49 protein-coding genes and 2 tRNA genes are annotated in these 56995 nt (G+C 70.7%); 19 read left to right on the forward strand and 32 right to left on the reverse strand.

Going from position 1 to position 56995, the window contains the following annotated elements:
- Positions 1-358: 358 nt before the first annotated feature.
- Positions 359-763 (forward strand): hypothetical protein, encoded by a 405-nt coding sequence (locus ABD844_RS26855; RefSeq protein ID WP_344883652.1) that lies wholly within the window; start codon positions 359-361, stop codon positions 761-763.
- Positions 764-1037: 274 nt separating this feature from the next.
- Complete coding sequence (locus ABD844_RS26860; RefSeq protein ID WP_344883655.1) at positions 1038-1172, forward strand: hypothetical protein; 135 nt, start codon at positions 1038-1040, stop codon at positions 1170-1172.
- Here the strand turns inward: ABD844_RS26860 and ABD844_RS26865 are convergent.
- The 9 genes from ABD844_RS26865 to ABD844_RS26905 all read right to left on the reverse strand — a co-directional run bounded on the left by ABD844_RS26865 (position 1139) and on the right by ABD844_RS26905 (position 10910).
- Entirely contained in the window at positions 1139-1822 is a 684-nt protein-coding gene (locus ABD844_RS26865; RefSeq protein ID WP_344883658.1) for a response regulator, read from the reverse strand. The genes ABD844_RS26860 and ABD844_RS26865 overlap by 34 nt on opposite strands.
- Positions 1819-4314 carry a DUF4118 domain-containing protein gene (locus ABD844_RS26870; RefSeq protein WP_344883661.1) on the reverse strand — a complete coding sequence of 832 codons (2496 nt, stop codon included), beginning with the start codon at positions 4312-4314 and terminating at the stop codon, positions 1819-1821. Before ABD844_RS26870 ends, ABD844_RS26865 begins: the two co-directional genes overlap by 4 nt.
- A gap of 9 nt (positions 4315-4323) precedes the next feature.
- Positions 4324-4791 (reverse strand): group II truncated hemoglobin, encoded by a 468-nt coding sequence (locus ABD844_RS26875; protein ID WP_344883664.1) that lies wholly within the window; start codon positions 4789-4791, stop codon positions 4324-4326.
- Positions 4792-4901: 110 nt separating this feature from the next.
- Positions 4902-4978: transfer RNA gene (locus tag ABD844_RS26880), tRNA-Met, on the reverse strand.
- A gap of 111 nt (positions 4979-5089) precedes the next feature.
- Positions 5090-5166: transfer RNA gene (locus tag ABD844_RS26885), tRNA-Met, on the reverse strand.
- A gap of 54 nt (positions 5167-5220) precedes the next feature.
- The gene (locus ABD844_RS26890) at positions 5221-8208 is read right to left on the reverse strand and encodes a UPF0182 family protein (RefSeq protein ID WP_344883667.1); all 2988 of its coding nucleotides are present in this window, start codon (positions 8206-8208) and stop codon (positions 5221-5223) included.
- A gap of 129 nt (positions 8209-8337) precedes the next feature.
- Entirely contained in the window at positions 8338-9384 is a 1047-nt protein-coding gene (locus ABD844_RS26895; protein WP_344883670.1) for a YlbL family protein, read from the reverse strand.
- A 10-nt stretch (positions 9385-9394) separates the two neighbouring features.
- Positions 9395-9820: a molybdenum cofactor biosynthesis protein MoaE gene (locus tag ABD844_RS26900; RefSeq protein ID WP_344883674.1), complete on the reverse strand. Its 426-nt coding sequence runs from the start codon at positions 9818-9820 to the stop codon at positions 9395-9397.
- 16 nt (positions 9821-9836) lie between these two features.
- Positions 9837-10910, reverse strand: coding sequence for an NAD-dependent epimerase/dehydratase family protein (locus tag ABD844_RS26905; protein ID WP_344884057.1), 1074 nt, complete (start codon positions 10908-10910; stop codon positions 9837-9839).
- Between the two features lie 130 nt (positions 10911-11040).
- On the opposite strand from ABD844_RS26905, the gene ABD844_RS26910 reads away from it, so the two are divergent.
- From ABD844_RS26910 to ABD844_RS26920, 3 genes are read left to right on the forward strand one after another with little or no spacing between them, the layout of a single operon-like run.
- Positions 11041-12261 (forward strand): zinc-dependent metalloprotease, encoded by a 1221-nt coding sequence (locus ABD844_RS26910; RefSeq protein ID WP_344884060.1) that lies wholly within the window; start codon positions 11041-11043, stop codon positions 12259-12261.
- Entirely contained in the window at positions 12258-12818 is a 561-nt protein-coding gene (locus ABD844_RS26915) for an NUDIX domain-containing protein (RefSeq protein WP_344883677.1), read from the forward strand. The genes ABD844_RS26910 and ABD844_RS26915 overlap by 4 nt, the downstream gene beginning before the upstream one ends.
- 35 nt (positions 12819-12853) lie before the next feature.
- Entirely contained in the window at positions 12854-13840 is a 987-nt protein-coding gene (locus ABD844_RS26920; protein WP_344883681.1) for an endonuclease/exonuclease/phosphatase family protein, read from the forward strand.
- On the opposite strand, the gene ABD844_RS26925 is transcribed toward ABD844_RS26920, so the two are convergent.
- The 3 genes from ABD844_RS26925 to ABD844_RS26935 all read right to left on the reverse strand — a co-directional run bounded on the left by ABD844_RS26925 (position 13827) and on the right by ABD844_RS26935 (position 15773).
- Positions 13827-14411: a hypothetical protein gene (locus ABD844_RS26925; protein ID WP_344883686.1), complete on the reverse strand. Its 585-nt coding sequence runs from the start codon at positions 14409-14411 to the stop codon at positions 13827-13829. The two genes, ABD844_RS26920 and ABD844_RS26925, sit on opposite strands and share 14 nt — an antisense overlap.
- On the reverse strand, positions 14408-14923 hold the full coding sequence (locus ABD844_RS26930) for a M48 metallopeptidase family protein (protein WP_344883689.1): 516 nt from the start codon (positions 14921-14923) through the stop codon (positions 14408-14410). The genes ABD844_RS26925 and ABD844_RS26930 overlap by 4 nt, the downstream gene beginning before the upstream one ends.
- 67 nt (positions 14924-14990) lie before the next feature.
- The gene (locus tag ABD844_RS26935) at positions 14991-15773 is read right to left on the reverse strand and encodes an enoyl-CoA hydratase/isomerase family protein (protein ID WP_344883692.1); all 783 of its coding nucleotides are present in this window, start codon (positions 15771-15773) and stop codon (positions 14991-14993) included.
- 549 nt (positions 15774-16322) lie between these two features.
- On the opposite strand from ABD844_RS26935, the gene ABD844_RS26940 reads away from it, so the two are divergent.
- From ABD844_RS26940 to ABD844_RS26950, 3 genes are all read left to right on the forward strand, one after another.
- The gene (locus tag ABD844_RS26940) at positions 16323-18101 is read left to right on the forward strand and encodes a ThiF family adenylyltransferase (protein WP_344883695.1); all 1779 of its coding nucleotides are present in this window, start codon (positions 16323-16325) and stop codon (positions 18099-18101) included.
- A gap of 62 nt (positions 18102-18163) precedes the next feature.
- On the forward strand, positions 18164-19510 hold the full coding sequence (locus ABD844_RS26945; protein WP_344883698.1) for an ABC1 kinase family protein: 1347 nt from the start codon (positions 18164-18166) through the stop codon (positions 19508-19510).
- Positions 19511-20557: 1047 nt separating this feature from the next.
- Positions 20558-20767: a hypothetical protein gene (locus ABD844_RS26950; RefSeq protein WP_344883701.1), complete on the forward strand. Its 210-nt coding sequence runs from the start codon at positions 20558-20560 to the stop codon at positions 20765-20767.
- 632 nt (positions 20768-21399) lie between these two features.
- On the opposite strand, the gene ABD844_RS26955 is transcribed toward ABD844_RS26950, so the two are convergent.
- Positions 21400-22029 (reverse strand): TetR/AcrR family transcriptional regulator, encoded by a 630-nt coding sequence (locus tag ABD844_RS26955; protein ID WP_344883704.1) that lies wholly within the window; start codon positions 22027-22029, stop codon positions 21400-21402.
- A 76-nt stretch (positions 22030-22105) separates the two neighbouring features.
- On the opposite strand from ABD844_RS26955, the gene ABD844_RS26960 reads away from it, so the two are divergent.
- Positions 22106-22726 carry a hypothetical protein gene (locus ABD844_RS26960; RefSeq protein WP_344883707.1) on the forward strand — a complete coding sequence of 207 codons (621 nt, stop codon included), beginning with the start codon at positions 22106-22108 and terminating at the stop codon, positions 22724-22726.
- Between the two features lie 471 nt (positions 22727-23197).
- Here the strand turns inward: ABD844_RS26960 and ABD844_RS26965 are convergent, their stop codons facing one another.
- From ABD844_RS26965 to ABD844_RS26985, 5 genes are all read right to left on the reverse strand, one after another.
- The gene (locus ABD844_RS26965; RefSeq protein WP_344883710.1) at positions 23198-23362 is read right to left on the reverse strand and encodes a hypothetical protein; all 165 of its coding nucleotides are present in this window, start codon (positions 23360-23362) and stop codon (positions 23198-23200) included.
- A 64-nt stretch (positions 23363-23426) separates the two neighbouring features.
- Entirely contained in the window at positions 23427-23696 is a 270-nt protein-coding gene (locus tag ABD844_RS26970) for a WhiB family transcriptional regulator (protein WP_344883713.1), read from the reverse strand.
- 129 nt (positions 23697-23825) lie between these two features.
- Entirely contained in the window at positions 23826-24092 is a 267-nt protein-coding gene (locus ABD844_RS26975) for a hypothetical protein (RefSeq protein WP_344883716.1), read from the reverse strand.
- Between the two features lie 115 nt (positions 24093-24207).
- On the reverse strand, positions 24208-25077 hold the full coding sequence (tesB, locus tag ABD844_RS26980) for an acyl-CoA thioesterase II (protein WP_344883719.1): 870 nt from the start codon (positions 25075-25077) through the stop codon (positions 24208-24210).
- 190 nt (positions 25078-25267) lie between these two features.
- Positions 25268-27316 carry an ATP-dependent DNA helicase UvrD2 gene (locus ABD844_RS26985; protein ID WP_344883723.1) on the reverse strand — a complete coding sequence of 683 codons (2049 nt, stop codon included), beginning with the start codon at positions 27314-27316 and terminating at the stop codon, positions 25268-25270.
- Between the two features lie 163 nt (positions 27317-27479).
- Between ABD844_RS26985 and ABD844_RS26990 the strand changes: the two genes are divergently transcribed.
- A complete protein-coding gene (locus tag ABD844_RS26990) occupies positions 27480-28364 on the forward strand; it encodes an alpha/beta hydrolase (protein WP_344883727.1) in 885 nt (294 codons plus the stop codon).
- Between the two features lie 84 nt (positions 28365-28448).
- Positions 28449-28697, forward strand: a complete 249-nt coding sequence (locus tag ABD844_RS26995; RefSeq protein ID WP_344883729.1) for a mycoredoxin — start codon at positions 28449-28451, stop codon at positions 28695-28697.
- A gap of 2 nt (positions 28698-28699) precedes the next feature.
- On the opposite strand, the gene nudC is transcribed toward ABD844_RS26995, so the two are convergent.
- The gene (gene nudC, locus ABD844_RS27000) at positions 28700-29674 is read right to left on the reverse strand and encodes an NAD(+) diphosphatase (protein ID WP_344883731.1); all 975 of its coding nucleotides are present in this window, start codon (positions 29672-29674) and stop codon (positions 28700-28702) included.
- 144 nt (positions 29675-29818) lie between these two features.
- Between nudC and ABD844_RS27005 the strand changes: the two genes are divergently transcribed.
- Genes ABD844_RS27005 through ABD844_RS27020 form a run of 4 tightly spaced genes read left to right on the forward strand, consistent with a single transcriptional unit; the run spans position 29819 to position 35084 of the window.
- The gene (locus tag ABD844_RS27005; protein ID WP_344883733.1) at positions 29819-30961 is read left to right on the forward strand and encodes a siderophore biosynthesis protein; all 1143 of its coding nucleotides are present in this window, start codon (positions 29819-29821) and stop codon (positions 30959-30961) included.
- The gene (locus ABD844_RS27010) at positions 30958-32454 is read left to right on the forward strand and encodes an IucA/IucC family protein (protein ID WP_344883735.1); all 1497 of its coding nucleotides are present in this window, start codon (positions 30958-30960) and stop codon (positions 32452-32454) included. The genes ABD844_RS27005 and ABD844_RS27010 overlap by 4 nt, the downstream gene beginning before the upstream one ends.
- Complete coding sequence (locus ABD844_RS27015) at positions 32455-33987, forward strand: IucA/IucC family protein (protein WP_344883738.1); 1533 nt, start codon at positions 32455-32457, stop codon at positions 33985-33987. It abuts the gene before it with no gap.
- Entirely contained in the window at positions 33984-35084 is a 1101-nt protein-coding gene (locus tag ABD844_RS27020; protein WP_344883741.1) for a type III PLP-dependent enzyme domain-containing protein, read from the forward strand. Before ABD844_RS27015 ends, ABD844_RS27020 begins: the two co-directional genes overlap by 4 nt.
- On the opposite strand, the gene ABD844_RS27025 is transcribed toward ABD844_RS27020, so the two are convergent.
- Together ABD844_RS27025 and ABD844_RS27030 are read right to left on the reverse strand one after the other, a co-directional pair.
- Positions 35044-38325: an ATP-dependent helicase gene (locus ABD844_RS27025; RefSeq protein ID WP_344883744.1), complete on the reverse strand. Its 3282-nt coding sequence runs from the start codon at positions 38323-38325 to the stop codon at positions 35044-35046. The two genes, ABD844_RS27020 and ABD844_RS27025, sit on opposite strands and share 41 nt — an antisense overlap.
- Positions 38319-41486 (reverse strand): ATP-dependent helicase, encoded by a 3168-nt coding sequence (locus ABD844_RS27030; protein WP_344883747.1) that lies wholly within the window; start codon positions 41484-41486, stop codon positions 38319-38321. Before ABD844_RS27030 ends, ABD844_RS27025 begins: the two co-directional genes overlap by 7 nt.
- Positions 41487-41808: 322 nt before the next feature.
- On the opposite strand from ABD844_RS27030, the gene ABD844_RS27035 reads away from it, so the two are divergent.
- Complete coding sequence (locus ABD844_RS27035; protein WP_344883750.1) at positions 41809-42420, forward strand: NUDIX hydrolase; 612 nt, start codon at positions 41809-41811, stop codon at positions 42418-42420.
- A gap of 25 nt (positions 42421-42445) precedes the next feature.
- Here the strand turns inward: ABD844_RS27035 and ABD844_RS27040 are convergent, their stop codons facing one another.
- The 9 genes from ABD844_RS27040 to ABD844_RS27080 all read right to left on the reverse strand — a co-directional run bounded on the left by ABD844_RS27040 (position 42446) and on the right by ABD844_RS27080 (position 52350).
- Complete coding sequence (locus ABD844_RS27040; protein WP_344883753.1) at positions 42446-45193, reverse strand: CDP-glycerol glycerophosphotransferase family protein; 2748 nt, start codon at positions 45191-45193, stop codon at positions 42446-42448.
- Positions 45194-45400: 207 nt separating this feature from the next.
- Complete coding sequence (locus ABD844_RS27045) at positions 45401-45715, reverse strand: MGMT family protein (RefSeq protein WP_344883756.1); 315 nt, start codon at positions 45713-45715, stop codon at positions 45401-45403.
- Complete coding sequence (locus ABD844_RS27050; protein WP_344883759.1) at positions 45703-46062, reverse strand: hypothetical protein; 360 nt, start codon at positions 46060-46062, stop codon at positions 45703-45705. Before ABD844_RS27050 ends, ABD844_RS27045 begins: the two co-directional genes overlap by 13 nt.
- A 57-nt stretch (positions 46063-46119) precedes the next feature.
- Positions 46120-47274: a S8 family serine peptidase gene (locus ABD844_RS27055; protein WP_344883762.1), complete on the reverse strand. Its 1155-nt coding sequence runs from the start codon at positions 47272-47274 to the stop codon at positions 46120-46122.
- The gene (locus ABD844_RS27060) at positions 47268-48170 is read right to left on the reverse strand and encodes a hypothetical protein (RefSeq protein WP_344883765.1); all 903 of its coding nucleotides are present in this window, start codon (positions 48168-48170) and stop codon (positions 47268-47270) included. The genes ABD844_RS27055 and ABD844_RS27060 overlap by 7 nt, the downstream gene beginning before the upstream one ends.
- Before the next feature lie 56 nt (positions 48171-48226).
- A complete protein-coding gene (locus tag ABD844_RS27065) occupies positions 48227-49435 on the reverse strand; it encodes a S8 family serine peptidase (RefSeq protein ID WP_344883768.1) in 1209 nt (402 codons plus the stop codon).
- 20 nt (positions 49436-49455) lie between these two features.
- Positions 49456-50175 (reverse strand): hypothetical protein, encoded by a 720-nt coding sequence (locus tag ABD844_RS27070; RefSeq protein WP_344883771.1) that lies wholly within the window; start codon positions 50173-50175, stop codon positions 49456-49458.
- 46 nt (positions 50176-50221) lie between these two features.
- On the reverse strand, positions 50222-51403 hold the full coding sequence (moeZ, locus tag ABD844_RS27075; protein WP_344883774.1) for an adenylyltransferase/sulfurtransferase MoeZ: 1182 nt from the start codon (positions 51401-51403) through the stop codon (positions 50222-50224).
- A gap of 44 nt (positions 51404-51447) precedes the next feature.
- Positions 51448-52350 carry an alpha/beta fold hydrolase gene (locus ABD844_RS27080; protein ID WP_344883777.1) on the reverse strand — a complete coding sequence of 301 codons (903 nt, stop codon included), beginning with the start codon at positions 52348-52350 and terminating at the stop codon, positions 51448-51450.
- Between the two features lie 1137 nt (positions 52351-53487).
- Here ABD844_RS27080 and ABD844_RS27085 point away from each other — a divergent pair.
- A complete protein-coding gene (locus ABD844_RS27085; RefSeq protein ID WP_344883780.1) occupies positions 53488-53931 on the forward strand; it encodes a hypothetical protein in 444 nt (147 codons plus the stop codon).
- A gap of 366 nt (positions 53932-54297) precedes the next feature.
- Positions 54298-54645 (forward strand): hypothetical protein, encoded by a 348-nt coding sequence (locus ABD844_RS27090; protein ID WP_344883783.1) that lies wholly within the window; start codon positions 54298-54300, stop codon positions 54643-54645.
- 856 nt (positions 54646-55501) lie between these two features.
- Here ABD844_RS27090 and ABD844_RS27095 read toward each other — a convergent pair.
- Positions 55502-55834, reverse strand: coding sequence for a hypothetical protein (locus tag ABD844_RS27095; protein ID WP_344883786.1), 333 nt, complete (start codon positions 55832-55834; stop codon positions 55502-55504).
- 276 nt (positions 55835-56110) lie between these two features.
- On the reverse strand, positions 56111-56464 hold the full coding sequence (locus ABD844_RS27100) for a hypothetical protein (protein ID WP_344883789.1): 354 nt from the start codon (positions 56462-56464) through the stop codon (positions 56111-56113).
- 316 nt (positions 56465-56780) lie between these two features.
- Between ABD844_RS27100 and ABD844_RS27105 the strand changes: the two genes are divergently transcribed.
- Positions 56781-56995: hypothetical protein (locus tag ABD844_RS27105; RefSeq protein ID WP_344883792.1), on the forward strand; the 215-nt coding region annotated here is incomplete at its 3' end.

The following is a 56995-nucleotide window of genomic DNA, read 5'->3' on the forward strand; positions in this document are numbered from 1 at the left end:
CACAACCTGCAGAAATTAAGCCCGCCCCCTTTCGGAGACAACCCCTCTAACTTACCAGCCCATCCGAATCGATGCGAATCCACCGAAAGGACGACCCTGAAGGTAGTGGGATTTGCCGGGCATCTCGGAGGCTCTGAGAACCCCTTGACCGCCCTGCGCGAAGCAACTCTAGCAGCCCGACGCGCCTACTCAGGCCCACTCAGGTAATCACTGGGTTCTTCCCTCACCACGTGACGCTCAAACCTCTCCCATGAACCCCCATGGCGACACCTCCAGGCAAGCCGACGGCAAGTCAACCGCAATCGCCCCCCGGTACGAAGTAGGTCACGAGCATTCTGCGCTCTCGGAGGTGTCCGCTATGACCCGGTCGGAGTTCGACGACATCCGCGCGTTTCTCGCCGACGAGGCGACCCATGCTGGTGACCTGCTGCGGATCGCCAGGACTCTGATCGACGACCTCGAGTACGCCCGAATGCGCGAGGCCATCCTGCGTACCCACTATCTGCGCCTGCTGACGGCGGCGCGGGCGACGGTGGCGGCCGAGTCGCTGGGCGCGCCCGACCCGCTGACCTTCGTCAAGCACGAGCTGACCGAGCGGGGCCAGTTGCCGACGGACGGGGAGGCGGCGCAGCGCATCCTCTCCGACGCCCGTACGGCGGCCACGTTGCTCGCCTGCCTGGAGGACCAGGCCACGGCGCAGACCCGTCCGCGCCGCATGCGCCTTCGGCGCTGCGTCGGCACCGGCCGCGCCCTGCCCCGGTAACCCGGCCGCGTCCTCGCCAGGCAACGCCGACGAAGCCCCGCCAAGGGCCAGGCGCGCGGCAGCGCCATCACCCCCGGAAAACCGGACTAACGACTGACATGACGACGACTTCGGGCATACCCGCCCTTGGTAAGCCGCCTGTAAGACTCCGCATATGTGGCAGCGGGGGATGAATTGGGCGGCAGTCGTCATGGTTGGGCTATTTGGCCTGATGTGGGTCGGCGTCGTGATTTATGCGGACCAGGGCTCGTCGCTCTGGATGCGCGTCGCGCAAGTGCTCTTCGGACTCTTGCTGCTGGTCTGGGCCGGGCACAAGACGGTCCTCATGCTGGGACGGCAGGGCACGGCCGGCCCGTACGACGCGACACCCGGCCCCTACGACGACGGCGGCTCCGGCTGGAAGCGGTAGCCCATCCCCGGCTCGGTCAGCAGGTGCACGGGCTGCGCCGGATCCCGTTCGAGCTTACGCCGTAGCTGCGCCATGTACTGGCGCAGATAGTGCGTCTCCTTGAGGTACGCGCTCCCCCACACCTCGGTCAGAAGCTGCCGCTGGCTGATGAGCTTGCCTGGGTTGCGCAGCAGGATCTCCAGGAAGTGCCATTCGGTCGGCGTCAGGCGCACCCCGCCCGAGATCGTCTTGTCGGACAGGTCGATGACGTGGTCGCCCACCCGTACGGTCGCGCTCTCCTCGTCGTGCTGGCCCGTGCGGCGGGTCACCGCGCGCACCCGCGCGAGCAGTTCGTCGATGCTGAACGGTTTGGTCACGTAGTCGTCGGCCCCGGCGTCGAGCGCGTCCACCTTGTCGGTGCTGTCGGCGCGGCCCGAGAGCACGATGATCGGGATCGAGGTCCAGCCGCGCAGTCCCTGGATGACCTCCACCCCGTCGAGGTCGGGCAGTCCGAGGTCGAGGATGACCAGGTCGGGGTGCCACTCGGCGGCCTGGCGCAGCGCCGTGCCGCCGTCGGGGGCGATCGCGACCTCGTACTGTCTGGCCGCCAGGTTGACGCGCAGGGCCCGCAGGATCTGCGGCTCGTCGTCCACCACGAGTACGCGCGTCATGTGGCCCGCCGCAGCGAGATGGTCATGGTCAGTCCTCCTCCGGGAGTGTCCTCAGGCACCAGCGTGCCGCCCATCGCCTCGGTGAGGCCGCGTGAGAGCGCCAGGCCGAGCCCCACGCCCGTGTGGTTGTCACGGTCGCCGAGCCGCTGGAAGGGCAGGAATACCCTTTCATGTGCTTCTGTCGGGATTCCGGGGCCCCGGTCGATGACCCGGATCTCGACGCTGTCGCCGTGCGAACTGGCGCTGACCAGTACGGGTTCGCCGTCGGGGCTGTGGCGCAGGGCGTTGGCCATCAGGTTGACGAGCACCCGTTCCAGCAGCGCAGGATCGGCGGTGAGTTCCGGGAGTTCGGACGGGATGTCGCTCGCGAGACGCTCGCCCAGCGGCCCGAGGTCGTCGACCGCGTGCGGCAGGACGTCCTCGATCGCCACCGGTTCGAGCTTCACGCCGAGCGCGCCGGCCTGCAGGCGGCTCATGTCGAGGAGGTTGGACACGAGCCGGTTCAGCTTGATGAGCGACTCGTCGGCGGTGGCGAGCAGTTCGGCGCGGTCGGCGTCCGACCAGGTGACGTCGGTGCTGCTCAGGCTCTCGACCGCCGCCTTGGCCGAGGCGAGCGGCGTACGCAGGTCATGGCCCACGGCGGCGAGCAGCGCGGTACGCATCCGGTCGGCCTCGGCCAGCGGCTCGGCCCGTTCTGCGGCCTCCCGCAACCGCTGCTGCCGCAGCGCCACCGCCGCCTCCGCCGCGAACGCCTGGAGCACCCGCCGGTCGCTCGCCGCCAGCAGCCGCCCGCGCGCGGCGAGCACGAGCCGGTCGTCGATCACGACGTCGGTGTCGGCCGTCCCCGGGCTGGTGGCCGGAATCCCCCCGGACGTGGACACCACCCGCCAGCGTCCGGGTTCGTCGTCGTCCTTCTCGAGCAGGGTCACGGCCGTCAGCCCGAACGTCTCCCGCATCCTGGCCAGCAACGACGGCAGCGCCGCCGCGCCCCGCAGCACGTGACCGGCCAGCGTGGACAGCACCTCGGCGTCGGCCCGCGAGCGCGCCGCCTCCCTGCTGCGCCTGGCCGCCAGGTCCACGACCGCGCTGACCATGGCCGCCACCAGCACGAAGATGGCCAGCGCGAGCACGTTCTCCGGCTCGGCGATGGTCAGGGTGCGCAGCGGCGGCGTGAAGAACCAGTTGAGCAGCCCGAACCCGAGCACCGCTGCCGTCAGCGCCGGCCACATTCCGCCGGTGAGCGCCACGGCCACCACGAACAGCAGGAAGAGCAGGATCTCGCTGGGCAGCGTCAGGTTCAGCGGCTGGAGCGCGGCCGTGAGCAGCGGCAGGCCGAGCAGCGCGAGCGCCCATCCGGCCAGCCGCCGCCGCTGGGTCAGCGCGGCCTGCGACCTGACCCGGTGGCCCTGGCCGGTCGCCTCGTGCGGGACCGTGTGCACGTCGATCGCCCCGGACAGCGCCGTCGTGGTCGCGCCCACCCCGCGCGTGAGCAGCCGCTTGCGCCTGGACGTCCCGAGCACGAGCTGGGTCGCGTTCACGCCGCGGGCGAACTCGAGCAGCGCGCGCGGCACGTCGTCGCCGACCACCTGGTGGTACGTGCCGCCCAGGTCCTCGACGAGGGCGCGCTGGCGTACCAGGTTGGCGGGGTCGCCGCCCGAGGTCAGCCCGTCGGCGCTGGTGATGTGCACGGCGAGCAGGTCGGCTCCCCTGCCGCGGGCCGCGATGCGCGCGGCCCTGCGGACGAGCGTCTCGCCCTCGGGGCCTCCGGTGAGCGCGACGACCACGCGTTCGCGGGCCTCCCAGGTACCGGCGATCCCGTGGTCCGTACGGTATCGGCCGAGTTGCTCGTCCACCTTGTCCGCGAGCCAGAGCAGGGCCAGCTCCCGCAGGGCGGTCAGGTTGCCGACCCGGAAGTAGTTCGCCATCGCGGCGTCCACGCTCTCGGGCCGGTAGACGTTGCCGTGGGCCAGCCTGCGGCGCAGCGCCTCAGGCGCCATGTCGACCAGCTCGATCTGGTGGGCCCGCCGTACCAGCTCGTCGGGCACGGTCTCGCGCTGCGGCACGCCCGTGATCTCGTGGACGACGTCGTTCAGCGATTCGAGGTGCTGGATGTTGAGGGTGGTGACGACGTCGATCCCGGCGTCGAGAATCTCCTCGACGTCCTGCCAGCGCTTGGGGTTGCGGGAGCCGGGGACGTTGGTGTGGGCGAGCTCGTCGATCAGGGCCAGGACGGGGGCGCGTTCGATGACGGCCGCGGCGTCGAGCTCGGTGAAGCTGGTGTCGCGGTACGTCAGGGTGCGGCGGGGCAGGACTTCGAGCCCGTCGAGGAGGTCGGCGGTGCGGGCACGGCCATGAGTCTCGACGAAGCCCACGACCACGTCCTTGCCGCGTTCACTGGCCCGCCGCGCCTCGCCGAGCATGGCGTACGTCTTGCCCACTCCGGGCGCCGCGCCCAGGTAGACGCGCAGCCGTCCTCTGGCCCTGCCTCCCATTCCTCCAGGTTAAGGCTGATACGGCGGCGCGACCCCCCAGCCCCAGTGCGGCGCCGGAGCCTGCGTCGGTGGCGTCGCACCGGGCTGGGAATTGTCCTTGGCCAGCCTGGTGCCCCACTCGATGTAGCCGGCGAATGCGGCCCTGAACTCGGGGTCGTCGGGCAGCCCCACCTCGTCGGCCGCGTCCATGAGCAGGTTGACCCATCTGCGGCGCTGCGGCTCGGTGATGGCCTTGCCCAGGTGGTGGCGGAGCATGACCGGGTAGCCGCCGCGCTCTTTGGTGTAGCGGTCGGGGCCGCCGAACACCTCGCTCAGCCACATCGCCACGTGTTTGGCGTGGCCGGGGTCCATGTTCGCGAACAGCGGCCCGATCAGGTCGTCCTTGATGACGTGGCGGTAGAACACCTCGGTGAGTCGCTCGAACGCCTCGGTGCCGCCCGCCCATTCGTACAGTGTCGGTGGTTCCTCGTCAGTCACGTAATCATGTAATCAGGTCGCTCGGGTCGCGGACAAGCCCAGTGCTCGTCGGTGTGGGAAAACGAAAAAGTCCCTGACCTCCGGAAAAACCGGAAGTCAGGGACTCTAATTGGTAGCGGGGACAGGATTTGAACCTGCGACCTCTGGGTTATGAGCCCAGCGAGCTACCGAACTGCTCCACCCCGCGTCGGTGTGTTAGTACTTACTATACAGGCTGCCGAGGAGTGCTTGGACCAATAATCCCCGGCGTTTACACGCAAAAGCCCGGTCTCCGTTTCCGGATCCCGGGCTGTCGGCGTGGTAGCGGGGGCAGGATTTGAACCTGCGACCTCTGGGTTATGAGCCCAGCGAGCTACCGAACTGCTCCACCCCGCGTCGTCGTGCTTTTAAAGGCTACCGGCGACGCGGGGTGGGCGCAAACTGAATGGGCTAGGACGTGCCCGCCGCTTGCGAACCCGCTGGTGACGCCGTTGGCGGCGCCGACGGGGATGCCGTCGGTGAGCCGCTGGGCGAGGCCGGTGGCGACGCGGTCGGCGAGGCCGACGGTGACGCCGACGGACCCGCCGTCGCCGTCGGGGCGGGCGCCGGCACGTTCGCCCCCTCCAGCGCCTTCAGCGCCTCCTCCAGCCGCTTCTGGGCGTCGCCGTAGGCGTCCCAGTCGGGCGGGCTGGCCTGAAGGGCCTTCTGCGCGTCGGAGTAGGCCTGCTTGGCGTTGCCGATCGCCGTGTTCAGCGCGGAGCTGGTCTGCTCGGTCTCGGACTGGCTCTGCTCCTGTTGGTTCTCCTGCGTCTGTTCCTGTTGCTCGGCGCCGAAGACCTCCTGGAGTGCCTCCTCCAAGGTGCGCGCCACCCCGATCTTGCTCCCGAACGACACGAGGATCCGTTGCAGGATCGGGTACGGCTCCTGTCCGCCGCCCGCGGCCACCTGGATGTACACCGGTTCGATGTAGACCAGGCCGCCCGCGTACGGGAGGGTCAGGAGGTTTCCGTAGCGCACCGACGAGGCGCCCACACCGAGCAGGTTGAGCTCACCGGCGAAGCGGCTCTGGAAGGCGTTCTGTGCCTGGCCTGGACCCGGGATGGGTGTGCTCGACGGCATGCGCAGGATGCGCATGCGGCCGTAGTTGTCGCCGCCCGAGGAGTCGACCGCCATGAACGCCGCCAGGTTGGGCCCCTGTCGTGGCACGAACGTCGTGGTCAGCGAGAACGTCGACTGCTCGCCCGGCATCGTGGTGGTCAGGTAGTAGGGCGGCTGCTTGATGTTCCTGTTGCCCTGGGTCGGGTCGTTGGGGACGTTCCAGAAGTCCTGGCCGCTGTAGAAGGCGGCGGGGTTGGTGATGTGGTAGCGCGACAGGGTGTAGCGCTGCACCTTGAACAGGTCTTCCGGGTAACGCACGTGCTGGCGCAGCTCGGGGCTCATCTCGGAGGCCGGGCGGATGGTGCCGGGGAAGGCATTGCTCCAGGTCTTGAGCACCGGGTCGTTGCTGTCCCAGGCGTAGAGGGTGACCGTGCCGTCGTAGGCGTCGACCGTGGCCTTGACCGAGTTGCGGATGTAGTTGATCTTGTCGATCGGCTGCTGGGCGATCACGCGGCGGTCACTGGAGGTGTCGCGCGTCATGTCGCCGAGGCTCTCGCTCTGCGAGTACGGGTAGCTGTTGGACGTCGTGTACCCGTCGACGATCCACTGGATGCGCCCGTTGATGATCGCCGGGTAGGGGTTGCCGTCGAGCGTCAGGTACGGCGCGACCTTCTGAACCCTGTCCCGCGGGTTGCGGACGTAGAGGATCTTGGAGTTGTCGTTGACGTCGCCGGACAGGACGATGTTCGCCTCGCCGTACTTGGCGGCGTAGAGGAGCCTGTTGAAGAACGAGCCGACGGGCACGCCGCCCCGGCCGGTGTAGGTGGTGTTCTTCTGGCCCGTGCCGCCGGTCTCCGGGTAGTCGAGCTCCTGCGGGTTGCTGGGATTGCCGCCCGCGATCACGTATTCGGCGGAGGACGGGTCTTCTTCGCCGTAGTAGATGCGCGATTCCTTGAGCTTGGCGCTGTCGACCAGCGGGCCCGTGACCGGCATGTCCTTCGCGTCGTACGCCGGCAGGCCGCTGGAGTCGACCTGGTTGCCGGGCGCGGCGACGAAGCCGTAGCCGTGGGTGTAGACCAGGGCGCGGTTGATCCAGTTGTTCTGGCCCTCGGGCGGCGCGGTCATCTCGCGCACGCCGACGATGTGGTCGATCAGCTTGCCCGTGCTGTCGGGGTAGCGGTCGACGTCGAGCGGGTCGGCGAAGCTGTAGAAGCCCCTGATGCGCTGCGTCTGCTCGTACGTCGAGGAGACCAGCGCCGGGTCGAGCAGGCGCACGCCGGAGACGGAGGTGTCGCCGTTGGCCTGGACCTTGGCCGGGTCGGCCTGCGCGTTGTAGGTCTCGACCTCGGTCTTGTCGACGTTGTACGCCTCTCGGGTGGCCTCGATGTTGCGCTGGATGTAGGCCGACTCCTTGCCCTGCTGGTTGGGCTTGACCTGGAACTGCTCGACCAGCGCCGGGTAGACGCCGCCAATCAGGATGGCCGAGAGCACGAGCAGGCCGAACGAGACCCCTGGCAGCATGCCACCGGGGCGCACCATGCCGGCGAAGAAGAGCGCGGCGCAGATCAGCGCGATGATCGCGAGGATGGTCTTGGCCGGCAGCACGGCGTTGACGTCGGTGTAGGAGGCGCCGTGGACGAAGCCCCGGTCGGAGAAGACGAGCCCGTACCGGTCGATCCAGTAGGCCACGGCCTTGAGCAGCACGAAGATCCCCAGCAGCACCGACAGGTGGACGCGGGCCGCCTTGGAGGCGTGCACGCCGGGGGACTGCAGCCGGAACCCTCCGTAGAGGTAGTGCGTGATGGCCGCCAGCACGATCGAGATGATCACGGCGGTGAACAGGAAGTTCAGCACCATCCGGATGAACGGGTAGTCGAACATGAAGAACGAGATGTCCATCGAGAACAACTTGTCCTGCGTGCCGAACGACGCACCGTTGACGAACTGCAGCCACGTCTCCCACTGCCCCGAGAACGAGGAGCCGGAGAAGAGCGCGAGCAACCCCATGCCGACGATGAAGATCAGCTTTCGGTGGGGATCGAGCGCCATGCGGTAGCGGTCGGCGCCGCTGCCCCCGCCGAACATGGCGGGCCCGAACATCGGCCGGGTGCGGAAGGCCAGCAGCATGTTGCCGCCCGCGATGGCGACCATGAGCAGCGCTCCGACCACGAACAGCACGATCTGGGTCAGCACCACACCGGTGAAGACCGACGTGAAGCCCGTCGAGTCGTACCACAAGTAATCGGTAAATATGCCCGAAAACAGGAAGAATAGGGCAACGATCGCCACGAGTGCGATCGCCACAGGCAGAAGCAGTCGCGGACGGCGGGGCAACCGCATCGCCCTGCCGGCTCCTGGGGTCCGGAAGCTCAAGGCCAACCCCTCGTCGTGATGAAGAAACGGTCCGTGTCTGGCAACCTACACCGCGGTGCCAGCCGTACGGCTAACGCGTGACGAGCGCCAGAAGTTTCATCCGGCCTCGCATGCGGGCACCTCTCCCTTCCCGGAGCGCAGCGCGTCGAGCGCCTGCACCGCATCGTGCAACGTGTCGGCCTTGACCAGCCGTAGCCCGTCGGGCACGGCCTTCATGGCCTCGGCGCAGTTGTCGGCGGGCGTCAGGAACACCGTGGCGCCGGAGTCTTTCGCGCCGACCAGCTTCTGGGCGATGCCGCCGATCGGCCCCACCTCGCCGGTCGGGGTGATCGTGCCCGTGCCGGCGATCTTCTTGCCGCCGGTCAGCTCTCCCGGCGTGAGCTTGTCGAGTATGCCGAGCGAGAACATCAGCCCGGCGCTGGGCCCGCCGACGTCGCCCACGTTGATGTCGACGTCGAACGGGAACTTGTACGTGGACTGCATGTTGACGCCCACGAGGGTCTGCTTCTCCGGCCCCGCCACGGTCTGCACGGTCACGTCGAGCTTCTCCTTGCCCCGCGTGACGGTGAAGACGACGTCGTCGCCCGGCTTGTGCGCCTTGACCGTGTCGGCGACCACGGTGACGTCTTCGGCCGGCTTGCCGTCGACGGCGTTGATCTCGTCGCCCTGCCGCAGCTTGCCGTCGGCGGGCTTGCCCTTCTGCGTGGACGCCACGCTCACGCCCATGGTGTAGGGGATCTTGAGCTCGTTGAGGGCGGCGGCGGTGGCGGAGTCTTGGGAGTTGGTCATCTCGACCGTGTTCTCCTCCTCGACCTCCTTGGGCGTGCGGTCGGGAGCGAAGATGCTCTCCTGCGGCACCACCGCCACGGTCGGGTCGAGCCAGCCGCGCAGCGCCGTCAGCAGGTCGATCTTCGCGGCCGGGCCGCCCTGGTAGGCCACCGTGACCAGGCTCAGCGCGCCCGTGGTGGGATAGGTCTCCCTGCCCTTGATCGAGATCACGGGCTTCTTGTCGACCTCGCCGATGGTGTTCTCGGTCGGGCCGGGGCTCAGCACGACGTACGGGACCGGCCGGAACGCGCCCACGACCCCGAGTGCGAGCACGAGGAATCCCGCGAGCAGCAGTGTCAGGGCGCGTCGTGACATGTCCTCGAGCCTATGCGCCCGCGCCGACCCATTCGGTCTCGCCGTCGGCGAACACCTGGTGTTTCCAGATCGGCACCTGCGCCTTGAGGTCGTCGATCAGGCGGCGCGCCGCCACGAACGCCTCGTCGCGGTGCGGCGCGGCGACCGCGACGATCACCGCGGCGTCGCCCAGCTCCAGGTCACCCACCCGGTGCACGGCGGCCACGGCCGTCACGGGGAAGTCGGCGGCCACCTTTTCCGCCACCTGCCGCAGCTCGGCCTCCGCCGACGGGTGCGCCGAGTAGGACAGTCGGGTCACCGGCTTGCCGTGATCCTGCTCACGCACGGTTCCCACGAAGAACACGGTGCCCCCTGCGGCGTGGTCGCCCACGGCGGCCAGCACCTCGTCGACGGAGAGCGGGGTGTCGCGTATGCCGAGCAAGCGGATGACGTCCACGGAAAAAGCCTAACCTTTACTGGCGCCGCTTCTTACGCACCTGGCGCACGATCGCGGCGGTGCCGATGACGGCCACGGTCGCGCCCGCGGCGGTGAGCGTGGCCTCCTTGACGGGCAGGCGGCGGCCCACCACGGTCGTCCTGTTCTCGCGCAGTTCGAGTAGCTGCTCGAACGCGGCCTCGTTCGTCCACGACGGCTTCCAGCCGGCCTCGCGCAGCGCCGCGCAGTCGACGACCCAGGGATAGACGACGTAGTGCAAATCCGTGGCCGGGGCCGGGGTGACGCCGAGCCGGTGCAGGCGCTGGGCCGTGCCGAACGTCAGCCCCGCGGGCAGCTCCAGGCTCCGGATGCCGGACAGCTCTTCGACCTGCTCCTGCTCCAGCCAGCCGTCACTGCCGACCGCCACCACGCCGGTGACGACGCCGCGCGCCGCCAGCTCCAGCGCCGAGACCAGGTCGTCGATGTGGCAGAACTGCCAGTGCGGGCTGCAGCCCTTGACGGTCAGCAGCCTGGGCGACTCGAAGTGGCGGGTGATCACCGTGTCGACGCCGGGGCCGACGACCGCGGCCGGGCGCAGCACGGTCAGCTCCAGGCCGGGGTGGCTGCGCAGAGACCTGCGCACCAGCGACTCGATCTCCAGGAAATCGCCCACGACGCCGGTGTCGGGCTCGGCGGCCACGGGAGCGTCCTCGGGCAGCGGGACCTCGTTGTCGGGCGCGGCGCCGTACACCATCGCGCTGGTGACGAGCACCACACGGCGTACGCGGGCCGCGGCGCAGGCCGTCAGCACCGTCTGGGCGGCGCGCAGGTTGTACGCCCGCCGCTCCGCCGGGTCGGAGTCGACCGCGTAGTCACCGGCCAGATGGACCAGGACGTCGATGTCGGAGATCCGGTTCGCCAAGAGCGGATCCCGTACGTCGATCTCTCTCCACGTGGCTTCCTGGATGTCGCCGCGCTGCTCGTCGATGGCCACCACTCTGCGGAAATCCGCGGCGGATACGAGCCTCGCGAGCAGCTCGCGGCCGAGGCCGGAGGCCGCGCCCGTGACGGCCACGACGGGTTGGCGCGGGTGTTTCGAGGTAGGCACCAGGTCCTCACTTTGCACTGATCCGCCGTGGGACGACTAACGTGGCGGATGTGGACTCCTCCATCCTGCACGAGGTAGAGCGGTGACTGACCTGCCAGGTCGCGAAAACGACCCTAACGAGAACCCGTTCGCCATGTTCGGCAACCCTGAGCAGATGGCTCAGGCGATGCGCCAGTTCGCCGACATGCTGTCGGCGCCCCAGGGTTCCGGCCCTGTCAACTGGGACATGGCCAAGAACATCGCCCGGCACGCCGTGGTCGCCCAGGGCGACCCGAGTGTCATGGAAGGCGAGCGACGCCAGATCGTCGACGCGCTCAGCCTGGCCGACCTGTGGCTGAACGAGGCGACCACGCTGCCCAGCGGCGTGTCGAACCCGCAGGCGTGGAGCCGGTCCGAGTGGATCGAGAACACGATCCCGATATGGCGCAAGCTCTGCGAGCCGATCGCCGAACGCATGGTCGAGACCATGGGCGGCGCGCTCGGCGGCTCCGGGCTGCCCCCAGAGGCCCAGCAGATGGCCGGGCCGCTGATGGGCATGCTGAAGCAGATGGGCGGCATGATGGTCGGCCAGCAGATCGGGCAGGCGCTCGGCTCGCTGGCGCGCGAGGTCATCGGCACCACCGACATCGGGCTGCCGTTGTCCGACACGGCCGCGCTGCTGCCCGGCGGCATCGCGTCCTTCAGCGAGGGCCTGGAGATCCCGTCCGACGAGATCAGGCTCTACCTGGCGCTGCGCGAGGCCGCGCACCACCGGTTGTTCCAGCACGTCCCGTGGCTGCGCTCGCACCTGCTCGGCGCGGTCGAGGAATACGCCAGGGGCATCACGCTCGACACCTCGGCGCTCGAAGAGCAGATCCGCGAGCTCGACATCAACAACCCGCAGGCCATCCAGGAGGCGCTGAGCGGCGGAAACCTGCTCAAGCCCGCGGAGACCGAGCGGCAGAAGGCCGCCCTGGCACGGCTGGAGACCATGCTCGCGCTGGTCGAGGGCTGGGTGGCCACCGTGGTCGACCGGGCCGCGCAGGGCAAGCTGCCCTCGGCCGTGGCGCTGGCGGAGACCGTACGCAGGCGCCGCGCCACCGGAGGGCCCGCCGAGCTGACGTTCGGGACGCTGGTGGGGCTGGAGCTGCGGCCCAGGCGACTGCGCGAGGCCGCCGCGCTGTGGAGCGCGCTGGAGAGCGAGCGCGGCTTCGAGGGGCGCGACGCGCTGTGGGGGCACCCCGACCTCATGCCGACGGCCGACGACCTCGACGACCCCGACGCGTTCGTCCGCGGCGAGACGGCGTGGGACCTCTCCGCGCTCGAGGACAAGCCCGACGAGCGGGGCGAGGACGGCGAGGGCGGCAAGGGTTGAGCCTGCACGGTGACGCGGTGGCGGTGCTGTCCGCCTGGACCGCGCCGACGCGAGCGGAAGAGGCGCTGCGCGTGGAGTTCCTCGACCACCTGCGCGAGCACGCCGACGCGATGTGGCGTGCCTGCGCGCCCGGGCACCTGACGGCGACGACCGCGGTGTTGTCGCACGACGGTTCCATGGTGCTGCTCACGCTGCATCCGAAGGCCAAGATGTGGCTGCCGATGGGCGGTCACTGCGAGATCTCCGACACGTCACTCGCGGCGGCGGCGCGTCGGGAGGCGTGGGAGGAGTCCGGGATCTCCGATCTCGAACTGCTGCCGGGCCCGCTCGCGCTCGACCGGCACGCGGTCTGGTGCCATCCGCCGCGCAGTTGGCACCTCGACGTCGAATACGCGGCCGTGGCGCCTCCCGGGGCCGAGGCCGTGATGAGCGACGAATCGCTCGATCTGCGCTGGTTCCCCGTCGACGACATCCCCGAGCTGTCCGACGAGGCGACACGGCGACTGGCCGCACGTGGACGCGCGGTGCTCAGCTCAGGTTCGCGCGCGCTTGGCTAGAGTCCTCTTGGGTCGTTCCAGGAGGAGGGCTTCGCGTGGAGACTTCTGCCGTCGGCGGCACGATCGTGACACCCGTACGCAAGCGGGCGAAATTCCCGGGCACAGCGCTGACCTGGCTGGCCGTGACCCCGTTCGCCGCCTGGGCGGTGGCCAGGGTGGCAGGGCTGGAGCGCGGGTCGCTGCCCACGCAGCTCATGACCGCGACCCCGTACGCGGCGGCGGGCTCGCTGATCTCCCTCCTGATCGCCGCGGTCGCGCGCAAGCGCGCCGCGACGGCCGTCGCGCTCGTCGCCACCACGGCGCTCGGCCTCAGCGTGCTGCCCAGGGCGCTGGGCGCGGGCGACGCCGCGGGCGGCAGGCCGTTCAAGGTCATGACGATCAACATGCTGTTCGGCCGGGCCGACGTCGCGACGATCATGACGCTGGTCCGTGAGTTCGACCCTGACGTGCTGAGCACCCAGGAGCTGACGCCCGGCGCGGTCGCCGACCTGGACGCGGCCGGGCTCAAGGAGCTGATGCCGCACCGCGTGCTCCAGGACCAGTGGAACGCCGGAGGCAGCGGCCTGTACTCCAAGCATCCGGTGCGCCCGCTGCCGGACCTGATGCCGGACACCGGCCACCAGATGCCCGCGGCGACGATCTCGCTGCCCGGCGGCGCGCCCGTCGACTTCATCGACGCGCACCCGTTCCCGCCGCTGGGCGCGTACGTCGACGACTGGAACGCGGCGCTGGCGGCCTTCCCCTCCGCCTCCCCCGACCGCGTCCGCGTCATCGCGGGCGACTTCAACGCCTCGCTCGACCACGCCGCCATGCGCGACCTGCTGGCGCGGGGCTACAAGGACGCGGCCGACCAGGTGGGGGCGGGGCTGATCCCCACGTGGCCGGCGAACAAGCGGGTGCCGCCGCTCATCACGATCGATCACGTCCTGGTGGATCGGCGGATCGGGGTACGCGAGGTCAGCGTGCACGACGTGCCCGGCACCGACCATCGGGCCGTGCTGGCCCAGCTCAGCGTGCCCTGACCAGCGCTCTGGTGTTGTCCCAGCCTTCGAGGCCGGGGTCGAGGCGGTCGAGGTCTTCGGGGGCGCGCAGGCGGTGCCAGCCAGGGGTGGTGGCGACCCTGCGGGTGCCGGGGGCCTGGGCGCGGAGGTCTTTGACCACGTCGTACGCGTCGAGGTCGGGGTCGGCCCACTCCGGTGCGGGCAGGGCGCAGGCCATGGCCACCGCGCCGCCGTTCTCCGCAGGGCAGACGGTGATCTCGGCCCTGCCCAGCTCCCTGAACAGCTTGCCGACCAGCAGGGGCGGCAGGTCGGGGGCGTCGGCGTTGACCACGGCGGCCTGGTCGGCATGGAGGCGTTCGAGCGTGGCCTTCAGTGGTTCGCCCTCGGCGATCGTGATCACCTCGGTGCCCGGCCAGACGATGTCGTCCAGGCCGGGGACGCTCGTGATCAGGACCGGGGTGACCAGTTGGAGGCCCGCGACCATCTCGTACGTGTCCTCGGCCATCGCCACGAGGAACTCTCCCGGATCGACGCCGGGCGGGGCGGCCTGCGCCATGCGCTGACGTACCAGGACGGCGGCGAGGCGCGTCAACACTCCTCCGGCGCGGTGTGGGCGGCGGCGGAGAATCCCTCCAGGAACCCGCGGGCCCGCTCGGCCTTCGGATACTGTTCGACCAGGGCCCAGAACTTGGGTCCGTGGCTGGGCACCAGCAGGTGCACGAGCTCGTGGATGATCACATAGTTGATGACCCACTCGGGCAGGCCCTTGAGCCTGGTGGAGATCCGGATCGTGCCGGTCTCGGGGGTGCACGAGCCCCAGCGGTGCTGCTGGTTGTCGACCCAGCGGACGCTGACGGGGTCGGGCTCGCCGTCCAGATACCTGGCCGACAGCTCCTTGGCCCGCTCCAGCAGAGCCTCGTCGGTCGGCCTTCGCCGGCGTTCTTTGGCGGCCAGCCGATCGAGCATCCGGCTCACCCATTCATCCGCGTCTTCGCCGCTCAGCCAGGCGGGCAGGAGCACGATCGTCTTGTCGCCGTCGCGGTAGGCGGACACCGTACGCCGGCGACGAGAACTGCGACGAACCTCGACTGTCTCGGGGGGCACATATGCACGTTAGCCGAGACAGGCGAATTTCCACAGAGGGCAGACGTTGTTTCTGCTGGTCAGATGATTAAGAGCCGGTGAATTTGGGCATACGCCTTTCCCGATGCGCGGCCAGGCCCTCGATCATGTCCGCGGAGGCCATGGTCACGGGCTGGGCCAGCGACTCCCACCTCAGCGCGGCCTCCAGGTCTTGATGGTCTTGGTTGAGGGCGACTTTGGTGAGCCTTGTGGCAATGGGAGCGTTCTGGGCGATCTTCGTTGCGACGGCTCCTACTTCCGACATAAGGTCATTTTTGGGGAAAGATTGATTTACTAGACCTTTATCCGCCGCTTCCGCTCCTGAGACGCTGCGGCCGGTCAGGAGCATCTCCCGTGCCAGCCGCTCCCCCGCCCTGCGCGGGAGCAGGTACGTGGCCGCCATGCCCGGGTGCAGCCCCAGCGACGTGAACGGGGCCAGCAGCTTGGCGTCGTCGGCGGCGTACACGAGGTCGCAGGCCAGCGCCACGCACAGGCCCGCACCCACCGCCGGGCCGTTGACGGCGGCGACCGTGGGGATCTCCAACTCGGCGATCATGAGCCAGGTGCGGTAGAAGGCGAGCATGCGGTCGCGGAGCCGGGGCACGGTCTCGGAGTTGCGCTCGCCCAGCCACGACAGGTCCCCGCCGGAGGAGAACGCCGTGCCGGCGCCGGTGACGACGAGGCAGCGGGCCTGGCGGTCGGCGGCGAGCCCGGACATGACGTCGCGCCACTCGGCGGTCATGGTGTCGGTCATGGCGTTGCGGAGGTCGGGGCGGTTGAGGGTGATGAGGATGACTCCGTCGTCTTTGTGATCAACCAGGAGCTCGTTCATGCGGGGAAGCGTAACGCGGGGGCGCCTCCCCGGCCCTGGCACGAGCAACCCCTCTCACACATGCGGCCCTCTCACACGTGGGCGGTTCCTCTCTCGCACGGACGGCCCCTCCCCTCTCTGGCATGGGCGGCCCTCTCGCGCGGACGGCCCCTCTCTGACACTGACGGCCCTCTCATGCATGGGAGGCCTGTCTCGGTTGGACGGCCTCTCTCCCGCGCGAGGCGGCTGCTCTCTCGCGCGGGCGGGCTGCCGATCCTTCGACCGAAGCCCGGCTCGGGCGTCGGGCTTTGGCCGGAGCCCGGCTCGGGCGTCGAGCTTTGGCCGGGGCCCGGGCGTCGGGCATCGGGCTTTGGCCGAGGCCCGGGCGTCGGGCATCGGTCGGCGCCCGAGCGTCGAGCTGCGGCCGGAAGCTCGGGCATCGCGCGGGCGCCACGACACCACCCTCCACACCGGGGCCGCTGTCCACAGCGGCGGACCCGCCTCCGAAGTTATCCACAGCCAGCTCCGAATCCGCTCGGGATCTTGCTCCGGCGTGGAACCCTTCCGGCCATGAGGCCACGCGTGAAGCCCGCCCTCCGGCGCATCCTCCGTGACGAGTGCACGCTCCAACTCGGCGTACACCCACTCAGATCGGTCATGCTGAGCGACCTGACCAAGCCCGTCCTGCAGTGGGTCGAGGGCCTCGACGGCACCCGCGACCTGCGGGCCGTGCTGCACGACGCGGCCCGCGCGGGCCTCGACGAGCCCCAGGCCCGCTCCCTGCTCGAACAACTGGCCGCCCGAGGGGCTCTCCACGACGCGTCCGTCGGTCCCGGCCCTCTCCGCGACCTCCCGCTGGCCGAGCGAGACCGACTCAAGCCAGACCTCGACGCCCTCGACCTCGGCTCCACCGCCCCTGACGGCATGATGGCCCTCTTCTCACGCCGGAGGGAGGCCCGCGTGCGGGTGTACGGGGCGGGCCGGGTCGGGGCTCAGATCGTCGCCCTGCTCGCCGCCGCCGGAGTGGGCCATCTCCGGGTCATCGATCCGGACACGGCGCAACCTTCGGACATCACCCCAGGAGGGCTGACGTGGGCGGAGATGGGCATGCCCCGGGAGGCCGGAGCCGTGGCGGTCGCCAGAAGGGCCACCTCCGGCGGCCCGGTAGCCGCGCTGGAGGCCGACGGACAGCACGAAGCTCGCGTTGTTGGGAAGGCGACGAGGGGGAAGCGGGAGACCGCGACTCCGAGCACGGCGAGCGACGTCACTGACGCGCGAACGGGTGCCACGGGCGGCCTCCTCGCCGGGCCCGCCGCCGACCGAGCCCTCGGCGTACCGGCCGCCGGGCGTGCGACTGCCGGGCCTGCGACTGCCGCGCGTGCGGCTGCCACGCCCCGCTCCGAAAGTACCTCTCAACCACCCACCTCCCCGCCACAACCCGCCTCCCAATCACCCACCTGCCTGCCACAGCCCACCTCCCAATCACCCACCTGCCCGCCACAACCCACCTCCCCGCCACGATCTCCCTCTCCGCCACAACCTCGGCCGCGACACCCCACCCCATCGAAGTCCTCGACACCACAGAAGGCCGCCGCACCGGACAAGACCGCCACACCGGAGAAGACCTCCCGCCAGCAGACGGCCCCTGCATCGTGGAAGACCTCACCTCAAAAGGTCCCCACGCCGCAGGAGACCGCCACACCAGGGAAAACCACCGCACTGCGGAACTCCCCGTCATGGGATTCCACAGGAAAGCCCGCGACCCCATCGCCCACCCCGACCCGAGCCGCGCCGGGCCCCGGGGCGAGGACCGCTTCCGGTGGCGGGGCATACGAGCCCATCGTGAACGCACTCGCGGGCGGCCCTTACCTGGGGGACAAGTCGGATCGGCCGGATCTCGTCATCTTGTCCCCGGTCAACCCGTTGGACAGAGTGCTGGTCAACGAGTTGCTCGCCCTGCGCATCCCCCACCTCCTCGTGTCCGCCTTCGAGGGCCACGGCACGGTCGGCCCGTTGGTCCTGCCCGGCGACACCGCTTGCCTGCACTGCCTCGACCTGACGCGGCGTGACCACGACCCCACCTGGCCGATCGTCACCGCCCGCCTGGGCGGCTACCCGCCCGGCGAGATCGCCTGCGACGTCGCGCTGGCCACAGTCGTCGCGGCGGAGGCCGTCGGTCATGCGCTTGCTTTTCTCGACGGCAGAGAGCCCGTTGTGACCAACGGCACATTGGACGTAACGCCTGATTGGCGGTGGAGTGGGAGGGCGTGGGAGGCTCATCCCCAATGTCGTTGTATGCGAAACAATCCTTATTCGCTAAGAATGGTCGTGGCACCTGACCGCGACTGACGTGCTCAGTGGACGACCACGAAGGGGGGAAGCGGTATCTCGCCGAGGTTCCGCGCATCAGTGTGAGCGATCTCCCGCGCCGTGCTGTCACGCGTTCGGCCAAGCTGGCCACCCTCCCACTCAGTTTCGCTGGTCGCGCCGCGTTGGGGCTCGGCAAGCGGATCGGCGGCAAGTCGGCGGAGGTCGTGGCCCAGGAGGTTCAGCAGCGTACCGCGGAGCAGATCTTCAAGGTGCTCGGCGAGCTCAAGGGCGGAGCGATGAAGCTGGGCCAGGCACTGTCGATCTTCGAGGCGGCCCTGCCGCAGGAGATCGCCGGGCCGTACCGCGCCACGCTGACCAAGCTGCAGGAGGCCGCTCCGCCGCTGCCGGTGTCCACGGTCCACAAGGTCCTGACCGAGCAACTTGGAGACGACTGGCGGCGGCACTTCCAGTCGTTCGACGACCAACCGGCGGCGGCCGCCTCGATCGGCCAGGTGCACCGAGCCGTGTGGCAGGACGGCCGCGAGGTTGCCGTCAAGATCCAGTACCCGGGGGCGGGCAAGGCGCTGCTCGGCGACTTCTCCCAGCTCGCGCGCCTGGGCAAGCTGTTCGGCGTCCTGCTGCCCGGTCTCGACATGAAGGCCATGCTCAATGAGTTGCGCGAGCGGATCGAGGAGGAGCTCGACTACCTGCGAGAGGCCGAGGCCCAGCACGCCTTCGCGATCGAGTTCAACGGCGACCCCGACTTCCACGTGCCCGATGTCGTGGCGGCCAACGAGATGGTGCTGGTCACGGAGTGGATGGAGGGCACGCCGCTGTCCCGCATCATCGCGGATGGCACCAAGGAGCAACGCGACCTGGCGGGGCTGCTCTTCGTACGTTTCCTGTTCTGCTCCCCCGCGCGGGTCGGGATGTTGCACGCCGACCCGCACCCGGGCAACTTCCGCATGATGGCCGACGGCAAGCTCGGCATCCTCGACTTCGGCGCGGTCAACCGCCTGCCCGACGGCTACCCCAATGCCTTCGGCCAGCTCACCCGCATCTTCAACCATGGCGACATGGACACCGTCATGGCGGGCCTGCGGCAGGAAGGGTTCATCCGCGACGACATCGAGATCGACCCTGACGCGCTGCGTGCCTTCCTCGCGCCTTACGTGGAGCCGACGGCCGTGGAGGAGTTCACGTTCAGCCGGGAGTGGTTGCAGGCGCAGGCGGCCCGCGTCACGGACCTCCGGCCGACGAACGTGCTCCGGCAACTCAACCTGCCGCCGACGTACGTCCTCATCCATCGGGTTCACGCGGCGGGGATCGGCGTACTCTGCCAGCTCGGCACCACGGCCCGCTTTCGCAACGAGGTGATCCGCTGGGTCCCCGGCTTCGCCGACGACCCCGATCCCGACCCGAACGACGAACCCCTCGCGATCGGCTAACAGCACCAGAGACACAGCAACCGCCCGGCCCAACCGGTCTCAGCGCCACGCCACCCGGCCGAATTCGGACGAACCTCTGAGCCAGGCTGCCCCACCAGCACAAGCAAATTCTCGGGACGGGGTTGGCCCACCGGCACAAGAGAATCTTCGGGGCAGGGCTGGCCCCCGGGACAAGGCCGGCCTGCTGGAAACGGACAACCCACCGGACAGGGCCGACCTACCCGAATCGGACAACCCACCGGACAAGGCTGGCCCGCCCGAACCCGAATCGGACAACCCACCGGACAAGGCTGGCCCGCCCGAATCGGACAACCCGCTGAACTGGACTGGCTCACCCGAATCGGATAACCCACCGGACAGGGCTGGCCTACTTGAATTGGATGAGCGCGGGCATGGTGTGTCGCGGGCGCGAGTGAGTTGCCCGGCTTCGGCCAGTTCCCGAGCCGTCGCCGGGTACAGCATGCGGAGCGACCTCGGCCACCACCGCCGGTACCTCCGCATCAGCCAGCGAGCCAACAAGCCACGCAGGTTCCGCCTCCGGCATCAAGTACGGGAGAGCACCGCTCGTCATAAGCCGCGCCGCGATCGGCAGGTACGTCGCCGGTCCTGAAATCGAGCGGCGGTCTGCCGATCGCCGCAAGCCGGCCGGCCGGGGGCCTTGTGATGGTCGACCGGTAACGCCTTGCCCGATGACTCCAGCCCCCGCGGCTCGACCATGCCGTCGCCATTTCCTGACGCCACGCTTGTGACCAGGACAAACTCGTACACCACGCCTGTAGGCGCAACCGCCGTTGCCCCGGCGCCCGCCCGCGACGCTCGACTGCGTGGCTGGCCTGTCGGGTGCTGTGCTTGGAGCGAGGGCGCATCCTCGGGAGCGACAGGCTCGCGGCGCGTTACGCAGAGTGAAGACCTCGAGGTCTGGAGGCCGCCCCGGTGATGGCCGCTCGGTGAGCATTGCGTGGTGGGAATGGGGAATGACGCTTGCACGGCAACTACAGTGTGTAATTATACGAGTGCAGGCCGTTACTCTCTCATGGGAGGATACCGATGCACCGATCCGCGCGCCTGACGGGTGGCGCCTTTGTGGTGGCCGAAGGGCTGGGCCTCATGGCACCCGCCGCGAACGCGGTCGTCGATCCGGCGCACGTCGGCAATTGCCTCACCAGCCGCGCCGGGGAGCTGACCACCGTGATCGATCCGTCGGCTCCGAGGTTGCCTGTTGAGATTTCGATCCTTCACTGCGTCACCGGCCCTTGAACACGCCACGCCGTCACGGGTGCGCCAAGCCTCCACAACGGCGTCGTGATCGTGCGCCTTGACGCGTACGTGTCCGGTGATCAGGCTGAGCTGCCCGCCCCGATCCGACCCCGTCAGGTCTCGATCTTCCGCACGAGCCTCATGGGTGTCCGTGATGGGCAGCTCATTGGTCGGCTGGCAGGGTACCCGCTCGCACTTGCCCTGCCAGCCGACCCCCTTGATCTTCCTGGTCTTGCTGGTGTTCTGTCGGGGGAACGGGAGGCGGGCCGGTGGGTGTATTTCGTGGTGCCGCTCTGGAGTGTCAGGCCAGTCCCAGCTTGTCGAGCCCGTTCCAGCTTGTCGGGCCAGTCCCGGGTGGTCAGGTCAGTCCCGGGTGGTCAGGCCGGGGCGGGATACGGAAGACACGCCGGGGTGACGGTCGTGGGCGGTTCCGGGTCAGGGGTGGGGGACCCATGCCGGTGGGGGTCTGTTGTGCGGGGACGTGGGTAGCCTCGCGGCGTGATGGCGCTGCGTGGCGATTGGCGGGCCGAGGTGTGTTGCGGTGCCGTGATGGCCTGGCTGCTGAGGGCGTTGGTGTGTGGGCGGTCCCCCGTTGGTGTGGGTGGTCCCCGCCCTCGGTCCGTTCGCGCGCGTTAGGAGAGTCCCGCCAGGAGGGCTTGAACGCCTTGCGCGAGGACGCGTTCGCCTTCCTCCCGCGAGTTCAGGAACCAGCCTGGCAGCGGGCTGCGAAGGGAACAGGTGAGCTCGATGCTGACGAGCCCGTGGATCGTGGTCCACACCAGGTACGCCGCGCGTTCCGGATCCGATGCCCGGATGAGCCCGGACTGGGCCGCCGCGGATGCGGCCTCGGCCAGAAGGTCGAAGCACAGGCGCAAGGCGGCGTCCCGCTGCTCGGGTGAGGGGTCGAAATCCGGGAGCGGACGCTCGAACATCAGCGCGTACAGCGCCGGGTCGGTGAGGGCGAACTGCCGGTAGCCGTGCGCCACGCCCATGATGCGGGCGTTCGGATCCGTCTGACCGTCCAGGGATCTGCTCATCGCCTCATGGAGGAGGCGGAAGCCGTGCTCGTAGATCGCCTCCAGCAGTCCGGCGCGGCTACCGAAGCAGGTGTAGATGCCCATCGTGGACGTCGCGGCGGCGTCGGCCACACGGCGGAGGGTCAGATGGAGCGCGCCCCGGTCGCGTAGCACACGCAAAGCCGCGTCGAGGAGGTCGTGGCGCAGCGCGCCGAGTTCTTTCGTGTTGCTTACGGCTCTCGGCACCTCCTCACCTTATCGGTCGATAACGAGCATCATAACGAGCGTTATAGCCCACTGGATCGGACGAAAGGACTTCCAGATGAGGATGTATCGGGTCGCCGCGGCGGCGGGGTTCGTCTGTGCCCTGTTACTCGTGGTCAACTCCGCCCGTCGTGCCGGGTTCGTGCCGGAGACGGCTCTCACGCATGCCATCGCCCCGTTCGGCGCTTTGACCGGACTACTCGCGATCACCGGCATCTACCTGCTCATCCGCGGCACGACGGGCGCCCTCGGCCTCGTGGGGTACGTGCTGAACTCGGCCGGGCTGGCCGGGGCCTTCGCGATCGAGTACACGCTGCACTTCGTCTTCCCCTACCTCGGCGGCGGCACCGTGAGCGGGTTGCTGGCCGGGGGCACCGGGCGGGCGTTCCTGGTCACGTCGGTCGTGCTGCTGGCGGGGGTGCTGACGTTCAGCGCGGCGGCGATCAGGAGTGGGGTCATGCCGGTGGTGGGTGTACTGCTGTACGCGGCCGGGATGGTGCCCGGGTCGTTGCGGAACGCGGTGCCGCTGCCGGTCTATCTGGTGGGGCTGGTGGTTGCCGGGATCGGGGTCGCGTGGATGGCGGCGCGGCTCTGGTCGGCGGGAGAGGGCGAGGACGCGGGGCAGGGGAACGCCGTCGTGGTACCGCCTCGGCGGAGCGGTGTCCGGCCCGCGGGTTAGATCGACAGCTTGGATCGATGGCTTAGGTCGACAGGTCAAGGTCGACAGCTCAAGGTCGACGGATCGACTCGGCCCATCCGCTCGGCTCATCAGCTCGGCTCATCTGCTCGGTTGGTTCATCGGGGTTGGCTCGGCAGGGTGACGGTGATTGCGAGGGCTGCCGCCAAGGCTCTGATGGTTGAGAAGCGACGGTGACGGAACGGGCCGGTGGTCCAGGGGGTGGGCGTTCACGCTCAGATGCAGGGTGTGGGCGTTCGCCGGGCTGGGGTCGGGGTCAGGCCACGGAAGTAGACCGACGAGGCGGGCCGACCGGGTGATGCCGAGCGGGTGAGGGCGACCGCGTGAGAGGCCGACCGCGTGAGAGGCGAGCGGGTGAGGCGGGTGGAAAGGGGAGAGCCGGGCGCTGGGTTGCGCCCGGCTCTTTCACGGATCTGGATGGGAGATCCTGCGCCGGCGGCAGGACCTCCTCGGTCAGATCTGGCGGCTCAAGGCCCTGCGGAGGCGGTCGTTCGCCCGCTTGACCTCGCGCCGCGCCCGCTGCACGCGTTGCACGCGCAGGATGAGGCGCTGCTCAGCCGCCTCCCGGTGGAGGGTTTGTATTCGGTCATTGACCAGGTCATGGATGAGATCCGGCACGGCGCGGCTCCTCGGCGCTAGCGTCTTCATTGGCTGTTTCACTTTCTGTGCGTAGGTGCGGTGTTCAGGCAGCGACCGGGTGCTTACGGGGACGCCCGCGCGGACGCTTGCGGGGAACGATCGTCCCCCTGAGGACCAGTTCGCCGCCCCAGACGCCCCAGGGCTCCTCGCGCTCGAGCGCGCGGGCCAGGCAGGCCTTCTGGATGGGGCAGCCGCCGCAGAGCGCCTTGGCGAACTCGACGTCCTCCGGCGACTCGGCGAACCACAGGTCAGGGTCGGTACGGCAGGGGATTTTGGCTTCGTCGATCAGGTCCATGATCGTCTTCGCCCCCATCTGCTACTCCTTTTGATCGATCTTTTGATCTTGTTCGGACACCTCGTAGGTGGTCGGGGATCACGGACAAACAAGAAGGCCGCGGATCCTGTCTGCGGATCCGCGGCCTGGTGAGCTGCTATTTGCCGGTCAGGTTATGACCGGAGCATCTCTCCAGGGCTGCGGACCCCACAGTCCACCCTTGGTGAGCTGGTTGGCCGGCAGTTCGATACGTGCGACATGGGCCGCACCGCCTTGTGGCGTGGCAGCGCCGAAGCGGGCGCGCGCGTGGGAGGCGGCGGCCTGGCTACGGGCAGCCTTCTCCTGCCGCAGCTTGGCGGGACCATCAACGAGTCTCACCGAGTCACGGCATGCGGAGGCGAGCCACGGCGTGGCCGACATCTTGATGCTGATCACAGGGACTCACCTCCACTCTTGGGATCGTCGGATACGGGAGTGTCCGACTCGCTTGACCATGACCCTAGACCGCGGGGCGGGGAAGGGGCAACTTATTTTCTACCTGCGATTTCACCTATTTCATGAGGCGAATCATGGCCTCTTGAACGACCGAGACGACCAGGTCACCCGACGCGGTGAACATCTCACCCCGAGCGAGCCCCCGGGCCCCCGCCGACCACGGCGATTCCTGAGCATAGAGCAGCCAGTCGTCGGCCCTGAAGGGGCGGTGGAACCACATCGCGTGGTCGAGGGAGGCGCCCATGATGTTCGAGGCGCCCCAGGCCATGCCGTGCGCCAGCAGGATCGTGTCGACCAGCGTGAAGTCCGACGCGTACGCGGCCAGCACCACGTGCAGCAGCGGGTCGTCCGGCAGGTCGGCGTGGTAGCGGAACCACACGTTGGTCTGCGGGCTGCGCAGCTCGGGATTCTGGAACGCCTCCCACGTCAGCGGCGAGGCGTACCTGGCGTCGACGGGCCGGGGGCGCGAGAGCCAGTCGCGCAGTCCGGGATTGTCACCGACCAGCTCGAACATGCGGTCCTGGAACGTCGGCAGCGTCTCCGGGTCGGGCACCACGGGCATCACCGACGCCTGGTGGGCCACGCCCTCCTCGAAGACGTGGAAGGAGGCCGACATCGTGAAGATCGCCTTGCCGTGCTGGACGGCCACGACGCGCCGGGTGGTGAACGAGCGCCCGTCGCGCAGGCGCTCGACGTTGTAGACGATCGGGATGGACGGGTCGCCCGGCCGGATGAAGTAGGCGTGCAGGGAGTGCACGTCGCGGTCCTTCGGGACCGTACGGCCGGCCGCCACCAGGGCCTGCGCCGCGACCTGACCGCCGAAGACACGCTGGATGCGCTCTTCCGGACTCCTGCCCCGGAAGATGTCGAGCTCGATCTGCTCGAGGTCGAGCAGATCGAGCAGCTCCTTCAGCGCCTCGTTCACGTGTCCGTCCCCCTCGTACTGTCCGGTCCTTGGACAAGTGTGGCGTGCCGCCCGGACTCCCCCAAATGGGGGCCCGGTTTGTCGGAAATGATGTCTTGCTCCGGTTTCGCCGGTGTAACAAGCCGGGAGGCGACAGGGCCTGCACCGTGACAGAGCCGACGATCGCGGCAGGGCCAGGACGCGACGAGGGTCAGGTGGTGCGGCAGAGGGTGAGGACGGCTTCGCCGTACCGGTCGACCTTGACCTTGCCGACCCCCGCGATCGACAGCAGGTCCTGCTCCGTGACCGGTGCCCGTTCGGCGATCGCCTGGAGCGTCACGTCCGTGAAGATGACGTACGGCGGCACCTTGCTCTCCTTGGCCGTCGCCGTGCGCCAGGACTTCAGCCGTTCGAGCAGCGCCTCGTCGTAGTCGGCGGGGCACGCCGAGCAGCGGCCCAGCTTCTGCTCGGTCGCCGCCACCAGCGTCTTGGCGCACACCCGGCAGCTCATCGGCGCGGCCACCTGCCGACGTTCGCGAGGGGCGGACGCGGCCACGCGCGCCGGAGCGGTGGCCCGCCCGGTCAGGCCGTCGAGGAACCGGGACGGGCGGCGGCCCTTGCGGCCACCGGGCGCGCGGGCCAGGGCCCACGAGATCGACAGGTGTTCCCTGGCCCGGGTGAGGCCCACGTAGAGGAGGCGGCGTTCTTCCTCGATCTGTTCGGGGGTCTCGGCGTAGATGATCGGCAGCATGCCGTCGGTGACCCCGACGAGGAACACCGCGTCCCACTCCAGGCCCTTGGCGGCGTGCAGTGAGGCCAGGGTGACGCCCTCCACGGGCGGCGCGTGCTGCTCGGCGGCCCGGCGTTCCAGCTCGGCGACGAACGCGGGCAGGTCGGCCCCCTCCGCCGCCATGTCCTCGGCCAGGTCGGCCAGGGCCTTGAGCGACTCCCACTTCTCCCTGGCCTTGCCCCCGCCGGGCGGCGCGGGGGTCAGGCCGACGCCGCTCAGGATGTGGTGGACCTCGGAGGCCAGCGGCTCCCCCGCCGCGGACCTGGCGGCCCCGCGCAGCAGGACGACGGCCTGGCGTACTTCGGGGCGTTCGAAGAAGCGCTCCGCGCCGCGCAGGACGTAGGGGATCTCGGCCTTGGCCAGCGCCTCCTCGTAGGACTCCGACTGGGAGTTGACGCGGAAGAGCACGGCGATCTCGCGGGCGTGGACGCCCTGGTCGAGCAGCTTCCTGATGGCGCGGGCCACGCCGGCGGCCTCCGCGGGCTCGTCGTCGTAGTCGGCGAACACCGGCTTGGGGCCGTCGGGGCGCTGGGAGACCAGCTCCAGGCGGTGCGGGGACCTGCCCTTGGCGATCACGAGGTTGGCCAGGTCGACCACCTGCGGGGTGGAGCGGTAGTCGCGGACGAGCTTGATGACGGCCGCGCCGGGATGCTCGACCGCGAACCCGGTCAGATAGCGCGGGCTGGCGCCGGTGAAGGAGTAGATCGTCTGGTTGGGGTCGCCGACCACGCACAGGTCGTCGCGGCCCCCGAGCCAGGTGTCGAGCAGGAGCTTCTGCAGCGGGTTGACGTCTTGGTACTCGTCGACCACGAAGTAGCGGTACTGCTGGCGGATCTGCCCGGCCACCTCCTGGTGCTCGGTCATCACGGCCGCGGTCAGCTCGAGGATGGTCTCGAAGTCGACCAGGTGGCGCTCGCGCCTGAGCTGCTCGTACGCGTCGTAGAGCCGGGCCACCTCCTCGGCCCCGATCGGCGGGGTGCGGTGGTGCTTGGCCGCGGCGGCCACGTAGTCTTCCGGGCCGATCTGGGTGACCTTGGCCCACTCGACCTCGGCGGCGAGGTCGCGCAGCTCGGCGCGGTCGGGGGTCCTGCGGAGCCTGCGGCACGCCTCGGCCAGGACCGGGAGCTTGGACTCGATGACCGACGGGGCCGCACCGCCGATCACGCGCGGCCAGAAGTAGGTGAGCTGGCGCAGCGCGGCGGCGTGGAACGTACGGGCTTGGACGGCGGGGGCGCCGAGCGCGCGCAACCGCTGGCGCAGCTCGCCCGCCGCGCGCGTGGTGAACGTCACAGCCAGCACGCTCTGCGCGTCGACGGCGCCGCTGCGGATCGCGTACGCGATGCGGTGGGTGATCGCCCTCGTCTTGCCCGTGCCCGCCCCGGCCAGCACGCACACCGGACCGCGCACGGCCTCGGCGACCGCGCGCTGCTCGGGGTCGAGGCCGATCAGTACGTCGTCCGCATTGCTCACCACTGAATCCTCCCAGGCGCCGGCGGTGAAAGACTTCATTCTGGCAACATGCGCCCCGGCGTATGCTCGTCGTCGGCAAGATGCAAAGAACTGGTCTCTTCCCCCACAATGGGGCCCGACCACATCCATGGGGGAAAGGACGGCCGTGCGAACTGCGGTTTCCGTGAGCGTTCTCGCGCTCACCGCGGTGCTGCTCACACCCGTCACGGCGAGCGCGGCCAAGGATCCGGCCCCCGGCCCCACGGTGACCAGCGGGGTCGACGTCGACGGGCTCGGCGGGTTGTCGGTGGAGACCGTCAAGTACGGCGCGCACCAGCGCCAGAGCATGGACGTCTGGTGGACGCCCGACGGGCAGCAGCGGCCCGGTGTGTTCCTGATCCACGGCGGCTGGTGGTCCAGCGGCGACAAGAAGTACATGAAGGAGATCACCCGCGGCTACGCCGAGCTGGGTTACACGGTCTTCAACCTCAACTACCGCCTCTCGGGTGACGCGGCCTGGCCCGCGCAGCGCGCCGACGCGCTCGCCGCGATCGCCCGGGCGCGCAAGCACGCCGACCGGTGGGGGTTCGACCCGGGCAACTACGTGCTGGTCGGCTTCTCGGCCGGGGGGCACATCGCGGCGGCCGTGGGCACGTACGGCGACGGCATCAACGGGCTCAAGGGCGTCGTGGGGATGTCGCCGATCATCTCGCCGCTGCGCGCGTACGCCGACGGCGAGAAGTCGGCCGACCCCGACAAGCGCAAGCTCCGTACGGCCGCCATCAAGCTGGCCGGCGGCTGCGCGCCCAAGGGCAAGTGCTCGAAGGTGTGGGCCAGCATGGAGGTGGCCTGGCACGCCAGCCGCAAGGACGCCCCGATGCTGGCCGTGCACTCGGAGAAGGAGTTCGTGCCGCCGGCGCAGAGCCAGCTCCTGCGGCAGATGCTCGGCCAGGTGGGCGTGCCGGTGACGGTGGTCACGAAGCCGGGCAGCAACCACAGCTCCCCGCTCTACCGGGAGCCGGGCGTGACCGAGCGGGTGCAGGCGTGGATCGCGGAGCGCACCGGGTGAGAACCGGGAACCCCGGGATTAACCGGACCCTGGGCGTTGTTGCACGGATCGCCTGATTTCCTGACCTTGGAGGGATTTCCCAACATGGCGCTCACGGTCTACAGCACCACGTGGTGCGGCCCCTGCAAGCGGCTCAAGTCACAGCTCGCGCGCGAGGGCATCGTTTTCGACGAGATCGACATCGAGCGTGACCCTTCGGCCGCCGAGTTCGTGATGAGCGTCAACAACGGCAACCAGACGGTGCCGACCGTGGTGATCGACACTCCCCGGGGCCGCGTCGTCCGGACGAACCCCTCCGCCCGTGAGGTCAAGGCCCTGCTCGAAGCCGCCTGACGTCACCAGTCGCCGACCAGCTCGCCGCCGTACCAGGTCTCGATGAGGCGGCGGGCGATCGAGACGGGCGGGGGCAGCCGCAGCTCGCCCGTCTCCAGCGCCTTCGCGAGCCGCTCTCTGGAGTACCAGTGCGCCTCGGCGATCTCGTCGGCGTCGGGGGTGAGCGTGGTGGTCGTGGCCTCGGCGAAGAAGCCGAGCATGAGGCTGCGCGGGAACGGCCAGGGCTGGCTGCCGAGGTAGCGCGGGTTGGCGACGGCGATGCCGACCTCTTCCGCCACCTCGCGTACGACGGCCGCCTCCAGCGACTCGCCCGGCTCCACGAACCCCGCCAGGATCGACAGCCGCCCCTCCGGCCACTGTGGCCCGCGGGCCAGCAGGCAGCGGTCGTCGGCGTCGCGGACGAGCATGATGACGGCCGGGTCGACGCGCGGGAAGTGCTGGCTGGCGTCCTGCGGGCAGACGCGGACGTGACCGCCGGCCTGCACGGTGGTGCGGGCCCCGCAGCGCGGGCAGAACTCGTGCGTCGCGTGCCACGCCTCCAGCGCCACGGCGTAGACCAGCAGCCCCGCGTCGCGGTCGCCGAGCAGGCCGCCCACCTGGCGCAGCCCGGCCGGCACCGGGCGGCCCTCCGGCGTGTCGCGCAGCGCCATGGGAACCGTCACGCGGCCGTTGACGTCGCCGCCTCTGGGAACGCCGGGTAGCGGCGCGGCCACCGCGAAGTAGGCGACCCCGTCTTCGACGCCCAGGAGGTAGCGCTGCCCCGGCGGCGCGTCGGCGGGGCCGTAGAGCACCGCCTCCGCCCCGTCGCCCGACCGCCGCACCAGCGTGTGACCGTCGTCGATCACCAGCACTCTGGTCGCCGGGTCGGCCCACGCCTGCTCCAGCCACCGGTCGTCGGCGCGCAGCGCCGATGACCGGTCGATGGTGCCCCGTGCGAGCAGCAGTGGCCCGATGAGTTGCTCTTCCGCGGTCTGCACTGGCCGTCCCCTTCCAAGTCCCCTGTCATCCTATGACCTCGCAGTTAGCCGCCGATTACGGTAACCAGGCCCCGTGATGATCTCTCTCGGGCTAAGATCGATGAGTTAGGTTAGCCTTACCTGATTCTCGGGGGTGCCTTCGCGTTGCGGCTCTACCTGACCGCGCTCAAACCGACCGACTCCGTGACGGACGGCTTCCTGCCCGCCGCACGGGCGCTCGGTTGCGAGGTGACGATTCTGACCGACCGCCCGGAGCGGCACCCGGACGCGGTGGCGTGCGACGTACGCGACGCGCGCGCCGTGATCGACGCCGTCGAGCAGCTCGGCAGACCGACGGCGATCTTCACCAACTCCGACCACCTTCAGGCGGAGACCGCGCTGGCCGCGGCGTACTTCGGGCTGCCGGGCAAGGACTGGCGGGCGTGCGCGTCGGCCAAGAACAAGTTCCTGATGCGGCGCAGGCTCCGCGAGGCCGGGATCGAGCGGGTGTTCTCCGTCAGGCTCGCTCCCGGCGACCCGGTGCCGCGGGAGGTGCCGTACCCGGTCGTGCTGAAACCCCGCGAGGGCGTGGCCAGCGAGGACGTCGTGCTGGTCGAACGCGACCTGGCCGGCGCGGTGGCCGAGGCGAGGACGCGGCGGCCGGGCGCGGCGCTGGTCGTGGAGGAGTACCTGGAAGGGCCTCTGCGCACGCTCGAAACGCTCGGGGACGACGCCGGGCTGCGGGTGCTCGGCGGGTTCGAGACGACGCTGGGGGCGTTGCCGCACTTCGTCGAGGAGCGGCTCGACTGGGCGCCGGAGGGGCCGCACGAGCACGAGCACGTGCTGGCGGCGCTGGGGGCGCTCGGGGTGGGCTTCGGCGCCTGCCACACCGAGTACGTGCTCACCCCGGCAGGTCCGCGGATCGTCGAGGTGAACTACCGGGTGATCGGCGACCACTGTGACTTCCTGCTGGCCGACGTGCTCGGGGTGCCGCTGTTCGAGTGGATCCTGCGGGTGCACCTCGGCCATCGGGTGCCCGCACTGCCCGAGACCTCCGCGTACGGGAGCGCCGTCAGCCTCGTCGCGGACCGGCCGGGGACGGTCAAGGAGGCGCCCGGGCACGAGTCCGTCCACGACGGAGACGTACGGCTGTGGCACCGTCCCCTGCGAGCCGTGGGGGACGTCATCTCCCTCACCCATACGAACCGGGACTACCTGGGCGTGGTACGAGCCGTCGGCCCCTCGCGGGAGCGGGTGGACGCGGCCGTCGAGCGGTACCGGGCGACGCGGCCGTGGGTGGTCGAATGAGCAGCTCTCGGGAGGCTTACCTGGCCGCCCGGGTGCTGGACACCCTGTTGCGCGAGAACTACGGAGGGCTGGCCGCCCGCGTGACCAGGACCAGCCGGGGGCCTGGGCTGCTGCTGGCCGACGGGCGCTGGGTGCGGTTGTCGACCGGCGCGCCGTTCCAGGACCTCGCGGTCGCGGCGGACGAGCTGCTGGGCCTGGAACAGGTGCTGGAGACGCTGGTGGAGGTCTCCGACCCGGCGGACTCCGAGGGGGTGGCGGCCTTCTTCGAGGAGTGCGTGGCCGCGCTGGCGGCGCTGGAGCTGCACGACGGGGTCGCCGGCGAGGTGCTGCGCGGGCGGCCCTCGTACGAGACGCTGGCCGCGTTCGTGGACCATCCGCTCTATCCGACCTCCCGCGCGCGGATGGGGCTGAGCGAGGGCGAGCTGCTCGCGTACGCGCCGGAGTTCGCGCCCGCCTTCGAGCTGCGGTGGGCGGCCGTGCCGCGCGCGGCGCTCGCCCCGGGCTCCGCCCTCCGCCTCCCCGCCGACGTGACGCCGCCGCCCGGGACCGGCGAGGTGCTGTTCCCCGTGCATCCGCTGACCGCGGACGAGGTGCGGAAGATCGACGGGGTACGGATGCTGGACGAGCCCGCGCTCACCGTACGGCCCACGCTGTCGATGCGGACCGTCGAGCTCACCCCCCGCCTGCACCTCAAGCTGCCCCTGCCCATCAGCACCCTGGGCGCCAGGAACCGGCGCTCGATCAAGCCGGGGACGCTGGCCGACGGCGCCAGGGCCGAGCTGCTGCTGCGCGAGCTGGCCGGCCCCGGCGTGGTGCTCGCCGACGAGCAGACGTACGCGCAGACCGGGCACGAGTACCTCGCCTGGATGGTCAGGCGGCTGCCAGCAGGGAAGATCGTGCCGGTCGCCGCGCTGGCCGCGCCCGGCGTGCTCGACGAGCTGGGCGACGAGTTGGGCGACGTGCTGCCGGACTACCTGCGGCTGCTGCTGCGCTGGAACGTACGCCTGTTCGTCCGCTACGGCGTCGCGCTCGAAGCCCACCAGCAGAACCTCGCCCTGCTGTTCCGCGACGGCCGCATGCGCCTGCTGGTCAAGGACAACGACGGCCTGCTTGCCTCCCCCGCACGGTTGCGGGCGGCCGGGATCGCGGTGCCGGACTTCGCCGACGAGCGCATGCTCAACGACGACCCGCACGCCCTGGCCGACGTCTTCGTCACGATCACGCTGCACCTGGCCGCCGCCGCCGTGGCCTTCGGCGCCCTGCCGCCCGCCAGGGCTGCCACGCTGCTGCGCGACACGCTGGCCGCCGCACTCGACGAGTACGGCGACGACCCCGTGGCCAGGCTCCTGCGCGCCAGGACGCTCGACGCGGCCAGGCTCACCGGCAAGTCCATGATCACCGCAGGGACGCTGGTCTCGAAGGAACGCTCCGGCGCGCGCGACGTCAACAAGTTCTACGGCACCAGCGGCCCCAACTACCTGAGGAGAGCCTGAATGCACGGACTCGCCATCGACGCGCCCTCCGGCCTGGCCGAGGAGGCGACGTCGGCGGCCCTGCTGCGCTGCTGCGTGCGGGAGGTGGCCGGGCCGCGCGGCCTGGTGTGGCCGGCACCGCCGTACCTGCTGTTGCGGGTGGCGGGGACGCTGCTGCGGGTCCGTACGCACGGCGGCGCGGCGCTGCGCTTCGACGGCCCGGCCGAGCGCCTGACGGCGGGCGCCTGGCAGCCGTTACCTGCCGACGAGTTGGTCGGGCTGGTGGAGGACGAGCTGCGGGGGCACAACGAGGAGTTCGCGGGGCAGGTGGCCGCCAGCAGGGCGGCCATGGCCGCGATCCTGCGGGCCAGGGCCGAGGCCGTGCCGCCCGCAGATCCCTGGCTGGCCTCCGAGCAGGCCCTGGTGTACGGGCACTCGTTCCACCCCAGCCCCAAGGCGCGCGGCGGCGAGGGCTGGCTGCGGTACGCGCCCGAGGCGCACGCCGAGTTCCCCGTCAGGCTGCTCGGCGTGCGGGAGGACGTGCTGGCCGAGGGCGGCGACACGACGGTGCTCGACGCGCTGGGGCGGGCGCCCGCCGGGTACCGGGTGCTGCCGGCGCATCCGTGGCAGCTCGAACTGCTGCGGCCGGTCCTCGGGGACGAGCTGGTGGATCTGGGGCCCGGGCCGGTCGTCGTGCCGACCTCGTCCGTACGGACCGTGTACGTCCCTGAGGCGGAGGTCTGCCTGAAGTTCTCCCTGGACGTACGGATCACGAACTGCGTACGCAAGAACGCCTGGTACGAGCTGGCCGGCGCCGTGGAGCTGACCCGGCGGCTCGGACCCGCGTTCGACGCGACGGCGGCCGGCCATCCCGGCACCCGGTGGCTTCCCGAGCCCGGCTACCGCTCGGCGGCCCTCGGCACCAGGCTGCACGAAGGGCTCGGGGTGATCGTCAGGCGGAGCCCCTGGACGGTCTGCTCCCCCGGCGTGACCCCGGTCATGTCGGCCGCCCTCGCCCTGGACGCGCCCGCGCTCGACCCTCTCGCGTGGTGGCGGGCGTACGTGACCGTGGTCGCGCTGCCCGTCCTGGAGCTGTACTTCGCGCACGGCGTGGTACTGGAACCCCACCTGCAGAACGTCCTGGTGGGCCTCGACGCCGCAGGGCACCCCGTGGAGGGCGTCTTCCGCGACCTGGAGGGCACCAAACTGGTCGAGGGCCGCCACGACCTGGACGGGCTGCGGCCCGAGGTGGCCCGCGCGCTCACCTACGACGCCGAGCGCGGCTGGGCCCGCGTGGTCTACTGCCTGCTGGTCAACCACCTCACCGAGATCGCCGCCACCGTCGCGGGCCGGGACGACGCGCTGCTGCGCGAGCTGTGGCAGGCGGCGCGCGGCCTGTTCGCCCAACAGGCCGACGCACTGGGCCGGCCGCTGCCCCTGTCGGACCTGCTCGCCGGGGCCCCGCTGCCCGCCAAGGCGAACCTGGGCGTGCGCTGGGCCAGGGCGGCCGACCGCGCCGCCGGTTATGTCCCGATCGCGAACCCGCTCGCATGACCGCCGGTCACGTCCCGACCAGAGAGCTGATCGGCCCGCGCGTCCAGGAGGCCGCTGTGCGCCTCGGCGAGGCCCCGGCCTATCTCTATGACCTGCCCGCCCTGGACGAGCACGTGGCGTCCGTACGGCGGGCGCTGGGAGGCACCGAGCTGTACTACGCGGTCAAGGCCAACCCCGACGCCGAGCTGCTGCGGGTGCTGGCGGGCCACGTGGACGGGTTCGAGGTGTCGTCGGCGGGCGAGCACGCGCACGTCACGCGCCTGTTCCCGGGCCTGCCGGTGGCCCTGGGCGGGCCCGGCAAGACCGACGCGGAGCTGCGCCTGCCGCACCACCGCCTCCACGTCGAGTCACCGAACGAGCTGCGCCGCCTGCTCGCCACGGGGCTGGAGGCGGACGTGCTGCTCCGGCTCAACCCCGGCCTGCCGGTCGAGGGCGCGGCGCTGACCATGAGCGGGCCGTTCGGCATGGACGAGGACGGGATCGCCGAGTGCCTGCCGCTCTTCCGCGACCGCGTACGGCTGCGCGGCCTGCACGCCCACCTGGCCAGCGGGCTGGCGGCCGGGCCGCTGCTGGAGCTGGCCCGCGGGCTGCTGGAGCACGCGTACGAGGAGGTCAACCTGGGGGGCGGGATGGCGGTGTCGTACACCTCGCCGGGGACCCGGTTCGACTGGGCCGCGTACGGGGCCGGGCTGGCGGCGCTGGCACGGGGCAGGCGGCTGCGGATCGAGCCGGGGCGGGCGCTTACCGCGTACTGCGGGTACTACGTCACCCGGGTGGTGGACGTGAAGCGGGTGCGCGGCCAGGCGTACGCGGTGGTGCTGGGCGGCACCCACCACCTGCGCACGCCGGTGACCAAGGGGCACGACCAGCCGTTCGCGATCGTGCCCACGGGCGGCGGCGCGAGCGTGGCCGGGGAGCCGATCACGTTCGTCGGCCAGCTCTGCACCCCGAAGGACGTCTTCGCCCGCGACGTCGTGACCTCGGCCGCCGTGGGCGACACCGTGATCTTCGCGCTGGCCGGGGCCTACGCCTGGAACATCTCGCACCACGACTTCCTCATGCACCCGAAGCCGGCGTTTCACTATCTAAGAGCCTGACCCCTTCGACGAGCGCCACCAGGCCGTCGGCGTCGAGCAGGTCGACCGGGCGCACGGTGCGGTTGGCGCGTACGTAGTGGAAGGCCGCACCCACCCGCTCCAGCGGCACCCCCGCCAGGTGCGACCAGGCCAGCCGGTAGGCGGCGAGCTGCACCGACGCCACCCGCGTGGCCTTCCTGCCCCTGGGCGGCTGCCCGGTCTTCCAGTCGACGACCTCGTAGCCGCCGTCGGGCCGCTGGAAGACGGCGTCCATGCGCCCGCGCACCAGCCGGTCGGCGATCATGGTCTCGAACGGCACCTCGAGGTCGACCGGCCGCCGGTCGGCCCACTCGCTCTCCTCGAAACGCTCCTGCAGCTCGGCCAGCCGCACGTCGGCCTCTTCGAGCTCCTCGTCGTAGAGCTCGAAGTCGTCGATGAGCCGCTGCTGGTCCCACCGCGTCTCCAGCCACCTGTGGAACGAGGTGCCCCTGCGGGCCAGCGGCGCGGGCTGGACCGGCACGGGACGGCGGATCCTGCGGGCCAGCTCGCGCGCGTCGGCGGCCAGCGTGACCAGCGACGACACGGTCAGCTTCAGCGGCAGCTCGACCGTGGTGGACGGGCGGCGGCGGTGCAGCTCGCGCTCGCGCAGCAGCAGGTCGGTGTCGCGGTCCCAGGCGCGCAGCCGCTCCTCCTCGTACGCCTTGAGCGGCTCGTCGTCGTCCTCCCCCAGCGTGCCCGCCAGGGCGTCCTCGACCAGCCGGGCGCCGTCGAGCACCGACTCGTAGCGCAACCCCTCGGGCGTGACCGGCCAGGTGGCCTCGGCGGGCTCGGCGAGCAGCGGGTTGGTGGCGCCCTCGGCCAGGTCGTCGGCCCAGAACGAGACCCGGTCGGCGGTGTCGCGGATCTCCAGCAGGAAGTCGGACGGCGCAAGGGGCTTGGTGGCGCTGCCCCAGCGGTAGCCGGAGGCGATCAGGTGGTAGTGGGCGCGGGTCACGGCCACGTAGGCGAGCCTGCGCTCCTCCAGCAGGTCGCGCTCGCGGCAGTGCTCGTCGAAGGCCGCCAGCTCCTCCTTGCTCAGCCCGCCGAGCCGCGGCAGGTCGGCCGCGTCGCCACGCAACCCGTAGGGGAGCTTGCGCGGGTTTTCCGTCCAGCGGCTGTTCATGACCGGCGTGGCGGGGAACATGCTGCCGGTCGCGATCGTCCCCTTCGAGCTGACGAGCTGCGACAGGCCGGGCACCACCACGATCGGCCACTCCAGGCCCTTCGAGGCGTGCACGGTCATCAGCTTGACGCTGTTGCTCTCGCCGACCCGGCCCGCCTCCAGCCCGAACTCCTCGCTCTCGGCCGCCTGCAGATAGGCCAGGAACGCCCCCAGCGTCGGGTCCTCCGCGTCGCCGGCGAACCTGGAGGCCGCGTCGAGGAACGCGTCGAGGTCGGCCCGCGCGGCGAACGCGCCCGCCGTGGTGGTGCGCGCGGCCACCTCGATGTCGAGCCCGAGCCTGCGCTCGACCTCGGTGATCAGGTCGGGCAGCGGCTGCGCGGTGTGGGCGCGCAGGTGGCGCAGCTCGTGGGCGAGCGCGACGAGCCTGGTGCGGGCCAGCGGCGAGAACGCCTCCAGCCACTCCTCCCTGTCGGGTAGCTCGTCGAGCGCGTCGACCAGGCTGCCGCGCTCTTCGGCCAGGTCGGCCACCACCTGGTCGAGCGGGTCGGACTCGCGGCCGCTGTCGCTCAGCTCGCGGGCCAGCCTGCGGGCGTGCTCGCCCAGCACCCGCAGGTCGGCCGGGCCGATCCGCCAGCGGGGGCCGGCCAGCAGCCGGGCCAGCGCGTCGCCGGCCGTGGGGTCGTACAGGACGCGCAGGGTGGCGACGATGTCGCTCACCTCGGGCACGGTCAGCAGGCCGCCCAGGCCCACCACCTCGACCGGGATGTCACGCTCTTCCAGCGCCCTGCGCAACGCGGGGAACTGCGAGCGCTTGCGGGCCAGGATGGCGACGTCTTGGGGCTGGACGGCGAGGGTCTTCTTGCGCTCCTTCTCGCCCCAGGGCAGGCCGTCGGGGGCGACCTCCTGGCCGAGGATCTTCGCGATGCCCTCGGCGATCCACGTGGCCTCGTCGTCGGCGGTCTCGTGGAAGGCGCACGTGACGCGGCCCCGATCGACGCGGTTGGGGCCGGGCACCAGGACGGGCACCTCGCGGGCCTCCATCCGCAGCGGGATCTGGACGCGGGCGGCGACGTCGAGCACGCGGTCGCCGTTGCGGAAGCTGACGCCGAGCTGCCGCACCTGGGCCTCGTCGCCGGTGGCCGTACGGAAGTCCCGGGGGAAGCGGCGCAGGTTTCCCGCCGAGGCGCCGCGCCAGCCGTAGATCGACTGGCAGGGGTCGCCCACGGCGGTGACCGGGTGGCCGCCGCCGTAGAGCGAGCGCAGCAGGACGAGCTGGGCGTGGCTGGTGTCCTGGTATTCGTCGAGCAGGACCACGGAGTAGCGGGACCGCTCGATCTCGCCGACCTCCTTGTGGCCGGCGGCGATCCGGGCGGCCAGCGACATCTGGTCGCCGTAGTCGATGACCTCGCGGGCGCGCTTGAGCCGTTCGTACGCCTCCACCAGCGGCAGGAGCTGCTCCCTGGCCGCCTGCACGGTGAGCGGCCTGCGCTGCGCGAGCGTGGTGCGGCCCGGCAGCAGGTCGTGCCTCCCTCGCAGCCACTCCCCCACCCGGCGCACGTCGGAGGGCCCGCGCAGGTGCTCGGACAGCTCGCCCGCCAGCTCCAGCAGCGCGGCCGTGACCGAGGGTGGGCCCAGCTCGATCTTGTCCATCGGCCCGTCGTACATCGCCACCACGCGCGAGGCGAGCTGCCACGACACGGCCGGGGTGACCAGGCGCATGGTCGGTTCGAGCCCGTCGCGCAGCGCGTGGTCGGTGACCAGGCGGGCGGCGTAGGCGTGGTAGGTGGACACGGTCGGCTCGTTGTCGAGCGCGCCCGGCTCGACCAGGCCCGCCTCGGCCAGGCCGGTGAGCCGCTCTCTCACCCGGGTGGCCAGCTCGGCGGCGGCCTTGCGGGTGAACGTCAGGCCCAGCACGTTTTCCGGTTTGACCAGGCCGTTGGCGACCAGCCAGACCACCCGGCCTGCCATGGTCTCGCTCTTGCCCGAGCCCGCGCCGGCCATGACGACCGTCGGCTCCAGCGGCGACTCGATGACCACCGCCTGCTCGGGAGTGGGGGGCAGGATGCCGAGCTTGCCGGCGAGTTCGGCCGGGGTCAGCACACCTGGCCCCCGTTGTCGTTGACCGGGCAGCTCGCCCTGGCCGCGCAGGTGCGGCAGCCGTCGTTGACCTTGGCCTGGAAGAACGGGCCCGACATGCCGGTGGCCACGGTGTCGACCAGGTCTGCCGCCCAGCCCGGGTCGTGGTCGTCGGCCAGCGGCCGCTGCCCCTGCTCCAGCGCGTCGTTCTTGCCCGCCGCCTTGCCGAGCTGCACCAGCGCCGCGCCGCCCGGCTCGGTCATGCCGTGGCGGGCGAAGGCGCCGAGCAGCGCGGCCAACTGGTAGACGCCGAGCTGCGGGTGGCGGTCGAGGTCGCCCGCCTTGGGCTTGGAGCCGCCCGTCTTGAGGTCGATGATCACCGCGCGGTTGTCGGAGTCGCGCTCGACGCGGTCGACACGGCCCTTGATCTGCACGCCCTCCGACACCATCGCCGTGAACGCCTCCTCCAGGGCCACCAGCTCGCGTGGATTGTCCTCGTGCCAGCGCAGGAACTTGCCGATCATCTGCTCGGCGACCTGGCGCTGCTTGCGGTTGTACCAGACGCCGCCGAAGTCGAGGTTGTTCCAGATCTGGTCGAGGCGGTCGCCCAGCAGGTCTTCGCTGGGCAGGTCGGTGGCCGCCAGGACGGCCAGCGCGTGGATGATGTTGCCCAGGCCCTGGGCGGTACTGGTGCCCGCCGCGCCGACCGACGTCTCCAGCAGCCAGCGCAGGCCGCACTTGGTGAAGCTCTCGACCGCCGACGGCGAGATGCTGACGACGCCGTCGGGCCAGCTCAGGGGGCGGTCGTCGGAGATGGGGGTGAGGGCGTACCAGTCGTTGGGGTGGGCGCCCTGCACGCCGGCGGCGGCCAGGCGGGCGAGCTGTCGCGCCGCACGGTGGCGGAGCCTGCGCGGCTTGGTGGGGTCGGTCACCGCGCTGCGCAGGTCGGCCACCAGCGCGGGCATGTTCAGCCAGCGGGCCCGGTCGTCGACCGTGGCCGGCTCGACCGCGCCCGGCATCAGCTCCGACAGGAACCTGGACGGACGCTCGTCGGTGTCCTCCCCGCCCACGGCGGTGACCACCAGCCTGCGCCTGGCCCTGGTGGCGGCCACGTAGAACAGCCTGCGCTCCTCGGCCAGCAGCTTGGAGACCAGCGAGGCGGCGCTGGGCTCGGCGCCCTCGGCCACCTCCACGAGGTCGTCGGCGCCCAGCATGGACCCGCGCAGGCGCAGGTCGGGCCAGACGCCCTCCTGCACGCCCGCGACGACCACGACGTCCCACTCAAGGCCCTTGGAGCGGTGGGCGGTCAGCACGCGTACGGCGTCGCCGTCGGGGGCCCGGTCGGCGAGCGTGTCGCCAGGGATCTCCTGGGCGGCCAGGTCGTCGATGAACACCTCGGGGCCCGCCATCGGCATCCGGTCGACGAACCTGGCCGCGTGGTCGAACAGCGCCACCACGGCGTCGAGGTCGCGGTCGGCCTGGGCGCCCCTGGGGCCGCTCTGCAGGCTCAGCTCGCTCCAGCGCTCGGCCAGGCCGCTGCCCTGCCAGACGGCCCACAGGAGGTCTTCCGCGGTGCCGCCCTGGCGCGCGGCCTCGCGGGCGGTGGCCAGCAGCCTGGCCACCCGCTCGGCGGGCAGCGCGACGTGGGGCTCGACGCGGGTCAGCTCACGGAGGTCTTCGACGGCGGCCACGAGCAGCTCACCGGACGAGCGCGCCTTGACCCGCGCCGCCGTCTCGTCACCCGGCGACGCCTCCTCGTCGTCCCGCTGCGGCTCGGCGGCGTTCAGTGCCTCGTTCTCGGCGATCTTGAGGGCGCGGCGCAGGCGGCGTACGCCGATCATGTCGGTGCCGCCGAGCGGCCCGGTCAGCAGCTCCTCCGCCACCCCCTCGTCGAGCTGCGACCGGTCGAGCGCCACGCGAAACATCGTGAGCAGCGGACGCACGCCGGGCTCCTGCGCGATCGGCACCTCGTCGCCCGCGATCATCGTCGGCACGCCGGCGTTTACCAGCGCCCGCCGCAGCAGCGGCACCTGCCGCCTGGCCGAGCGGACCAGCACCGCCATCCGGTGCCACGGCACCCCGTCGATCAGGTGGGCGCGGCGCAGGGTGTCGGCCACGATGGCGGCCTCCTGGCTGGTGCTGTCGGCCAGCAGCACGCGTACGTCGCCGGGGTCGGCGTCGGGCAGCGGCAGCAGGTCGCGGTGGCCGTGGCGCGGGTCGTGCCCGGGGGCGGGGGCGACCGGCAACTTGGCCGCCACCCGCCTGGACGCCTCCAGCAGGTCGGCCCCGCTCCTGCGGCACACCCGCAGCGCCAGCACCGGCGCCTCACGGCCGTCGAGGGTCGTGAAGCGCTCGGGGAACTTCATGATGGCCTGCACGTCGGCGCCCCTGAACCCGTAGATCGACTGGTCGGGGTCGCCGACCGCGACCAGGTCGCGGCCGTCGCCGGCGAGCTGGGTCAGCAGCAGCTCCTGGGCCGGGTCGGTGTCCTGGTATTCGTCCACGAAGACCACGTCGTGCGCGGCCCGCTCGCGCTCGCGCACCTCCGGGCTCGCCAGCACCGCGGTGGCGGCCCCGACCAGCTCGGCGTAGTCGTAGGTCTCCTCGGGGGCCAGGTCGAAGCGGTCCTGGTAGCGCTCGGCGAAGCGGCCCGCCGCCGCCCAGTCGGCCCGCCCGTGCAACCGGCCCAGGGCGACCAGGCGCTCGCCGTCGAGCCCGCGCTCGTTGGCCCGGGACAGGAAGTCGCGCAGCTCCTCGGCGAAGCCGCGGGTCTTGAGCGGCTCGCGCAGCGAGGCGGGCCAGTCGAGTGCGCCGCTCTCCAGCTCGCCGTGGAGCAGCCGCCGGATCTCCAGGAGCTGCTCGGGGCCGGTGAGCAGGCGCGGCGGGGCCTTACCCGCCAGCACGCGCTCGCGGCGCAGCAGCGCGTAGGCGTAGGAGTGGAAGGTCAGGGCCAGCGGGGTGCGGGTGGTGCGGCGCAGGCGGGCGGTGACGCGCCGGCGCAGCTCTTCCGCGGCCTTGCGGCTGAAGGTGAGGATGAGCACGCGCTCGGGGTCGACGCCGCGCCGCTCGATCCGGTCGACCACGCTCTCGACGATCGTGGTGGTCTTGCCCGTGCCGGGGCCCGCGAGGACGAGCAGCGGACCGCCCTCGTGCCCGACCACGGCACGCTGGTGCTCATCGAGCACAGGAGGCACAACGGGCCCACCGCTGCCTCGCCGCACCAACCGCCAGGTCTGAGCACTCACAGCACTAGATTCCACCAGACCACAGGGGTAGATCGTGCCGACTTGCCCGGTCCCCCATGGCAATCCGCCCACGCTATCGGGGCAAATATCGGATTTCATCGCGACACGCCGGGCGCTCTGTTCGCCCGCAGCGTCATGGAAGCGCACCGCCGCCCGCCGAGGAAGCCGAACCGCCGAACTGGCGTCGGCGGTTCGACGACATACGGAGAGTGCGACCTTGTAACGTTGGGTCAACAGCTCGCCCTGCGCGGAGGTCGAACGCATGCGCTGGCAGGTCCACTCCGAGAAGTCCCTCTACCGTGACCCATGGCTGGACGTACGGGTGGCCGACGTCGAGCTGCCCGACGGAAGGCATCTCGATCACCGGCTTCTCCGTACCGCGCCGGGGGCGGGAGCCGTCGTCACCGACGGTCACGACCGGGTGCTGCTGATCTGGCGGCACCGCTTCATCACCGACAGTTGGGGCTGGGAGATCCCGCTCGGGCAGGTGGATGAGGGCGAGCAGCCACGGGACGCGGCGGCGCGCGAGGTCGAGGAGGAGACCGGCTGGCGGCCGGGCCCGCTCCGCCCGCTGATGTCGATCCAGCCGAGCAGCGGCATCTCCGACAGCCTGCACCACGTCTACCGGGCCGGCTCGGCCACGCACATCGGGCCGCCGTCGGACCCCTGGGAGGCCGAGCGGGTGGAGTGGGTGCACCTCTCCCGGGTCCGCAAGCTCGTCGACAACGGCGAGATCGTCTGCGCGACGAGCATCTCGGCGCTGCTCTACGTCCTCGTCGAGGACCTTCCCGACGGGGCCGTGCCCAAGGACCAGGACGGCTACGACCCCGCCAGGACGTACGCGCTGCCCGACGACCTGCCCGAGCTGTTCTGAGCCGGGCCGCCCGCCGAGCCGTGGGTCAGGAGAAGAGGCGGTCCACCACGCGGGCCGTCGCCTTGCCGTCGTCGCGCGGCGCGAACGTGGCCCGGAAGGCGTCGTAACGGTCGGCGTGCCGCGCCGCGACCTCGTCGATCGACCGCAGCGCCTCGATCACCTGCGCCGAGGTCGACAGCAGTGGGCCGGGCGCCAGCTCGGGCAGGTCGAGGTAGAGGCCCCGCTTGGTGGAGTATTTCGCCAGGTCGTAGCCGTAGAGCACGATCGGCTTGCCGGTGCAGGCGAAGTCGAACATGACCGAGGAGTAGTCGGTCACGAGCACGTCGGCCACGAGCAGCAGGTCGGCGATGTCGGGATAAGTGGTGACGTCGCGGGCGATGTCGGGGACGGCGGGCATGGCCTGCATCGGGTGAGCGCGTACGAGGATCTCGTGGTCGGCGCCCAGCGCCTGGCGGGCCTTGGCGAGGTCGAGCTTGACCATGGCGTTCTTGCGGTCGTAGTCGCGCCACGTGGGCGCGTACAGCACCACGCGCTTGCCCTCGGCCAGCCCCAGGCGCTCGCGCACGGCCTGCGCCAGGGAGTCGCGGTCGGGCGAGTTGAGCACGTCGTTGCGCGGCAGCCCGCTCTCCAGGATCTCGCCCTTGTAGCCGAACGCCTTGCGCAGCACCGGCGTGGCCCACGGCGACTGCGACAGGAGCAGGTCCCAGCCGCGCACCTCGGCCGCCTGGCGGTGCCAGATCGGCGGGCGGGGGTCGCGGTTCATGTGGGGCTGGTCGTTGCCGATGAGCTTGGCCGGCGTGCCGTGCCACGTCTGCAGCACGACCTGGTCCTCCCTGGCGCGGAACCAGGCGGGCAGGAACGAATTGGTGACGATGTGGCGGGACCTGGCCAGGACCTCGTGGTGCTCGCGGCTGCCCGCGCGGACGACGGTCGCGCCGCCGGGCGGCACGAAGGCGCCGTCCTTGACGACCCAGATGTGCTCGCTGTCGTCGCCCCTGCGCAGCCGCTCCTCGTAGATGGCGCGCACGCTGTCGGCGTAGAGGCGGCCGTCGTTGACGACGTAGACGGTGGCCTCGCGCAGCGCCTCGGTGCGCTGGGCCGGGTAGAAGACGCGGCGCAGCACGTGGGTGCCGGCCACCCCGCGCTCGTCGTTGGGCCTGGCCTCCTCCACCGTGATCACCGGCACGTCGAAGCGGGTCGAGATCATCCGGTAGATGTGGCCGCCGAGCGTGCGCGGCTCCTCATCGAGCCCCGCCAGGGCCGAGTGGTGCATCCGCAGCGGGACGATCTCGCCTGACGGGTGGCGCAGCGACAGGTTCCAGGTGCCGGAGGCCAGCGGCACGGCCTCGCCGAAGCGTTCCATGGACGCGGGCTCGACGCGTACGGAGAACTCCTCGCCGGAGCGCTCCATCGGCAGCCCGTAGGACAGCCCCGACCGGTGCCGCAACGTGAGCGTGCGCGACCCCGGGACGTCGGGGTAGTGGCCGCGCAGCACGAGCGCCTGCCCCTCCCAGACCGCCGAGGTGATCGCCGGGCGGATGCGGTGGGCGGAGATGACGACCCGGTCGCGGCGGTCGCCGAGCACGGTGATCTCGCGGTCGCCCACGGGCGCGCGGGTCTCCACCAGGTCGGCCAGCATGACGGAGGCCGCCGGGTCGCCCTTGGGCTCGACCCAGAGCCGGCGGCCGTCCTTCTCCTGCAGCAGGGCGGGCACGGCGAGCCCGACCAGCACCTGCGTGCCACCGCCCGACGGCGTGAAGTCGGCGGCGATGCGGTGGCCGCCCAACCGGGCGTGGCCCTTGGTGACCTGGCGGCCCGGCAGGAAGATCTTCAGTTCGAGGCGCTCGCCGTCGACGGACACGCCGGTCAGCTCGGCCCTGTTGGGCTGGAGCACGACCTGCAGCGCCCGGTCGGAGGTCCAGACAGGCCGGACCCACCAGCCCGGCTTCAGCTTGAGCCCGGCGGGGCGCTCGGGACGGCCGATCGAGGAGCCGCGCAGCAGGCCCGTGGCCCGCGCGCCCCGGCTCCAGAACACGATCTCGGCCCGCCAGGTGGTGGCGTCGGGCACGGAGGGACGGTGGCGCATGCGGCGGCGTACGGCGGAGACCACCCCGCGGACCCCGGCGCGCCAGCGCAGCGGCCACGGGCTCAGCTCCGCCGTGAAACCCGACCAGTCGTAGTTGCAGCCCGGCTCGCGCGCCCCGTGGGTGGCCTCGGGCGCCAGGACACGGCGGGTGCGCATGCGGATGGGCGGCAGCCAGCGCGGCCCGCGCAGCACCACGGTCGCCCAGTTGAACCGGCGGCTGCGCACCGAGAGCCCCGCCAGATAGGCGAACCCGCTCACGCGCAGCCTGCCGTCGACCCAGACGATGTCGTCGATGTGCGTCACCGGCACCAGGTCGGCACGCCGCAGGCGGTAGAGGCCGGGCGGCAGCTCGTCGCGGAAGGGCAGGTCGGCGTACCAGCGCAGGCCCTTGCGGATGCGCTTGGACGGCTCGGCCGCCGCGGCGACCACCGTGGCGAGCGTCTCGCCCTCGACCAGCTCGCCGTCGGGACGGTGCTCGATCAGGTGGCAGACGACCCGCCGCGCGACCGGCAGGTCGCGCTTGACCCGCGCGTCGACCGCCGCGAGGTAGGGGCGAACGAGGTCGAGCAGCTCACGCCGCCGCTCCGCGCCGCGCTTGACCGCGAGCTCGATGCGCGCGCCCAGAGGGCCGCTGAGCACCTCGGTGTCGAACGCCGCGTCGCGACCGCCGGGGCCGACCGCTCGCATGACCGCATCGAGAGGCTCGCCACGGTCGCAGAGATCCTGGACAGCCTTCAGGCGGTCGGCGAGCGAATCGCCGCCCTGGCTTCGGGCTGTGACGCCGGTGGCCATAGGGGAGGACCGCCTTTCGGGCCGCCATCAGTGTTCTGCCCATGGTAATGGGAGTCACATGTCACAGAATCGCCCGTTCAGCAAAAGCGCAGGTCGGACCGGTTACTGAAAATCGCCTGAACGCCCGTCCCAGCGGGCCCGGCGCATGTCCACGCGCTCGCCGCGCAACGGGGTGCCCTCCTCGCGCCAGTGGGCCAGGCAGCGTTGCAGGTGGTCAGGGGCCGCGCAGGTGCCGTCAGCGTGTACGACGCGCCACCACGGCACGCCCCCGCCCCAGACGGACATGACCTTGCCGACCTGCCGAGGGCCGCCCTCGCCGAGGTATTCGGCGATGTCGCCGTAGGCCATGACCTGGCCGGGCGGGATGCGTTCGACGACGTCGAGCACCCGCTCGGCGAAGGGGTTCAGGGGCTCCATGCCGCCGGGCCCGCATCGATGATCTCGTCGAACTTGCCGATCTCGAACACGCCGCCTCCCGAGGTGACCTCTATCACACCGTCGCGCAGCGCGTAGACCTCACCGTCCTCGCCCACGAGCCGGGCGCCCAGCGCGGCGGACAGGCGCAGGAGCTGGGCCACCTGCCAGTCGGAGCCCGGCTCGCCGATGAGCTGGCCCCGCCAGCGCGCCACGGGGTGCGTGCCGCCCGCGTGACCGGCCACGATCTCCTCCGACTCGCGCAGCTCGAAACCGGCCGGCGCGATGGCTCTCGCCAACTCCGCGAAGGCGAGCGGTGACTCCCGCACCACCCGCAGCTCGTATCCCATGACGGGGGACCATAGCGGATCTTCTCCCCAAGGGGGAACCTCTTCGCTGTCTTGCCGTTATGCCTGGTCCCTGCGCTGGTTGAGGACGATGATGGCGCCGCAGAACATGGTCAGCGCCACGAGCACGCCGCCTCCGTACAGCCACAGCCGCAGCGGGTCGGCGCCTGGCCGGGTCGGCACGGGTGAGTTCTCGCCCTGTCCGAAGTGCTCGGTTCCGGGCGTGACGCTGCGCTTGGCGCCGGTGAGCCGCTCGGCGGCGTTCAGCGCGGCGGCGGCGTCCACCACCCCGAAGCCGGTCTGGTCGTCGTAGCCGGTGGCGGGCCGTCCCCTGGCGCTGGCGGACAGGGCCTGGGCGACCTGCTCGGGCGGCAGGGCCGGGTAGCGCGCCTTGACGAGCGCGGCCACCCCGGCCACGAGCGCGGCGGCCGAGCTGGTGCCCTGCGACAGCTCGTAGCCGCTGCCGCGCTTGACCACGGGCACGTCCACGCCGGGCGCGGAGACCAGTACGGACAGGTTGTCGCTGCTGAACGTGGCCCGCTTGCCCTGCTTGTCGGTCGCCGCCACGCCGATCACCCCGGGGTAGCCGGCCGGGAAGCTCCAGTAGGAGGTGCCCTTGTCCTTGGCGTACTGGGTCTGGCCGTCGTTGCCCACGGCGGCGACCAGGACGACGCCCTTGCCGAGGGCGTAGGAGACGGCCTCGCGCTCCGACCTGAGCGGGCCGTAGGAGCCGATCGACATGCTGACGACTTGGGCGCCGTGGTTGGCGGCGTAGCGCAGGGCGCGGGCGAGCGGGCTCTCTGCCGCGTCGTCGCCCACCGGGGGCGGGACGCCCACGCCGGGCTCCTCGTCGATGACCATGGGCAGCGACAGGATGCGCGCGCCGGGCGCGACGCCGGTGAAGCCGTCGCCCTCGCCGGAGCCCGCGATGAGGCCCGCCATGGCGGTGCCGTGCCTGCCCGGCGGCAGCTCACGGGTGACGGTGCCCGAGGTCATGTCGGGGCCGGCGGTGACGCGGCCCTTCAGCTCCTTGACCGCGCCGTCCACGGCGCTGTCGACGACGGCGACCGTGACGCCCTCGCCCTTGGTGACCGACCACGCCTGCTCGATGTTGAGCGCGTCGAGCACCCACTGCTGCTGGTCCCTGACGGGGTCGGCGGCGGTGCCCGTGAAGGCGAGCAGCGCTGCCGTGATCGCGCGTACGGCGGTCAGCACACGTTCCCCTGGGTACAGGGCGGCACCTTCGGCGGGTCCGCCAGGAAGTAGGCGATCTGGTTGCCGACGGACTTGGCGGCCGGCCACAGCTCACTGTGCAGGATCTCCTCCGGCGGGACCGCGGCCCTGGTCCGCCCGTCGGCGTAGCCCGCCGTCGAGAACACCAGGTAAGGCCCCGCGCCCACCCAGCCGGTGCGCTGGCGCTGGTCGGGACCGAACCGCTCGCTGACCGTGCCGGGGAAGGCGACCGGCAGCACGCCCACGCGGTCGTCCTGGGTGAGCTCCTCGCCGGCCGACACCCTGGACTCCTCGTCCTTCAGCACGGCCACGCCGACCGTGATGACGAAGGCGGCGGTCTGGTCGACGTACGTGGCCCGCAGCATCGTCACGCAGCCGTGGCTGTCCAGCACCCCGGCCACGGAGGCGTCCACGCCCTTGCCGCAGTCGGTCTCGGGGGCGATGCCGACGCGCCTGGCGTACTGCTGGGCGCGGTCGAGCCCGAGGTATTTCACCTCGTCAGGAAAGACCCCGGTGACGGGCCAGGCCTGCCAGCGACGGGCGATCTCCTCGTCCTTGTACCGGTTCTGCTCGGCGGGGGTCAGCGGGCGCGAACGGGTCTCGGTGAACAGGCCGACCGTGCCGAACAGGACGACGACCGCCGACACGGCGACGATGACGCCGAGCAGCGCCACGAACATCCGCCGGTAACGGACGCCCTGCTGGAGAGCGACCTGCTCGGCCCGCTCCTTGGCGGCCGTGCGCCCGCGGGAGTTCGCCCCCGGCCAGGAGGGCACCCGTGAGCGGCGACCGGTGCCGGCGCCGAGCGGGTTCCGCCGGCCCTCCGGGGGCTCTCCCCCGGCGCGCGGTAGCCCTGTGGTCGACCTACGTCCCCTCACCACCGCCTCGTTCCCGTATTCGCGCTGTGTCTATTTCGTCCCCCTTGGGGGGCGGATCATGCGTCTTGCGAGATGTGTGCCCTACGTACGCGCCTGACCAGGACGAAGATGACGGCCAGGGACGCGAGCGCTCCGATCGCAGCCGCGGCGGCGACGGCCGCGGAGACCATGACGTGCCGCTCGTCCCTGACGACCACGTCGACCGGGCCCGCCTGGCCGCCCGCCAGCGGCAGCGCCGGGTCCTGCGCCTCGTCGCCGCCCGCGGCCTCGGTGTGACCGGCCAGCCGGGACGCCTGGGTCAGCGCCCTGGCGGCGTTGACGACGCCGAAGCCGGTGGCGGTGTCGTAGCCGCCCGGGGGCCGGTCGACGGCGCTGTCGGCCATGGCCCGCGCCACCAGCGGCGGCGACATGTCCGGATATCTAGCCTTAATGAGGGCGGCGATGCCCGACACCAGCGCGGTCGCCTGGGACGTGCCCCTGCCGACCCAGTACTCGTCGCCAGGCCCCGCGCCCATGATGTCCACGCCGGGCGCGGCCACCAGCACCGAGGAGTTCCAGTTGGAGAACGTGGCCCGCCGCAACCGCCGGTCGGTCGCCCCGACCGAGACCACGCCGGGGAAGGCGGCCGGGTAGGAGTAGGGCGCGTAGTCGCCGACGATCTTCCTGTCGCCCTCGTTGCCCGCGGCGGCGACCAGCACGACGCCCTTGGAGATGGCGTAGCGGATGGCCGCCCGCTCCTCCCGGGTCGCCAGCTCCTTGGAGATCGACATGTTGATCACGTCCGCCCCCTCGTCCACCGCGTAGCGGATGCCTCGGGCCACCACGTTCTCGAAGCGCTCGGCCGAGTTGAACTCCCGGAAACCCGGCTCCTCGTCCTCAAGGATGACCCTTACCGACAGTACGTCCGCTTCGGGCGCGACGCCGATGATCCCCCGTTTTCCCTGGGGCCCGTGCCCGTGCCCGGCGATCAGCGAGGCCATGTACGTGCCGTGCAGCCTGCTCGGAGTCACCCCCGGCGGGTTGGCGCCCTCGGTGAAGTCGCGGCCCACGCGTACCGAGCCGACGAGGTCGCGGTGACGCGGGTCGACGCCCGAGTCGAGCACGGCCACCGTCACCCCTGCGCCCTTGCTGACGCGCCACGCCTGGGTCAGGGCCAGCGTCTTGATCACCGCCTCCTGCCCGCCCCGTACGTCGTCGGCGTCCGCAGGAGGCGCGGTGAACAGCAGCGCGACGGCCACCGCGCCCACCACACCGCGTCTCAGCACGATCCTGCTCCTGCCCCCGCTCAGCACCGCCACTCCTGGGAGGCGCAGTCGGGCATGGCGGGCGCGCTCAGATCGGTCAGCACGCGCTCGGAGATCTCGGTGGCGAAGGCGAAGATGGTCGGGCGCGGCTCGCCCGTCCCCGCGGGCCGTCCTTCCACCTGTCCGGCCGTGGTGAGCACCAGGTACGGCCCCGCCTGCCGCACCGAACCGGCCTGCCGCACCGCGGGCGTGAACCGGTCGGCCACCGTGCCGCTGAAGGCCAGCGGGCGCAGGCCGGGCGACGGTTTGCCGGTGTCGTCGAAGGCGGACTTGGCGCGTACGGCGCCCGGCTCGTCACGCAACGCCACCACGCCGATCGTGACCAGCACCCCGCGCAGCGCGTCGATGTACGTGGCCCGCAGCACACCCCGGCAACCCGCCCTGCGCAGGGCCGCGACCGCCTTGGGGTCCACCGAGTCGCCGCCGCAGCCGGTGTCGGGGGAGATGCCGATCCGCTTGGCACGTTCCTGGCCGCCCTGCTCGGCGGAGTACGTCAGCGTGGCGGGGAAGATGCGGCCGGTGGGCCAGGTGCGCCAGCGCTCGGCCACCTCGCGCCGGGCGGCGGCGTGCAGCTCGGCCGTCGTGGGCCCGCGGGTCAGCTCGGTGCCCGCCGTGCTGCCCGCCACTCCGGCGGCCACCGCGCAGATCAGCGTCAGCGCGGAGGCCACCACGAGCGTGGGCCATGGGCGGGCGGAGTTCACCCCACCGACTTTAATAGGGGCGTCCGGGGAACATCCCCAGAAACCCCTAGTAGCTGGGCAGGCTGGGGTCCACGGTCTTGACCCAGCTCAGCACTCCGCCGCCGACGTGGACGGCGTCGGAGAAGCCGGCGTTCTTGACGATCGCGAGCGCCTCGGCCGAGCGCGCGCCCGACTTGCAGTGGAGCACGATCTTCTTGTCCTGCGGCAGCCGCTCCAGGGCCGAGCCGTTGAGGAACTCGCCCTTCGGGATCAGCGTGGCGCCGGGGATGGAGACGATCTCGTACTCGTTGGGCTCGCGGACGTCGACGACGTAGATGCTGTCGCCGCGGTCCATCATGCCCTTGAGCTCCTTCGCGGTGATGGTGGAGCCGCTGGCGGCCTCGGCGGCCTCATCCGAGATCGCGCCGCAGAACGCCTCGTAGTCTTCGAGGAGCTGCGTGACGGTCGGGTTTTTGCCGCACAGCACGCACTCGGGGTCTTTGCGGACCTTGACGTCGCGGTACTTCATCTCCAGGGCGTCGTAGATCATCAGCCGGCCGACCAGCGGGTCGCCGATGCCGGTCAGCAGCTTGATGGCCTCGTTGACCTGGATCGAGCCGATCGACGCGCACAGCACGCCCAGCACGCCGCCCTCGGCGCACGACGGCACCATGCCGGGGGGCGGGGGCTCGGGGTAGAGGCAGCGGTAGCACGGCCCGTGCTCGGCCCAGAACACGCTGGCCTGGCCGTCGAACCGGTAGATCGACCCCCAGACGTACGGCTTGCCGAGCAGCACCGCCGCGTCGTTCACCATGTAACGCGTGGCGAAGTTGTCGGTGCCGTCGACGATGAGGTCGTAACCGGAGAAGATCTCCATGACGTTGTCGGTCGTCAGCGCCGTGTTGTGGATCACGACGTCGACCAACGGGTTGATCTCGCGTACCGAGGCGGCGGCGCTCTCGGCCTTCAGCCTGCCCACGTCGGACTGGCCGTGGATGATCTGGCGCTGCAGGTTGGACTCATCGACCACGTCGAAGTCGATGATGCCGAGGGTGCCGACGCCCGCCGCCGCGAGGTACATCAGCGCGGGCGAGCCCAGGCCCCCGGCGCCCACACACAGCACCTTGGCGTTCTTCAGCCGCTTCTGCCCCGCCATGCCCACGTCGGGAATGATCAGGTGGCGTGAGTAGCGGCGCACTTCGTCGACGGTCAGCTCATCGGCCGGCTCGACCAGCGGTGGCAACGACACTTTCTACGCTCCCGTTTCCAGGGGGTCTCATCCTTGAGTGAAACCTAGCCGGGCAGTGGGGCATTCCCCAATCGCGTCTCACCGATCAGACGGCGTGCCTCGGCCGCCACGACCTGCGGCATCTCCATCATCGCGACGTGCCCCGCCGTCGGCAGCAGCACGAGCCTGACCTGCCGGAACGTACGGTACGCCTTTCTGGCCATGGCCGGGCGGACCAGGCGGTCGTGGCGCCCGTGGATGATGAGGGTGCTCGCCTCGACCTTGGCCGCCTGGTGCCAGAGGGTGTCCTCACCGCGGCGGAAATACTCCGACACGATGCCGCGGGTCGAGCCGACCATGGCCTCGCCCTCGTAGGGCAGGTCGTCGCGCCTGCGCTGCTCCTCGATGGCGTCGCGCAGGCGCTGGGGGTGCACGGTCTGCGCGTCGGCCCAGACCATGGCCATGGACGCGGTGATGCGCTGCTCGGCGGGCACCAGGCGGATCCGGGCCGCCACCCATTCGCCCAGCCTCGGCAGCGCGGCGGCGGCCACCCGGACGGGGCCCAGCCTGGGCAGCAGGTCGGGCAGGGCCGGAGAGATGAGCGTGAGCGAGCGCACCAGGTCGGGGCGGGTGGCGGCGACCCTGACGGCGATCGCGCCGCCGAGCGAGTTGCCGAACAGGTGCGCCGGCCCCGTGTGCTCCAGCAGGCCGATCACGGCCTTGGAGTGCGCGGCGACGGAGTAGTCGCCGTCGGCGGGAACGGGCGAGAAGCCGGAGCCCGGCAGGTCGATGGCGTGGCCGGTGACCGTGTCCTGCAACTCGCCCATGAGGTCGGTCCAGTTGGTGGCCGCCCCGGTCAGCCCGTGGACGAAGACCGCCTGCTCGGCGGGGCCCCGCTTGGGCGTGGATCGGACGTGGACCGAGCCGACCATGCGTCCCGGCCAGTGAGGGATCGGTTCAGCGATCATGGTGCTCCCCCTCGCTCCTCGAACGCCCACTTCCCCGTTCTCCAACATAGCCAGCGCCGTAGGGGTGGCTCTGAATTCCGTACAGGGGTGGTTATTTGCCTGTTTTCCCTGACAGAAGGATAGATACCTCTCCGAACTCGGCTCGACGCGCGCCCCCTCATCCGCCGCGCGGCGGCCTCCGGGGGAGAGCGGCCTTCGGGAGTCGCGAGCGGACCGGCGGGACGGAGATCGAGCGCAAAGGCCGCCCCTCCCGCAGCCTCCGCCACTCCTCACGCCTCTCGCTCCCACCACTCCGGCTGCTCCGGCCGCTCCGGTGCGACCCCTGCCCGGCGAGCCCGCGGGAGGCCGGGACGGTGGCTTGCCGTGGGAGATCAGGGGCTCGCCACCGGGGGTCTTGCGAGGCCGCTAACAAGCGGACATATCCGGATTTTTCAACCCAAAGAAATCTAGTCGATCTGATGACACGCCAACGGTGCGGCAAAAGCTCCCGCGCGCCGTTTACAGCCCGCACCCTCGGAAAGCATCACGGTACCCAACGTGACGTCAAGGACACTCACCGTTACCAGCAGAGGAACGTCCGACGCACGTCACCGACGGGGACAGCACAACACGGCAGGCAGTCAGTTCCTCAGGAGGCGGCTCACGCCGCTCTCCCACGCCGACGGCCGCCGCCACACCCGAAGCGACGCATCGCACCGCGAGCGCCGGCACGCGTCACCGTCACGGCGAACACGGCCGGACCCGGCGGTACGAGCAGCTTTTCCGGACCGGCGGCAGGGCATTTTCCTCCGCTCGCCGATTTTCGCATCCCGGGTCGATACCGCATGCACATTGACGTCGCCACCGGCGTACCTGTCCGGCGGCGAAGCGCGCGAAACCCCACCACCGCCCCCTCGGGCGCAGCTCCATTTGCTGCGCAATCGGACATATCCTCTCATTTCATTTGATAAATGTTTAATGGGAGCAATAAGATTGTTAATGTAGAGCAAAATGGAGTCGCATCTGTTTGCCCGACCATCCCCCCGGAAATGACGTTCAGCGGATGGACCTTCAGTAGCCGTCCAAGATCCGTTTCCTCGTAATCTGGAAACGCCGATAACGGGGCAATCGATCCTTTAGGGGGAAAAGACAATGCCCATGCTCAAGAGTGTTATCGCAGGCTTCGCCATCAGCACGGCGCTGACCGGCGGCATGGTGGCCGCGGCCCCGGCCAGCGCCACCACCCCGGTCAAGACCGCCACGCCCGTCATCACGAGCGACGACTTCGGCGACGGCGGCGACTTCGACGGCGGCTTCGACGGCGGCTTCGGCGGCTTCAACGACGGCGGCTTCGGCGGCTTCAACGATGGCGGCTTCAACGACGGCATCGGCTTTGGCCGGGGTGACGGCTTCGGCTTCGGCGGCAACCGGCAGTGCCGGCGCGGCGGCGGCGGCTGGGGTCGTCGTCACGGCGAGATCTGCGTCGTGGTCCGCAACCGCAACCACAACGACAACACGCCCCGCGAGCACCACCGCCACATCCGTCACCACCGCCACAACGACCGTCACCACCACCACCACAACCACCACAACCACCGGTAACTTGATCACGCATTTGATGGTGCAGGGAGTTCTTGAGGGCGGTCCGCTTTTCGCTCGCGGTTCGACCTGAGGTTTATTTCTCCTCGTCTCCAGGGCAATTCTGGTGAGGGCTCTCCCGGCAACTGCCGGGGAGCCCTCACTTCGTCGTTTCCCCGGCCGATCCCGTGTCGGGTTTTCGCGCTTGCCGACCCGACATTCGGGCCCTTATCCGGTGGCCCTCATGCGCCATGCCATAAGAATGTCTTGTGTCCGGCAAAACTGGACAATACTTGTTAGTTGGGCTTTGTGCGGGAATATCCCTTGTGTGGATGAATTGCTAGTCGTCATCCACAAACGGGGCAATCGATCCTTTAGGGGGAAACCGCAATGCCCAAGATCAAGAGTGTAATCGCAGGTCTCGCCTTCAGCACCGCACTGACCGGTGGTGCGGTCGCCGCAGGCGCCGCCACCACCACCGCCAGCGCAAGCGCAGCAACCCAGATCGGCGCCGGGACGTCCTTCGTCGCCGGACACGGCTGCTGGGGTACGCGTCGCTGCGGCGGCGGCTGGGGCTGGGGCCGCGGCAACCGGCACCACGGTGTCGGCCGGATCCGCATCATCATCATCAACGAGAACCACAACAACAACCGCCACGACAACCGGCACGACTTCCGCGACCGGCACGACTTCCGCAACCACGAGCGTGACTTCCACCACGATCGTGACGGATGGTAGAAGCTCCAGGCTGACGAGTCCGCCAACGCGATGAACTCCAGCCGTACTCACTGAGTGCCCGTGTTCACGGGGAAAGCGACGTCCGTCCTCCACGCCGAGGACGGACGTCCGCCCACCGGACACGGGCACTCAGCCTGTTTCATCCACCCCCATGACACCCCCACTCGAAGCCCTCACAGAACCTCGCCCCCACCCCCACTCGAACCCCCCACAGAGCCTCGCTCCCCACCTCCACCTCGAACGCCGTGCTCCCCTGCCCGCCCCCGTGGCACCGCAGTCGCCACCAGCAGCGCTTCGCCTCGGTACCCACCTGCTCGAACTCGGCCTCCCGCAAGGCGACGGCCCAACCGCTCAGTCGGGGTAGCCCTTCACCGGCCTGCCCTCACCGCCCGTCGCCCACGACCGGCCCGCACGCCCACACCGCCACCCACCACCGCCGATCGGCCGCCGCCGCCTTGGCCCTGCGCCCCCAAGCCCCACCGCTCCCCCGCTCGATCCCGGCTCCCCCGCCAGGACCCGGATAGAGGGACAGAGCCGCTGACAAGACCCGCCACTCCCCGCANNNNCGCACCCCGGACCCCGGACCCCGCGCCCCGTTGCGCCCGACCGGCGAGCCTGCCGCCACGTGCGGCGACGTGCCACAGAGCCGTCCATCCCCGGGCACGCAAAAACATCGAGTGCCCGTATTCGTTCGGTGGCGTAACGCCCGTCCTCGATGAGGGTGACGGACGCCGGCCCCGTGAATACGGGCACTCGACGCGTGTGCCTGGGGTCATCGCCGGATGGGCTCGTCAGCCCTGGCGGACTCCTCTCGTGCGCGGCGCATGCACCGCGCGCTCAGACAGCAGCGAACGACTTACCACTCGTCGTGGTCGTGGTCGTGGTCGTGGCGGTGGTGACGGAAGTCACGGTCGTGGTGACGGAAGCGGTGGTCGTTCCGGTTGTTGTTGATGTTGTTGTTGTGGACGATGACCCGGACCCGGTTGTTGTGCCGGTGCCCGCGGTTCCACCCCCAGCCACGGCCGCAGCGACGCCAGCCCCAGCAGTTCCCCGCGAGGACGGACGTACCGGCGCCGATCTGGGTGGCGGCGCTGGCGGCGGTGGTAGTAGCAGCACCGACCGCGACCAGGCCACCCGTCAGCGCGGTGCTGATGGTGAGGCCGGCAACAACAGTCTTGAGCTTGGGCATTGCGGTTTCCCCCTAAAGGATCGATTGCCCCGTTCGCGGATGATAACTAGCGATTCATCCGCACTATGGATATATCCCACCCAGAGAGCAACTAACGAGCATTGTCCGATTTTGCCCTATATTGGAAAGCCATTCCTCGCACCAGACTCCGGCCGTCGCCGAATGCCACAAACAACGAAGCGAGGGCCCCCGGCCTGCGCCGGAAGAGCCCTCGCTGAGTATTTGCCATGAAGACGCGGAGAGGAAGAATCCCCCACGCCGTCGATAACGGCGATGTCATCGAACGGTGTCCGTGCCCTCCGCCGGGTCGTGGTGGTCATGGTGGTGGTGGTCACGGTGGTGGTGGTTGCGGCGCTCGATGTTACGGAAATCGTGGAAACGGTGGTCGCGGTTACGGTTGATGTTGTCGTTGAAGACGTGCACCCTCACCCGCTGGTTGTGGTGCCGACGCCCCCAGCCGCCGCCGCAGCGACGCGAGCCCCAGCAGCCGGGCCCGGCGACGAAGGACGTGCCGGCGCCGACCTGGGTGGCGGCGCTGGCGGCGGTGGTCGTGGCACCGACCGCGACCGCACCACCGGTCAGCGCGGTGCCGACGGCGAGACCTGCGATAACACTCTTGAGCTTGGGCATTGCGTTTTCCCCCTAAAGGATCGATTGCCCCGTTATCGACGTTTCCGGATTACTCAGGAAACAGCCTTGGATGGCCCCCGAAGAGTCATCCACGAAGTGTCATTTCCGGCGGATCGACGGGCAAACAGCTACGACTCCATTTTGCTCTGCATTAACAATCTTATTGCTTGCATTAAACATTTATCCAATGAAATGGCACGAATTATCCTGATATGTCCTTTTTGGTCGCTCGGCACGGGCACCCCGCCCCCGCAGCGACGACAGAATCGGCCCGGCGGCCCTCGTTTCCACGAGCGGACGGGAGAGCAGGCCGAGAATGATTTACCGGGGCGCACAGGCCCCCGACGGCGACGGCCCGCACCACGCCAACGCGAACCCCATAGATCGTCCCGGCACCGGGCACGACGAACCCGCTGCCACCATCGGCCGTACGCCCACGCGCGCACACCCGGCCGGGCCATCGGCGTGCGAGGCGGACGAAGGGCACGACGAGGTGTGTCGGCGGCGCCCGGGAAACGGCTCGGCGGCCGC

It is taken from the genome of Nonomuraea antimicrobica (genome assembly GCF_039536965.1).
Taxonomy (GTDB): domain Bacteria; phylum Actinomycetota; class Actinomycetes; order Streptosporangiales; family Streptosporangiaceae; genus Nonomuraea; species Nonomuraea antimicrobica.

Excerpts from the sequence above, each read along its gene's own strand:
- ABD844_RS26855 (WP_344883652.1), top strand. The coding sequence starts at position 359 with ATGACCCGGTCGGAGTTCGACGACATCCGCGCGTTTCTCGCCGACGAG.
- ABD844_RS26865 (WP_344883658.1), bottom strand. The coding sequence starts at position 1,822 with ATGACGCGCGTACTCGTGGTGGACGACGAGCCGCAGATCCTGCGGGCC.
- ABD844_RS26870 (WP_344883661.1), bottom strand. The coding sequence starts at position 4,314 with ATGGGAGGCAGGGCCAGAGGACGGCTGCGCGTCTACCTGGGCGCGGCG.
- ABD844_RS26890 (WP_344883667.1), bottom strand. The coding sequence starts at position 8,208 with ATGCGGTTGCCCCGCCGTCCGCGACTGCTTCTGCCTGTGGCGATCGCA.
- ABD844_RS26895 (WP_344883670.1), bottom strand. The coding sequence starts at position 9,384 with ATGTCACGACGCGCCCTGACACTGCTGCTCGCGGGATTCCTCGTGCTC.
- ABD844_RS26910 (WP_344884060.1), top strand. The coding sequence starts at position 11,041 with ATGTTCGGCAACCCTGAGCAGATGGCTCAGGCGATGCGCCAGTTCGCC.
- ABD844_RS26935 (WP_344883692.1), bottom strand. The coding sequence starts at position 15,773 with ATGAACGAGCTCCTGGTTGATCACAAAGACGACGGAGTCATCCTCATC.
- ABD844_RS26940 (WP_344883695.1), top strand. The coding sequence starts at position 16,323 with ATGAGGCCACGCGTGAAGCCCGCCCTCCGGCGCATCCTCCGTGACGAG.
- ABD844_RS26950 (WP_344883701.1), top strand. The coding sequence starts at position 20,558 with ATGCACCGATCCGCGCGCCTGACGGGTGGCGCCTTTGTGGTGGCCGAA.
- ABD844_RS26960 (WP_344883707.1), top strand. The coding sequence starts at position 22,106 with ATGAGGATGTATCGGGTCGCCGCGGCGGCGGGGTTCGTCTGTGCCCTG.
- ABD844_RS26970 (WP_344883713.1), bottom strand. The coding sequence starts at position 23,696 with ATGGGGGCGAAGACGATCATGGACCTGATCGACGAAGCCAAAATCCCC.
- ABD844_RS26995 (WP_344883729.1), top strand. The coding sequence starts at position 28,449 with ATGGCGCTCACGGTCTACAGCACCACGTGGTGCGGCCCCTGCAAGCGG.
- ABD844_RS27010 (WP_344883735.1), top strand. The coding sequence starts at position 30,958 with ATGAGCAGCTCTCGGGAGGCTTACCTGGCCGCCCGGGTGCTGGACACC.
- ABD844_RS27015 (WP_344883738.1), top strand. The coding sequence starts at position 32,455 with ATGCACGGACTCGCCATCGACGCGCCCTCCGGCCTGGCCGAGGAGGCG.
- ABD844_RS27020 (WP_344883741.1), top strand. The coding sequence starts at position 33,984 with ATGACCGCCGGTCACGTCCCGACCAGAGAGCTGATCGGCCCGCGCGTC.
- ABD844_RS27035 (WP_344883750.1), top strand. The coding sequence starts at position 41,809 with ATGCGCTGGCAGGTCCACTCCGAGAAGTCCCTCTACCGTGACCCATGG.
- ABD844_RS27040 (WP_344883753.1), bottom strand. The coding sequence starts at position 45,193 with ATGCGAGCGGTCGGCCCCGGCGGTCGCGACGCGGCGTTCGACACCGAG.
- ABD844_RS27045 (WP_344883756.1), bottom strand. The coding sequence starts at position 45,715 with ATGGAGCCCCTGAACCCCTTCGCCGAGCGGGTGCTCGACGTCGTCGAA.
- ABD844_RS27050 (WP_344883759.1), bottom strand. The coding sequence starts at position 46,062 with ATGGGATACGAGCTGCGGGTGGTGCGGGAGTCACCGCTCGCCTTCGCG.
- ABD844_RS27080 (WP_344883777.1), bottom strand. The coding sequence starts at position 52,350 with ATGATCGCTGAACCGATCCCTCACTGGCCGGGACGCATGGTCGGCTCG.
- ABD844_RS27085 (WP_344883780.1), top strand. The coding sequence starts at position 53,488 with ATGCTCAAGAGTGTTATCGCAGGCTTCGCCATCAGCACGGCGCTGACC.
- ABD844_RS27090 (WP_344883783.1), top strand. The coding sequence starts at position 54,298 with ATGCCCAAGATCAAGAGTGTAATCGCAGGTCTCGCCTTCAGCACCGCA.
- ABD844_RS27095 (WP_344883786.1), bottom strand. The coding sequence starts at position 55,834 with ATGCCCAAGCTCAAGACTGTTGTTGCCGGCCTCACCATCAGCACCGCG.
- ABD844_RS27100 (WP_344883789.1), bottom strand. The coding sequence starts at position 56,464 with ATGCCCAAGCTCAAGAGTGTTATCGCAGGTCTCGCCGTCGGCACCGCG.